Below are 57,671 nucleotides of genomic sequence, written 5' to 3'. Positions count from 1 at the left end.
AGTTTTCGAGAACCAGCTCTTGCGTCGGAACAGCTTCAGATAGGTGCCGTCAGTCAGCCGCAAAACTTTCTCGCCATGGCCATCCTTTTCGATAACCTCGGCGTTTATGCGCATGGCCGCGAACTGCTCGCTACTCATCGACTGCATTGGGCTTTCCTGAATCAAAACGGCAGTTTAGCGTACTTTTACAGTGCCCGCTGCGCCTCCGGATTGCTGTGTTAAACTCTGCCTCCGGTCCATTTTCGCGAAGTGCTCATGTCTGATTCCGAAAAAGAAAGTTTCGCCCGATCCAGTGCGCGGATCTACATGCGTCTACTGGGGTATGTGAAGCCCTACTGGCTGCCGTTTGGTATCAGTATTCTGGGTTTCATGATTTTCGCTTCGAGCCAGCCAGCGATGGCGTGGATGCTCAAATACTTTGTCGACGGTTTGACTCAGGGTGCAGGTGGGATGTTTCTGGGTGTGCCCCTGATCTGGGGCTTCCCCCTTTTCATTATCGTGGTGGCGTTCTACCAGGGTGCAGGCTCCTTTCTGGGCAACTATTACATTGCCAAGGTATCACTCGGTGTGGTGCATGATTTGCGTACGGCCCTGTTCAATAATTTGCTTACACTGCCCAATCGCTATCTGGACAACCACAATTCAGGTCATCTGGTATCCCGCATTACCTTTAACGTCACCATGGTGACCGGCGCCGCGACTGATGCCATCAAGGTGGTATTTCGTGAAGGCATGACGGTGATCTTTTTGTTTGCCTACCTGCTGTGGATGAACTGGCAACTGACGCTGGTATTGATGGCGATACTTCCGGTGATCGGCTTGATGGTGAACAGCACGAGCAAGAAGTTTCGCAAGCAGAGTCACAAGATTCAGGCGGCGATGGGAGATGTTACCCATGTCACCTCGGAAACCATTTCCGGCTATCGGGTGGTTCGCAGTTTTGGTGGAGAGGAGTACGAAACCCGGAGGTTCTATCAGGCAAGCGAAGCCAACCGTCAGCGCGGATTGAAGATGACGCGCACGGGCGCGGTATTCACTCCGACATTGCAGTTGGTGACCTTCAGTGCAATGGCGATTGTGATGTTTCTTGTACTGTTCCTGCGTGGAGACTCGACTGTGGGTGACCTGGTTTCCTATATCACCGCTGCAGCGCTGCTGCCCAAGCCGATCCGCCAGTTATCCGAGGTCAGTGCAAACATTCAGAAGGGCATCGCTGCCGCCGAGAGCATCTTTGAGCAGCTGGATGAAGAGCCGGAGACCGACAAGGGTACTACCGAGCGTGAGCGCGTTTCGGGAGAGATCGAAGTTCGTGATCTTGATTTCAGTTATCCCAATACCGACAAGAACGTGCTTGAGGGCATCAACTTTCGAGTCCAGCCGGGGCAGATGGTCGCTCTGGTGGGTCGCTCGGGTAGTGGCAAGTCGACCCTGGTGAGCCTGATTCCGCGTTTTTACCACCACGACAAGGGGCATATTCTGCTCGACGGTGTGGATGTGGAAGATTTCCGGCTACGCAATCTTCGCCGGCATATTGCCCTGGTCACCCAGCACGTCACGCTGTTCAACGATACGATCGCCAATAATATCGCTTATGGCGATCTGGCCGGTGCACCCCGCGAGGCGATCGAGCGGGCGGTGGAGGCAGCCTATGCCAAGGAATTCATCGACAAGATGCCTCAGGGGCTCGATACCATGGTCGGTGAAAACGGCGTGCTGCTCTCTGGCGGTCAACGCCAGCGGCTGGCCATAGCCCGGGCGCTATTGAAGGATGCTCCCGTGCTGATTCTGGATGAGGCGACGTCGGCCCTCGACACTGAGTCAGAGCGGCATATTCAGGGCGCGTTGGACCGGGTGATGGAAGGTCGTACCACCCTGGTGATTGCGCATCGACTGTCCACCATCGAGAAGGCCGATATCATCATGGTGATGGACCAGGGCCGAATTGTAGAGCGTGGTAGTCACGCCGAGCTGATTGCGCAGAATGGTTATTACGCGCGGCTGCACAGCATGCAGTTCCGGGATGAGCCGGCTGCCGAGGCCTGAATCTCTTTTACTAGCCCCCAGGGGCCGACTGAATACAGGTAGAACCAATGAAGCTGACCATGCCACGTTTTGATTCCGCACCGGTACTGGTGGTGGGTGATGTCATGCTCGATCGTTACTGGCATGGGCCTACTCACCGTATATCCCCGGAAGCTCCGGTGCCGGTGGTAAAGGTTGACCAGATCGAGGATCGGCCCGGCGGTGCGGGCAACGTGGCCCTGAATATTGCAGCCTTGGGTGCGCCGGCCTGGTTGGTGGGTGTCACAGGCGAAGATGAGGCTGCATTGAGTTTGCGCCAACGCTTGAACGCCGCCGGTGTCTATTGCGATTTTCAGGCCCATGCCGATCGTCCTACCATAACCAAGCTGCGCGTGATGAGCCGCCACCAGCAACTGATTCGTCTGGATTTCGAGGAACCCTTCGAGACTGACGGTGAGGCGATTCTTGAGGCGGTGCGTGGCCTGCTTGACAAGGTCAAGGTGATGATCCTGTCGGATTACGGCAAAGGCGCGCTGGTTAATCATCAAGCACTGATTGCTCTGGCTAAAGCGCGCGGCGTGCCGGTGCTTGCCGACCCCAAGGGCAAGGATTTCAGCATCTACCGTGGTGCGACCCTTATTACCCCGAATATGACCGAGTTCGAGGCGGTTGTAGGTCACTGCAGTAGCGAGCAGATGCTGGTCGAGAAGGGTATGGCGCTGGTCGAGGATCTGCAGCTCGATGCGATGCTGGTGACCCGGAGTGAGCAGGGTATGACGTTGCTGCGTCGCGGAGAGCCGGCGCTGCATATGCCCGCCAGGGCGCGGGAAGTATTTGATGTGACGGGTGCCGGGGATACCGTTATTTCTACTTTGGCCGCTGCTCTTGCTGCCGGGGAATCGATGCCCAACGCGGTTGGTTTATCCAATCTGGCTGCAGGGATTGTTATTGGCAAGCTGGGTACGGCGGCGATCAGCGCGCCGGAGCTGCGCCGGGCAGTGCAGCGCGAGCAGGGTAGCGAGCGCGGTGTGGTCGGACTGGAGCAGTTGGTTCAGGCGGTCGAGGACGCACGCGCCCACGGCGAGAGAATTGTATTCACCAATGGCTGTTTCGACATCATCCATGCCGGCCACGTGGGCTACCTGGAAGAGGCGCGCAGCCTTGGCGACCGTCTCATTGTGGCGATCAATGATGACGCGTCGGTCAGTCGGTTGAAGGGTCCGGGGCGACCAATCAATAGTGTCGAACGGCGCATGACGGTGCTGGCCGGCCTGGGTGCGGTTGACTGGGTGGTCAGCTTTGCCGAAGACACCCCCGAGGAATTGCTCAAGGCCCTCAGGCCCGACATTCTGGTCAAGGGCGGGGATTACAGTGTTGACCAGGTGGTAGGCGCGCCGCTGGTGAATAGCTGGGGTGGCGAGGTGAAGGTGCTGAACTTCGTTGAAAGCTGCTCGACGACGGCTATCGTCGAGCGTATCCGCGAACGGGATAAGGACTGAAATTTCTCAGAGCCGCTGCAGACCCTCGTCCCAGTCGCAGCGGCGCGCATCAACAACCCATCCCTGTTGAGCGGCCATGGCTTCGCTGAAAAACCGATTCTTTGGTCGACGTGGTTGCAGCTCGCCGCGTATCAGACTGAACAGTTCGCCAGTGGCTTTGCCGTCGCATATTTCAGCCAGAAAAATCTCGGGTTTCTGATAATCCATTTCTACGACAAGCTCGCCAGTGCTCTGCTCAAGCCTTTCATCGGCATGCAGAAGAGTCAGATCGGTGCATTTTTCTGGCAGCTCCAGTTGCATGGCGTAAACCAGTTGCAATGAGTTTGTTGGCAGATGCAGGTAAGCGCGGGGGCGTTCGACAAGGTGCAGCTCACGGCACAGGATCGGCCGGGTGCCGCACTGTCTGGGTGTCAGCTTGTAGGAGTAGCGCTTGCAGCGTGACAGCAGCGGGGCATAGGGGGTCGGTAGCCAGGTCTCGAGATAACTGCCCTGTAGCCAGCCGTGGCTGCATTCGATCAGCAACTCTTCGGCTAGCTCGGTCATTACCGGAAGCAACGGGACCCTGAGTTCATGGGCAGGTACGTAACCGGAAATCAGCTTGAGCACGCTGTCACCCTGGTCGGCTCGTTTCTGCCGGATCAACACACGGAACTGTCTGCCCTGCCAGTTGAGGCTAAGATCCACCGAGACGCCTAGGTTGGCTGCAATCAGCTCGAAGTTATCCGGATCGTCGATTTCAACGGGTTCGCGCAGGGCCTGCATTTGGGCAAAACTCAGGGGGTTGCCTACGGGTGTATAGCAGAGCACCTCTGAGCTGGCTTTGACTTCAATGGCCTGGGTTCTGAATACCCCGGGATCCTTGCGGGCGATGATGCGTGACATGCGCTTGCCTCTTATCGATGCAAAACCCTGAGCGCCGTGGCGACGTTCTCGCGCAGGTGGGTTTGGTTGATGGTGCCAATCACGGCACTGGCGACGGCTGGATGGCTGTAAATGAGCTGAAGACTGGCGAACATCGGGTCTTCACCCTGCAGGCACGCATGCCCGCTGGCCAACGCCTTTTTGATCAGTATGCCCTTGTTGTGTGACAACGCATGGTCGAGCACGGGCTTTTCCTGCTGTTCCTGCAGATTGTACGTCACCATAGCGCAATCACCCTCATCCAATGCGCGAATACCACCTTCGACAGTCTTGCCGGAGAAACCGAAAGCGCGAATGAGGCCAGCACGCTTGAGCTGTATCAGGGTCGGATAGACGGCTTCCCCAAGGACGCGGATGTCATTGCCATCGGAATGTACCAGTACCAGATCGAGGTAATCGGTTTTCAGGCGCCTTAGCGAGCGCTCGATCGACATGCGCGTGTGGTCGGCGGTGAAATCGAAGTGCGATTGGCCGTGCTCAAATTCCTCGCCGACCTTGGTGCAGATCACCCAGTCGTGACGGCGACGCCCGAGCAGTCCGCCCAGCCGCTCCTCGCTGCTCCCGTAGGCTGGTGCAGTATCCAGCAGATTGATGCCCAGATCCTGTGCCAGGGCGAGAATGTCTCGTGCCTGACGGTCGTCCGGCAGATCAAAGCTGTCGGGATACTTTACGCCCTGGTTGCGCCCGAATTTGACCGTACCCAGCCCCAGGGGAGATACCGTCAGTCCGGTGCTCCCCAGGCGTCGATGAAAGGGCTGAAGGCTACTCATGGGAAACAGATATCCCAGGCTGGTGCTGCCAGTTGCGGGCGAGGCAGGCCCGAGTAATCATCGTTCAGACTCGGACGGATTCCCTGACTTTGCAGTTGGCTCACTGCCTGGTCGCTCAGATCCGGGGCCAGGGCGAGCTTGGTCGGCCAACTGACCAGTACATTCTGGACTGGTTGCAGGTACGCGGTATCAGGGCGTACGAGGCCGCTCTGTGCTGGCTCCGCCCGATTGACCGGCAGGGTTGTCCATTGGCAATTGGCAAGATCGACCCAGGGCAGCAATTCCTTGAGTTCCTGCTGGGCTTTGCTCACCAGCGCATCCGGGGTGAGATGTACTCCCTGCTCGGCAAGTTCGCCACCCAGATACCAGCACCACTGCCCATCGGCGCACGGATGCGTGGTTATCGTCATGCGCGGCTTGGGGCTGCTGCCCAGGCAATGGGCGTAGAGGGGGGGCAGGTTAGGCCCCTTGACCAGCACCATTTGCAGGGGACGTCGCTGCATGGCCGGCTGGCTGACGCCCCAATCCTGAAGGAGTGCTTCGTTGCCTTCGCCGGCGGTCAGGACGTACCGCTGGGCCTTGATCTGATGCCCGTTGATACGTACGGCGTTGATGCTGCCATCGTCGCGACGCTCGATCTGCGGTGCGCTGTCTGAAACCAGACTGTCGCCAGCAAGTTCGCTCAAGCGCCTCACGGCATCCGGCACATCGATCACCAGTTCGGCCAGGCGGTAGACCTTGCCCCGAAAGCTGGGGTTGGCAAACACCTCGGGCAGGTCCTTGCCCTTGACCGCATCTACCTTGCCGCGCAACGCCTTGCTGGCAAAAAAACCGGCCAGATTGCTGATCAGGCTGCCCGGAGACCAGAGATAATGATGCTCCGAAAGCAGCCGTACGCCGCGTAGGTCAAGCTCACCATCGCCCTGCAGCGAGGCTCGCCAGCGATTGGGCATGCCGGCGATGGATTCTGACGCTGCCGTCAACTTTCCGTGCAGTGCATACTTGGTGCCGCCGTGAATGATGCCCTGGGACTTGCCACTTTGTCCGCCGCCGAGCGCGCCACGCTCGATCAGCAGGGTGCTGTAGCCCAGGCCTCGCAGGCGGGCGTTGAGCCACAGGCCGGCGATGCCGCCGCCCAGAATACAGATGTCGGTTTCGAGAGTTTTACTCATGGACTCCGGCGCTTGCGCGCTATGTATGACTAAAGGGGGCTAGTATAGACACTGCCGGTGCCTGTGGTCACATCTGCTACTATGAGTCGCACGCTGGAACGGTGTTCTGTGCGCCTTGCCCACCGAGGATCTTGAATGACGCGTACCCTCTATAGTCTGTTTTTCACTTTGTGCATGCCCCTTGTTCTGCTTCGCTTGCTGCTCCGTGCCCGCAAGGCACCAGCCTATGCTCGGCGCTGGCATGAGCGGCTCGGCCTCGGCGGTGATCTGCGTCCCGATGGTATCTGGGTGCACGCGGTATCCGTGGGCGAAACCATTGCTGCTGCGCCAATGGTCAGGGCGTTACTAGAGCGCTATCCGCAGCTGCCTGTCACCATTACCTGTATGACGCCGACAGGCTCGGAACAGATCCGCAAGCTGTTTGGTGACAGGGTCGGACATGCCTACCTGCCATATGATTTACCCTGGCTGCAAGGTCGTTTTATCAGCCGGCTGCGTCCGCGTATTGGGGTGATAATGGAAACCGAGTTATGGCCAAACATGGTGCACGAGGCCAAGGCCGCCAATGTGCCGCTGGTCCTGGCCAATGCGCGGCTTTCCGAGCGATCCGCACGGGGTTATCAGCGTGTGGCCTGGCTGGTGCGACCGATGTTTGCTGCGCTTGACTGGGTGGCAGTGCAAACCCAGGCCGAAGCCCAGCGGTTTGCTCGTCTGGGGGTGGACCAGAGCGCGATGTCCATTACCGGCAGTATCAAGTTTGATCTACAGCCCGACCCGATTGTGCTTGAGCAGGCAGCAAGCCTGCGCGGGTTATGGGGCGATAGGCCGGTATGGATAGCGGCCAGCACCCATGGTGGGGAGGATGAGCAGGTGATCGCTGCGCATCGAGAGGTGTTGGCGCTGCATCCGGACGCGTTGCTGATCCTGGTGCCTCGGCATCCGGAAAGGTTCAGTGATGTGGCCAGATTGCTCGAGAGTGCGAATTTGAAGTTTATCAGGCGCAGCAGCGGTGAGATTCCGATGCGGGCAGACCAGGTTCTGCTTGGTGATAGCATGGGTGAGTTGTTGATGTTCTACGCATGCTCGGATGCCGCCTTTGTGGGTGGTTCTCTGATAGCCCACGGTGGACATAATTACCTGGAGCCCGCAGCGCTGGGCTTGCCGATCATATCAGGCCCGCACTCGTTCAATTTTACGGAAATCAGCGAACTGCTTGAGGGCGCGGGCGCATTGCAGCGTGTGCAGAACCAGGCCGAGCTGGCCGGCGCCGTTGCACATTTTTTGGCTGAACCGAAGGTGGCTCGACAGGCGGGTGCAGCGGGGCTGTCAGTAGTCAGGGACAATCAGGGGGCGCTGGAAAGACTTCTGGAGGGTATTGCCGTCAGGCTCGATCGTGACGCTGGCATTGACAGTCGTCACTGAGCGCTTCTGCTATGACACCCCTCGCTGAACCTACAGCGAGGGGCTGACAAGTCAAAACGTGCTGCGCACCGGTTCGTTGGTGGCGTCTGCATCCATCTCGAACGGGCCGCCGCGCTCAACTGGCCCGTTGGGTTCTGCGGAGCCACTGCGTTCAACTGCAGGCCGTTGCATCGTCATGCTCTGAACCTCTTCCTCGTCAAATGGAGGAATGAAGTCTTCGTCAGGGTTGTATTGTGGGTCGAGCCACTGGGAGAGCTCCATGAGGTCTTCCGGACTCAGTGTGCCGGCGGCCTGCTTCAGTCGCAGCGTATCAATGATGTAGTTGTAGCGAGTGGTGTTGTAGTCGCGGACTGCTCGAAACAGGTTGCGCTCGGCTTCGAGAACGTCCACCACGTTGCGTGTGCCTACTTCGTACCCTGTCTGGGTCGCATCGCGGGCCGCCCGTGCAGAAATGATTGCCTGCCTGCGTGCTTCCACTTCCTCCACGCTGGAAGTGACCGTGCGGAACAGATTGCGCGTGCTCTCCACGACCTCACGCAACCTGGCTTCGCTCAGGCGCTCGCTCTGGCTCAGGCGATAGCCCGACTCGCGAACCTGAGAACTTCTACTTCCGCCTGTGAACAGCGGCAGGGTGACTTCGATACCGATGCTGGCCTGTTCCGTATCCCCATTTCTGTTTGTGGCGCCAAGGGGAACACCGCCAAGATCGGCCCCACCACTACTGTGGTTGTAGCGGGCGAAGGCATCAACGGTGGGCGCAAATGTCGCCTTGCTGCTACGCAGTGTGTCCTCGGCCGTGTTCACGGCCAGTCGACTGGCTTGCAGGCTGAGATTCTGACTGGCTGCGGTATCTACCCACTCCTGCAGGTTCGCCGGGAGTGGCGGCATGATCGGCATTTCGTGGCGTATGCCCGCCAGGCTGTCGTAGTCGCTCAGGGTCAAGCGTGTCAGCGCCTGGTAGCTGACCGTCAGATTGGTCTGTGCGGTCAACCGGGTAGCTCGGGCAGTGTCGTATCCAGCCAGCGCTTCGAGTACATCCGTGCGGGCGGACAGGCCGACTTCGAAACGTTCGCGTGCCTGGTCAAGCTGCCGTTCGAAGGCGTCTTCCTCGGCACGGGCGGTCGCCAGGTTGTCTGAGGCACGCAGCACATTGAAGTAGGCTTCGGCCACCTCGATGATCAGGTCCTGCTGAATGGCTGAAAACTCGACCATCGCCTGGGCAGTGACAGACTTGGCAGCTTGATAATTGAACCAGCGTTCGGCGCGGAACAAGGGTTGGGTCAGGTTGGCCTGGTAATAGTCAGTGTTGTAGGTGTCGTTGCCCTGACCTTCCACTTCAAGGCGCTCACGTGCAACGCCCGCACCCAGGCTGATATTGGGCAGCAGCAGGGCGCGTGCCTGGGGCAAGGCCTCTTGCCGCGCGAGCGTGTCCGCCTCGGCTGCGGCCAGATCGGCACTGTAAAGGAGGGCTTCCTGGTAAACGGTCATCAGGTCAGCCTGGGCGGCGGCCTGGCCTGAGAGTCCTGCCAGTACAATGGCAACGTAAAGAGGGCGCAGCATGCAGAGTTCCTTCGCATGGGAGAAATAATCAACCAAGGCTAAGGAGATGTCGGCTGGTGGTCAAGCAATGCTTGGGACCTGGTGCGGAACAAAGTGTTTCGCGCTCTCTCGTGTAGCTATGATAATCTGGTTGCTCATCTTGACGGGGTGCCTGCGGCTTTGCCGACGGCTGAGATAATACCCGTTGAACCTGATCCGGTTGATACCGGCGTAGGAATCGAGATGCGTGCCTGCCCGCAGACCTTCTAAGGTCCGTGCTGCCTGCCGTTTCGGTTCCCTGCGAGCCACAACGCAGCGGAGCACAATAATGAACATCAAGCATACCGACAGTGCCATTCCCACCTCCGGGGCCGATGGCGCCGCCTCACAGCCATTTCCCAAGTCGCGCAAGATCTACGTGACTGGTTCGCGCCCTGATATCCGGGTACCCATGCGTGAAATCAGTCTGGCCGACACTCCAACCGAGCTGGGCGGCGAGAAGAACGCGCCAGTCACGGTTTACGACACTTCCGGCCCCTATACCGATCCGGACGTCAGTATCGATTTGCGAGCGGGTCTGGCCGATGTGCGCAGTGCCTGGATCGAGGAGCGTGGTGATACCGAAATACTGCCCGGTCTCAGCTCCGATTTCGGCAGGCAACGCCTGGCCGATTCAGCCCTGGACAACATGCGCTTTGCCCACGTGCGCCATCCGCGCCGGGCCAAGGCTGGCTGCAACGTTTCGCAGATGCATTACGCGCGCCAGGGCATCATCACGCCGGAGATGGAATACATCGCTATCCGCGAGAACATGAAGCTGCAGGAGGCCCGCGAAGCTGGCCTGCTGTCCAATCAGCATCCCGGGCAGAGTTTTGGTGCGTCTATCCCGAAGGAGATCACCGCCGAATTCGTTCGTGAGGAAGTGGCCCGGGGTCGTGCGATCATTCCAGCCAATATCAATCACCCCGAGATTGAGCCGATGATTATCGGCCGCAATTTCCTGGTCAAGATCAACGGCAATATCGGTAACTCCGCATTGGGCTCTTCAATCGAAGAGGAAGTGGAGAAGATGACCTGGGGTATCCGTTGGGGCTCGGACACGGTGATGGATCTGTCCACCGGCAAGAATATCCATGAAACCCGTGAGTGGATCATCCGCAACTCACCCGTGCCAATAGGCACGGTGCCGATTTACCAGGCGCTGGAAAAGGTCAACGGCGTGGCCGAGGACCTGACCTGGGATATCTTCCGTGACACGCTGATCGAGCAGGCCGAGCAGGGTGTGGATTATTTCACCATCCATGCCGGTGTACTGCTGCGCTATGTACCGATGACCGCCAAAAGGGTTACCGGTATCGTCTCGCGGGGTGGGTCGATCATGGCCAAGTGGTGTCTTGCGCATCACAAGGAAAGCTTCCTCTACACGCATTTTGAGGACATCTGCGAAATCATGAAGGCCTACGATGTGTCTTTCTCCCTCGGCGACGGCCTGCGTCCTGGCTCTATTGCCGATGCCAACGACGAGGCGCAGTTTGGCGAGCTGGAGACGCTCGGCGAGTTGACGAAGATCGCCTGGAAGCATGATGTCCAGGTGATGATCGAAGGACCGGGGCATGTTCCGATGCAGTTGATCAAGGAGAATATGGACAAGCAGCTCGAATGCTGTGACGAAGCGCCTTTCTATACCCTGGGGCCGCTGACCACGGACATAGCTCCGGGCTACGACCACATCACTTCAGGCATTGGCGCTGCAATGATCGGCTGGTTCGGTTGCGCGATGCTCTGTTACGTGACGCCCAAGGAGCATCTGGGGTTGCCTAATCGGGACGACGTCAAGACCGGTATCATTACCTACAAGATCGCAGCGCATGCAGCAGACCTGGCCAAGGGGCACCCCGGCGCGCAGATTCGCGACAACGCGCTGTCCAAGGCGCGTTTCGAGTTCCGTTGGGAAGACCAGTTCAATCTGGGCCTGGATCCGGATACCGCTCGCAGCTATCACGATGAGACTCTGCCCAAGGACTCGGCCAAGGTCGCGCATTTCTGCTCCATGTGCGGGCCCAAGTTCTGCTCCATGAAGATTACCCAGGAAGTGCGTGAATACGCTGCCGGTCAGCGCATCGAGGCAGTTGATCTGGCAATGGAGGAGGGAATGAAAGCCAAGTCCGCAGAATTCAGGTCCAGCGGCTCGCAGTTGTATCAAAAGGTCTGAAGCCTTGCCGAAGCCCCGGCAGGTGTGCGAGCTTAGTGCCTCAAACGCACACATTGATCCGGGGGCTTCTGGTTGGACACCTTTACACGCGACGACGTCGAGATTATCCGCCGGGAAACCGGCTTCAACGGTTTCTATCGGATGGATATTCTTACCCTGCGCCATCGCCTTTTCCGGGGTGGCTGGGGGCCAGAGCTGCGGCGCGAGCTTTTCGTGCGCCGCGATGCCGTGTGTGTGCTGCCCTATGATCCCTGGACTGACTCGGTTGTGCTGCTTGAGCAGGTGCGGGTCGGCGCATTGGACAAGAGCGAACGGCCCTGGCTGATTGAGCTGGTCGCCGGTTTGTTTGACGCTGGTGAAAGTCCGGAAGAGGTGGCCCATCGCGAGGCGCGCGAGGAGGCCGATCTGACGTTGTTGAAATTGCTGCCGATTACCCGCTACTACCCGTCGCCGGGAGGTAGTGATGAACGCGTACACTTGTATTGCGCGCTGGTCGATAGCAGGGGTATTGGCGGCATTCATGGCCTGGACTCCGAGGGTGAGGATATTCGCGTTAGCGTCTGGCCGCGAACCGACGCGATCAAGGCCATGGAAAACGGTCAGATTGATAACGCGGCGAGCATAATCGGGCTGCAATGGTTGAGCATGCATTCTGCGCATTTGCGCGAAGAGGCGGGCGCACAGCCATGAATGCCCTGCGCAAGCCTCGCTATAAGGTCGATTTGGTTGGCCTCCAGGCTGTATGCGAAGCCAATTATTGGCGGTTGACCAGGCTGATGCCGGATATGGCCAACGCTGACTATCTGAGACTGTTGGTCGAAGCGGAGGACGGCCAATCGCAAAGCCTCAGTCTCCACGTGCTTGAGCGGTGTCGTTACACCACCACACTGCGCCTGACTCATCAGCGCGAACATGAATGGCTTACGCCGCCGAGCATGGAGGTGCGGCTTTACCATGATGCCGGGATGGCGGAGGTTGTGGCAGCCTACAATCGCCGGCGCTTCCGCGGGGTGTATCCCTATCCGAATGAACAGATGCTGCAGCCTGATGAGAAATTCCAGCTCAATCAGTTTCTTGGTGAATGGCTCGGCTATTGCCAGCAGTATGGGCGCAGCGCCCAGCCTGTTATCATTCAGCGGTGATGTTGCATGCCACCCGGAATATGCCCGGGCTGTTAACCAGTCGCTGGAATCAGCGCCATCTTGTTGCCATCATAGGCGAACAACAGTGACCAGGAGCAGGTGATAGATGTTGTCACCGATAGGAAATCAATCAGACACAATCTGCATCGTGCAGCTTACGGATTCGCATCTGTATGCAGATCCCGATGCGGACCTCTTGGGTCTGGATACTCACGCCAGCCTGCGTGCGGTAGTCGATCTGGTACGCGATGAGGTGCCGCAGATGGATCTCGTTCTGGCCACGGGTGATATTGCTCAGGACGGTAACGAACGTGCCTACCACCGATTCATCGAGATTGTTGACGCTCTGCCGGCACCTTGCTGCTGGATTCCCGGTAATCACGATGACGCAGCGGTCATGGCTCGCATTGGTGCAGACTCAGGCCTGACCCAGGAATGGGTCGACGCCGGTAATTGGCGTATTGTGCTGCTTGACTCGAGTATTCCGGGCACGGTGGCTGGCCACCTGGCGGCGCAGCAGCTGAGCATCCTGCAACAGGCCATCGATAGCGCGGGCGAGCGTTTTGTCATGGTCTGCCTGCATCATCATCCGGTTCCGATCGGGTGTGACTGGATGGACCCGCTGGGGTTGCTTAATGCGAATGATCTCTGGGCGCGGTTGCACACTCACAAGAACGTCAAGGTGGTTCTCTGGGGGCATATTCATCAGGAACTGGACCAGCAGCTTGAGGGGATTCGTCTGCTTGCTACGCCGTCGACCTGCGTACAGTTCGCCAGTCATAGCTCGGACTTTGCCACCGACACGCAGGCGCCGGGTTACCGCACCCTGATGTTGCTGCCAGATGGGCAGGTTGAAACAAGCGTGTCGCGTCTGGAATCAGGACGTTTTCTACCCGACCCGGGCGCGGTAGGATACTGAACTCCACCGCGCCGGAAACAATTAACTGCTGCTCCGGCATGGACGCGATTACGGGGTCGCACCTTTGATTTACGCGTTATTATCCCGTGAATGTTACTCTCCCCCGCATGACAAGAATCAAGGATAACCAGGCAGCCTATGTCTCAATCGACCTATAACGCCGATGCACTGGAAGTTCTCAGTGGTCTGGACCCGGTGCGCCGCCGCCCGGGGATGTACACCGACACCACCAGACCCAATCACCTGGCCCAGGAAGTGATCGACAACAGTGTAGATGAAGCACTGGCCGGGCATGCCCGTCGACTTTCGGTCATCCTGCACGCCGACAACGCTCTGGAAGTATCCGATGACGGTCGTGGTATGCCGGTGGACATGCACGCCGAGGAGGGCGTCTCCGGGGTGGAGCTGATCTTTACCCGGCTGCATGCCGGCGGCAAGTTTTCCAGCAAGAACTACATGTTCTCAGGCGGCCTCCATGGTGTGGGCATTTCGGTGGTCAATGCGCTCTCGCTGCGCGTTGACGTGCGGGTGCGCCGTGACGGCCAGGAATACGCCATGGCCTTCGAAAACGGCGAAAAGGTCACCGAGCTGGAGATTATTGGTACCGTTGGCAAGCGCAATACGGGCACCACTGTCACCTTCCACCCCAATCCCGATTATTTCGATTCTCCCAAATTCAGTATCAGCCGCCTGAAACACCTGCTCAAGGCCAAGGCAGTACTCTGTCCGGGTCTCACGGTCGAGTTTGATGATCGTCAGTCCGGTGAGCAGCACACCTGGTTTTACGAGGACGGTCTGCGCGATTACCTGATGGATTCCTGCGCCGAATGGCCAAAGCTGCCGGAGGAGCCATTTACCGGCAGCCTCAAGGCGCGTCAGGAAACAGTCGACTGGGCAGTGCTCTGGTTGCCGGAAGGCGGAGATCTGGTGCAGGAAAGCTACGTCAACCTGATCCCTACCGCTCAGGGCGGCACTCACGTGAACGGTTTGCGTGCCGGGTTGCTGGACGCTATCCGTGAGTTCTGCGAGTTCCGCAATCTGCTGCCGCGGGGAGTGAAACTGGCCCCGGAGGATATCTGGGAGCGCGTCAGCTATGTTTTGTCGCTGAAAATGGCCGAAGCGCAATTTTCCGGTCAGACCAAGGAGCGCTTGTCTTCGCGTGAGTCTGCTGCATTCGTTTCAGGTGTGGTCAAGGACGCCTTCAGTCTCTGGCTCAATCAGCATGCGGATATCGGTATGCTGATCGCTGAGCTGGCGATCAATCACGCCGGGCGCCGGCTCAAGGCGGGCAAGAAGATCGAACGCAAGCGCATCACCCAGGGCCCTGCATTGCCAGGCAAGCTGGCTGATTGTGCGGGGCAGGACAGTCGCCGCTCCGAACTCTTCCTGGTCGAGGGTGATTCTGCCGGCGGTAGCGCCAAGCAGGCGCGGGACAAGGAGTTTCAGGCGGTCATGCCGCTACGTGGCAAGATTCTCAATACCTGGGAAGTAGACTCTGGCGAAGTACTGGCCTCCCAGGAGGTCCATGACATAGCTGTGGCTATCGGGGTCGACCCGGGTTCGCCGGATCTGCTGCAATTGCGCTATGGCAAAATCTGCATCCTGGCTGATGCCGACTCGGATGGTCTGCACATTGCAACGCTGTTGTGCGCCCTGTTCGTCAAGCATTTCCAACCATTGGTCGCTGCGGGACATGTGTTCGTGGCGATGCCACCGCTGTACCGGATCGATATTGGCAAGGAGTTGTTCTACGCGTTGGATGATGCGGAAAAACAGGGCATCCTCGATCGTATCGAAGCCGAGGGTAAACGCGGCAAGATTCAGGTAACGCGATTCAAGGGTCTAGGCGAGATGAATCCGCTGCAACTGCGTGAAACCACCATGGCGCCAGATACAAGGCGCCTGGTGCAGTTGACCATTGATGATATGCCGGGCACCGAAGCCCTTATGGACATGCTCCTGTCGAAGAAGCGTGCGCCGGACCGCAAAATCTGGCTGGAAAGCAAGGGCGACATGGCGGAAGTACTTTTGTGAGCTGCAATTAACGCGGACTTAACCGCCTGGAGAGCTGGCCCTTGAGCGAGACCGGATCAACACAACGCATCGGCAAGGTCATGATGATTCTTGCCTGGGTTATCGGGCTCGGTCTGGCGGCTATGTGGTTTTCCGGCCTAGAGGAGCAGAGGCTCAATCCGAATCGGGCCCCCGAATCGATTGCCACCGACGGCGGTATCGAAGTGCACCTTGAATCCAACCCCCAGGGGCATTATCTGATGACGGGCGCAATCAATGGTCAGGAGGTGACTTTCCTGCTCGACACGGGTGCCACCTTCGTTGCAGTTCCGGCCAATCTGGCCAAGCGTCTGGGATTGCCCGAAGGGCGGCGCATAACCGTGACTACGGCCAACGGTAATGCCGACAGCTTCACCACCCGCATTGATACATTACAGCTGGGTGCGATCCGGCTGAACGACGTCAATGCCGGTATTGTGCCTGGTATGGACGGCGAAGAGATTCTGCTCGGAATGAGCGCGCTGCGTCAGCTGGATTTTACCCAGCGCGGCGGACAACTGATATTGCGTCAGCATCGCTGACACACGTTGGCGGGTCAGCCTGCCAGCTATGCCAAACAGAGGATATGTATGAGTGACAGTCTGGATCTGAGTATGGATGGGGTCGAGCGTCGGGCATTGTCTGCTTTCACCGAGGAAGCCTACCTCAACTACTCCATGTACGTGATCATGGATCGCGCCCTGCCGCACATTGGTGACGGCCTCAAGCCGGTGCAGCGGCGCATCATCTATGCAATGAGCGAGCTCGGACTCAGCGCCACCTCCAAGCACAAGAAATCCGCCCGCACCATCGGCGACGTGCTGGGCAAATATCACCCCCATGGCGACTCGGCCTGTTACGAGGCCATGGTGCTGATGGCTCAGCCGTTCTCCTACCGCTATACGCTGGTTGACGGTCAGGGTAACTGGGGTGCGCCTGATGATCCCAAATCCTTCGCAGCGATGCGTTATACCGAGGCGCGCCTGGCCCGCTACAGTGAGGTATTGCTGACCGAAGTAGGGCAGGGCACGGTTGACTGGCAACCCAACTTCGACGGCACCCTGGATGAGCCCATGGTGTTGCCTGCCCGGTTGCCGAATCTGCTGCTCAACGGTACCACCGGTATTGCCGTGGGTATGGCGACTGATGTACCGCCACATAACCTGCGTGAAGTAGCCGCCGCCTGTGTGCGACTGCTGGATGACCCGGGGGCGGGGCTCGACGAGCTGATGGAGCACATCCAGGGCCCCGATTACCCCACAGAGGCTGAAATCATTACGCCGCGCAGCGACCTGCTGAAGATGTATGCCAGCGGTCGCGGCTCGGTCAAGGCCCGCGCGGTATGGACGCGTGAAGACGGCGATATCGTCATCACTGCGCTGCCGCATCAGGTATCGGGTTCCAAGGTACTGGAGCAGATAGCCGCGCAGATGCAGGCGAAAAAACTGCCAATGGTAGCTGACCTGCGCGATGAGTCTGATCACGAAAACCCCACCCGCATCGTCATTGTGCCGCGCTCCAATAGGGTGGATGCCGAAGAACTGATGCAGCACCTGTTTGCCACCACCGAGCTGGAGCACAGCTACCGGATCAATATGAACGTGATCGGCACCGATGGCCGGCCGGCGGTGAAGGATCTGCGCGGACTGATCGGTGAGTGGCTGGGTTTTCGCATATCCACAGTGCGTCGCCGCCTGCAGTTTCGCCTCGATAAAGTGCTGGCGCGCTTGCATCTGTTGGAAGGTTTGATGATCGCGATGCTCAATCTGGACGAGGTGATTCATATCATCCGTACCGAAGAGCATCCGCGGGCCGAGCTGATGAGCCGTTTTGCCCTGAGCGAACTGCAGGCGGACTACATTCTCGATACTCGTCTGCGTCAGTTGGCCCGCCTGGAAGAGATGAAGATTCGCGGTGAGCAGGATGCGCTGGCCGAGGAGCGTGACAAGCTGCAGGCCTTGCTGGGCAGCGACAAGCTGCTGCGCAATCTGGTTCGTGATGAGTTGATTGCCGATGGCGAGACCTACGGTGATGACCGCCGCTCGCCGCTGGTCGAGCGGCGTGAGGCGAAGGCCCTATCAGAGACCGAACTGTTGCCCTCGGAGCCGGTTACCGTGGTGCTCTCGGAAAAGGGCTGGGTGCGCTGCGCCAAGGGGCATGACGTGGATGGCGCCAGCCTGGCCTACAAGGCGGGTGACGCCTTTCTGGCGCAGGCTAGCGGTCGCTCGAATCAGCAGGTGGTATTCATCGACTCGACCGGCCGCAGTTATTCTCTGCTGGCCCATACCCTGCCGTCTGCACGGGGCCAGGGCGAGCCGCTGACCGGGCGATTAAACCCCGTACCGGGTGCGCGTTTTGAAAGTGTTTTGATGCCCGATGATCAGGCCTTGTACCTGCTGGCATCCGATGCAGGCTATGGCTTCGTTGCCCAGGGCGCAGATCTGCTGGCGAAAAACAAGAATGGTAAAGCCCTGCTGTCGGTGCCTGAGGGGGGCAAGGTGATGAACCCCGTGGCAATAGCCAATGGCAAGGAAGATCAGGTTGTCGCAGTGTCGAATGAGGGGCGTTTACTGGTCTTTCCCCTGGCCGATCTGCCAAGACTGGCCAAGGGCAAGGGTAACAAGATTCTCTCGGTGCCTTCTGCGCGGGTGAAGAGCCGTGAAGAGTATGTGCTGGATATTGCGGTGCTGCCACGCGAGGCCAATCTGGTGCTCGCCGCCGGTAAACGCACTCTGACCTTGCGGCCCAGCGATCTCGAGCATTACCGGGGGGAGCGCGGCCGGCGTGGCAACAAGTTGCCACGCGGCTTTCAGAAGGTGGATCAGGTCAGCGTGGAGCAGGGTAAAGGTGCTGTCAGTGCGGACGCTGATGGTAAAAGTGCGTGAGCTGGCGCTCCAGCATGGACTGATAAGGACCTTTTAGTCTTTCGATACAGTAGATCCCCGGCTGACTTGCCAGTCGGCGGACTACGCCCCGTTGCTTCAGCGCGTCGCTGTCAGCCAGACTGGTGTCTAGCAGCAGCAGGTTGCGGCTGTGTTGGACTATGTCGAGTATTGCCAGGCATTCATCCCTGGCTGCCAGATCGGTGTCTGATACCGATCCCAAATCCACGCTGTGACCGATTGCCAGCTGTACGTGCAGGGTAATGCCCGAATCGGCGATCTCCACCTGCAATTCATGGCCCAGGACACGCAAGAGCTCCCCACAGCACAGCGCGTGGGCCAGTTCGTCCTGGCGACATTCAGCGGCATGAAATACCAGCAGGCTGGTGCCATCGTGGAGGGTATGCAGGTGGCCATTATACAGTTCGCAGGCCCGCTGAAGCTGCTCCCGGTAGCGTTCGAGTACCGCCATCAATCTCGGGCGTGGAAGGCGCCTCAGCGCTTCCTGGTTGCCAAGTCTTACCGCCAATATGGCCGACTCACGCTGCGTGATGGCAGGCGGTGTGGCTTGCTGCGATTCGTTTTCGGCGTTGTGCGCCGGTAAAGACGGCGCTTCAGTCAGGGGCGCTTGCTCAGCTTGGGCCACTGTAGTGGCAGTCATTTCTTGGTCGTGATCGGCTTGCTCTGGTGTTTCAACTGCCTTTGCTGGCGCCGCCTTTGTTTGGTCGGGAATCAGTGAGCTTTCTGTCTCCAACGATGGCTCTGCGGTTATCTTGTCGCCTGGCTCCAGCTGAGTCTCTTCGTCATGCGAGATAGGTTTTTCTGCCGGTGGCGCTGTCTCAGGTTCAGGTTCAGGTTCCGGTGGAAGATCAACAATCCGGCGCTTTCCGAGTGCGCGCGCCAGATCCCCAAGCTCGTCACGGCGTTGAGAGCCCGGGGCTGGGTGTCCTGAGTCGCCATACCACAGGCCCAGATCGCGCGCAGTCTGGCGCATGCCAATGCCCAGACGCCATGCCGTCAGTCCTGCCAGCAATATCAGAATCAACACGCCCCAGAACAGGCGCCAGAGCAAGTTGTTGGACGGGCCGACAAAGGGTTCGGCGGCAAGATGCAGCTGTACTTCACCGACCATTGCTTCCTGAAAATGTACCGTGGCGTCGAACTGCCCCTGACCGGGCGCTACCTTGCTGCGCCCTGGCTCGCTTCCAGCTTCGGCAATCAGGCGGTTTTCGGCGGTAAAGAGTCGGACATGACTGATCAGGGGATTACGCTTCCACTGTGCCAGCTGAATATTGAGGCTCAATTGATCGTCTGCGGCCAGAGGATCTGCCACCGATGCAGCGATCTGTCTGGCCAGTTCGGTGCCGATGGCATCGGCATTGCGGGCTGCATCGGCATGCAGCTGAATTTTCGCGACACCCAGAAGCACTATGACCGCCACGAGTGGAATAATTGTTAGTAACAGCAGCTTGCCGGTCAGTTTCGTGCTGTGCGAACGCCAGGCGGCGTGGCAGCGTAGAAACAGGTTGTCGGAAGCCGGGGGTATCTGGTTCAAGGTATGGCTCTATTGGTGAGGAAATGAACAAAAGGAGAGACTGTCAGCAAGGAAAGTGCCGGTAGCGGCGTTTGCCTGAAGCCTGACTGTGCAAAGTATAGCCATTCCCGTCAGGCGGCAAAAGGCTGCATCTGTGAGCTGGTAGGCAATTGAAGGTAGAATGGCCGTATTATCAAGTTGAGACTGGAGCGAGTATCTTGAAGGAAATCGTGCTGATCAACATCACCGGCCCGGACCGGCCCGGTCTAACCGCCGCTATTACCGGTATTCTGGCCCGTGCCGAAGTGAATATTCTGGATATCGGGCAGGCGGTTATTCACGACACCCTTTCTTTTGGCATCCTGGTGGAAATGGCTGGCGGTGAAGTCATGGCTGACGTCCTCAAGGATGTGCTTTTTCGCGGCTACGAGCTGGACCAACAGGTACGCTTTACGCCAGTCAGTGCCGAAGAGTATGGACGCTGGGTGACTGGACAGGGTAAGCCCCGGCATATAGTCACCTTGCTTGCCCGGCGAGTGACCGCCGATCACATCGCCCGGGTCAGCGAGATCACCGCACGCTACGGATTGAACATCGATCATATTGACCGCCTGTCCGGTCGTATTCCGGAAGGTTTGCCTGCTGATCAGGGCAAGGGCTGTATCGAGTTCTCGGTACGCGGCGAGCCCGGTGATCCAGCTCGGATGCGCGCCGAGTTTCTGACAATTGCCCAGGAGCTCAATGTCGATATCGCCTTCCAGCAGGATGGTATCTTCAGACGCAATCGTCGGCTGGTCGTTTTCGATATGGACTCGACGCTGATCGATGCGGAGGTTATCGACGAGCTGGCCAAGGCCGCTGGAGTGGGCGATCAGGTATCCGAGATCACCGAGCGTGCCATGCTTGGCGAGTTGGATTTCAAGGCCAGTTTCCGTGAACGTATGGCGCTGCTCAAAGGCCTCCCGGAATCCGTACTGGAGGAAGTTGCCGGCTCGTTGCGCATGACTGAGGGCGCTGAGACCCTGATAAGCCAGTTACGTAGGCTGGGTTACAAGACCGCCATTCTTTCAGGTGGCTTCAGTTATTTTGCCGAAGGACTGCAGAAGCGGTTGGGTATCGATTATGTTTACGCCAATGCGTTGCCAATCGAGAACGGCATGGTTACTGGTGAGGTGGTAGAACCCATAGTTGACGGCCAGCGTAAGGCCGATCTGTTGCGTGAGCTGGCTGAGCGTGAGGGCATCAGCCTGGAACAGACAATCGCGGTGGGTGATGGAGCTAACGATTTGCCGATGCTATCCATTGCCGGACTGGGAGTGGCCTTCCGCGCCAAGCCGTTGGTCAAGCAGTCAGCCAAGCAGGCTATCTCTACTTTGGGTCTGGATGGCATCCTCTATTTATTGGGGTTCCGCGATAGGGAAGGCTTCTGAGCCGCCGATTACTCGGCGGAGAAATCGTAATTCATGCTGTCGCTCGGCGACTGCAGGTAGTGGCCCTGAATATAGTTGACCCCTGCTTGCCAGAGGGTCGGCATCATGGTCGCGCTGTCTACGTAAGGGACAATGGTCAACTTGCCCATGCCATGCAGTGTTCCTATCATTTCTTTCAGGGTTTTGACTGCCTCCGGGTCCGACAGATCGCGGGCGAAGGAGCCATCAATCTTGATGAAGTCGACCTGTAGGTGTTTGAGTGCGGCATAGGGATTGAGTGCGCAGCCAAAATGGCTCAGCGATACTTTGCAATGCATCGTTTTCAGGGATTCGGTCAGCGCCTTGGCCTGCTTCATGTATGTGTTGGCGTCGGCATCGTTGAACTGGAATATGATGCAATCGGAGGGCAGCCGATTTTCCTGCAGTAAGCCCGATAACCAATGGGCTAGTTGAGGGTCCTGCAGGCTGGCGCTACTGAGATTGATCAGTAGCCGTGTATCAGAACCCTTGCCGCGTTGCCCGGCAAGCAGCCGGATAGCCTGGCAGATCACCCAGCGATCAATCTGGGCTGCGAGCCCGGCGTCACTTATGGCTGGCAGAAACTCGCCCGCGGGTACTTCTTCTCCCTGGGAGTTGAGCAGACGCAGGTAGGTCTCATAATGCTCGTGATTGTCGCCACGCAGACTAATTACCGGTTGAAAGAGCAGTTTGAAACCGTTGGTCTCGAGCGCATGGGTTACCAGTGCAATCAGGTTCCCGCGGTTGGCCTGGTTGGCCAGTTCTTCCAGCGGGTTGAAGATCTTGATTGCGTTGCCGCCGGCCTGACTGACCTGTTCGGCCAGGCGGTGGGCGCGGTCGATGGCCTCCTCGGGCTTGGGGCTGGTTTCATTGATAGAAGAAACCCCCATGCTGACTGTTATCTGTAATGTTCTCCCGCTCGCCTCGAACAGGTTTGCTTCGATCTTGCCGCGCAAGTTATCCAGAGCCTTGAGAATCGCTTCGGGTTCCTTGCCGTTGAGCAGAATACTGAAGGCGTCGTCGCTGAAGCGCGAAATCAGCGTCGACTCGGGGAACGCCTTGCGCAGTATCTGGGCCAGGTCAGCCAGCAGCAGGTCGGCACTGCCGATCCCGATGTCGGTCTGCACCGCGTTGAAGCTGTCCACGCTCATGTAAATCAGCGAGCTGGCCATGCCACCCTGGACCACCTGCTCACTGACCTTCTCCAGCTCTTCCTGGAAGTAGGCACGGTTGAACAGACCTGTGACCAGATCCTGGCTGGCCAGGGTCTTGAGCTTCTGCTCGAAATCGGCACTCGCCGTTTCGACACGTATGACTACCTGCGTACAGGGCTCGCCATCATAACTGGCGGGGGAAAAACTCAGGGTGACCGGGAACTGCTTGCCGTCCACGTCCACACCGCAGCAGCGCATTTCATTCTGGCCACCCTTGTCGTTGTGATGACGCAGGAAAACCTTGAAATCAGCCTGGTCTTTGGACGCTATGAGTCCGACCATGGGTTCGGCCGCCAGATCATCGGCATCGTCATAGCCGAACAGTCGAATATAGGCCCGGTTGGCATAAATGTGCATGCCATCGTGTACATAGGCAATGGCGTCAACGGAGCTGTCGAGCAATAGTTGGCAGCGTTTTTCGGTCTCTCGCAGTGATTGCTCGGCAATACGTTGCTGGCGGCGTGCAGAGAGACTGGCCAGTTCACGTTTGACCACCAGGGCAAGCAGTGCGTCGGAGGTGTCTGCTACTGCATCATGCATGCCTTGGCCAAGGGCTTCTGTCCGAATGCTCTCGGTCATGTCGCTGGTGATGAGCACGAAGGGTATATCGCGGGACTGGCGGATGATCATGGCCTGGGCATCAGTGGCGGCCATAAAGCTGGTTTCAGCAGCCGCCAGGCACAGATCCCAATTCTGCTGGAGTGATTCCTGCAGGTCTTCAATCGAGGTGATACGGTGGGCACGGGTGGCGTGACCTGCGTTTCGCAGGATGCTAACCAGGCGCTCGGCATTGTTTTGCGAGTCGTCCAGAATCAATAATCTGATGGCGTGAGTATCGGTGCCCATGGTCTTCCAGACTGAGTCGGGCCGACGCGGCCCGGTGTTTTCAAGACCTGAATTTACAGAGACTTCCAGAGGGAGTCAAAGTCATCATCGGTACTGACCGTGAGTGCGGAGCCAGCAGGCTGGGGCTTGTTCTTTGGATCGCCAGGTTCTTCGATCAGGCGATATTCGAATTGGCTGAAGCTGCCGCTTGCGGCTACACGGTCGGTCAGGTGCCCACGGATTTCGCGATTACCTTGCAGGATCATTACCTTGCTATTGACGCTGAATGGCACTCTGGGAGTAATAATGGTCGCAGGTCGGTCTATAGCGGTCACTTCGGGCAGAATCAGGGCGCGCAGGTACTGGCTCGGCTGCTCGGTCTTGCGGATCAGCTTGGCGGCGCACGGGGTGCAGTGTGGCGCAATCAATTCGACGCCCATCTGCGTGCCGCCGCCTCTTACCTGACGAATCCAGCGCACGACGGCCAGGCTCCAGTCCTGGTCGCTTTCTTCCTGGACGCCCAGCAACTCACCAGCTTGCAGTTGCTTTGGCACTTCCTTGGGCCACGTCAGGCAAAAGCCGCCGGGACTATGGTTGACGATGGGCAATGCATGGATCGGGTAATGCTCCTCGCCCTCGTCGGCGCTGTTATCACCGAGTTCGTTGTAATTGATTTGTTCGACGTTACTGGGTTCCCAGTCCACTGACTGGCCACCGCCGTCGAAGGCGCTGCTCCAGCCTTCCTGGCGGGCGCGCTGGGCAGAATCGGAGAAGGGGTTGATGTCGCGCTCATCAGCGCTGATAAAGTTGGCAAATGTGTTCTGGGCGATGCGAAAGTGCGTTGCGCTCATCCCGATGCTGATTTTCAGGGTGCCTCGGCCAGGTACGCGGTTGAAGGTACGCTCAGCCAGATCTCCCCACGATTGACTCAGGTGTTGCAGCATCTCGACGCCCAGGCCGTCCGGAACGCGCAAGCCAGTCTTGCTTTCGCCATTGAGCATGTATTCCTTGATAGCCCCGACAAGCTTGTCGGTGCTCAGCCCAAGGCTTTCGGACAAGTCTTCGTCACGAATCAGGGAACGATATCGGGGCGGACAATCCATCGTTGGATTGATGATGAAGAGCGTTTTCGGGTCGTCTGGGGGGAGCAGCGAGGCAAGCTTAGACCAGTCTTCGAGAACGGCAAAAAGTTTGCCCATCGCGCTCTGGCGCATCTGATTGGGCCTGGCAGAACCCATCAAAAGTGCGATCAGATAACACTGTTCAACACTCAGCGGCTTGCCTTCCAGGCTTTCGTTGTCCTGGATTGGTTGCAGGTGCAGGTTGCGCTTGCGGGCGAGTTGATAAAGTTGGTGCAGCTCGACCCAGACACCATCAGCCACCGGGCAGTAGAGCTGAAATGCTCTGAGCAGGGGTCCGCAAAGTCCGCGCATGGCCCGTTGTATTGCCAAGCCGATGATGGGCCCATGATCACGTGAGCGAACCTGCCGTTCCTGGGCGACGACAATCTTGTAACCGTTGGCAAGATGGTTTTGCAGCGACTGGGAAAGATTAGCCACCTTGCGAGGCTTGTCCTCGAGCACGATGGACTGGCCCAGATAGTATCGGGACAGGGCGCTGCATACATAATGTACCTGGGGGCGAATCTGTTCGAGTATCGCCAGGCGTTTTTCCGGCGAAATCTCGAGCTGATTGATCTCTATCAGTCCCTGGTAGAGTTGCCGGGCCGTCTCACCGATGTTGGCTTTCGGCAGATTGGCAATCCAGTGCACAATGCCCTTCTCGCTACTCTCGGCAAAGCTCAATGATTTGAGGCTCTGCTGAGGTATGCGCAAATTCAGCTTTTGGGCGTTGCTATCCATAACGGTCTTGTCCCTATCAAACGTTCCAGTCTGAGTTCCGCTTTTTTTGGAGCGGGTTCCGAATATGCGAAAAGAAGGCAGCATCGTCAATACTCTAGCAGCAAACGCTGATTTGCGCGAAGCTCTGCTCGTCCTGTGCCATGACATGACGCTTGTCCTGGCGGCCATCTGAACCCGAGAGGCCTCACTCCAATACCAGGTCCACGTGAATTGGCACCTTGGCCGCTTCTCCGGCGACCTCGCGCACAAGTCGGGGCACCAGGAACCCCGGGAGTCGAGTAAGCATCCTGCCAACAAGCTGTCGGGCGTCGGCGTCATCCACGTGAAAGTGGTGCGCACCTCTGACCCGATCAAGTACATGGAGATAATAGGGTATAACACCCTGATCGCCCAGTGCTTCGCTCAGATCGATCAATTGTTCGAGCTGGTGATTAACGCCACGCAGCAGCACTGTCTGATTCAGCAGGGTCATTCCGGACCTGCGCATCTGCTGAATCGCCCTGGCCAGATCCTGGTCGATTTCGTTTGCATGGTTGCAGTGCAGAACCATGGTGACAGGTAAGCGTGTACCGCACAGGGCTTCAATCAATGTGTCAGTTACCCTTTGGGGGATGACTACCGGGAGCCGGGAATGCACTCGCAAGCGTCGCACATGGGGTATGGCAGCAATTTCCCGCGTCAGCCAGGCTAGCCGGCGGTCATTGACTGCCAGCGGGTCCCCACCGCTGAAGATGACTTCGCTTATGCTGGCATCTTGACGAATGTAGTCGATGGCGTCCTGCCACTGGGTCGTGCCGGGATTGTTCTGCTCGTAGGGAAAATGTCGACGAAAGCAGTAGCGACAGTTGACTGCGCAGCCGCCGCTGACAATCAGCAGAAGCCGGCCATGATATTTGTGTATGACGCCGGGCAGGGCGTTGGCATGCTGTTCGCCCAGTGGGTCGAGTACATAGCCTGGGTGATCCTCAAGCTCTTCGCCCACCGGGAGTACCTGTCTGAGCAAGGGGTCGTTCGGGTCTCCAGGCTTCATCCGGTTCAGGTAGGGTTCTGGCACGCGCAGGGCAAACTCGCGGCTTGCCGCGTTGGCAAGTGGTGCCAGGGTTTGAGCCAGATTGAGTCTGCGCAGCAGCTCAGCGGGATCAGTGATGCTCGAAGCGAGCAGATTTTGCCAGCTTGCGGGCTCAACAGGCGTCGAAGATACATGTATCATTGCGGCTTTCCGCGCATGGGTGGCAGGGCATTCGTCTGACGATGGTTCGATACGTCGGTCGCAGTCCGGGTTTGCTGGCTGGAGCTTTGCTCTGCGCGTTACCGGATATTCCGTTCAAACTGTCAGTGGGAAATGTATGGCCAATTATTCTACCAACGAATTCAAGCCGGGTCTCAAGGTGATGCTCGATGGCGATCCCTGTGCGATTCTCGAGAACGAGTATGTCAAGCCGGGCAAGGGTCAGGCGTTCAATCGGGTCAAGGTGCGCAACCTGAAGACCGGTCGAGTGAACGAGCGTACCTTCAAGTCGGGCGACAGCCTGGAAGGTGCCGATGTCATGGACCGCGAGATGGAGTATCTCTATGCCGACGGTGAATTCTGGCATTTCATGGCTACCGACGGCTCCTTCGAGCAGGTTGCCGCGGATGAGAAGGCCATCAGTGAAGCCAGCAACTGGCTCAAGGAACAGGTTATCTACCAGGTAACCCTGTTCAATGGTGCGCCGATTGCCGTTACCCCTCCCAACTTCGTAGAGCTTGAAGTGGTCGAGACAGACCCTGGCGTGCGCGGTGATACCTCTGGCGGTGGTACCAAGCCTGCCAAGCTGATGACTGGCGCTGTGGTCAAGGTGCCGCTGTTCATCAACGTTGGCGACGTACTCAAGGTCGACACGCGCAGCGGCGATTACGTCGGACGCGCCTGATTTGCGGATGCCTGAGGCGCCTGTTGAGCGCCTCATATGTAATAGAAAAACCGGAGCATTGCTCCGGTTTTCTCATTCCAGTGCAGAGGAAAACATATGCAGCAGTGGCAACCCTCCGCTTCAATAGAGGCGCTGCGCGGCCGAGCGGCGGTGATTGATCGTATACGGCAGTTTTTCGCTGCCCGGGATGTGCTGGAGGTAGATACACCTGCCCTCTCGGTCGCTGCGGTGAGTGATCCCCAGCTATTCCCATTCGCAACTGCCTTTGTTCCCGACGGCGGGGGTGAGCCTGTCTGGCGTTATCTGCATACGTCTCCCGAATACCCCATGAAGCGCCTACTTGCTGCTGGCAGCGGGCCCATTTGGCAGCTATGCAAGGTGTTTCGCAATGGTGAAAGCGGAGGCCGCCATAATCCGGAATTCAGTATGCTGGAGTGGTATCGGCCAGGCTTTGATCATCATCGCCTGATGGATGAGGTTGACGAGTTGGTGGGTGGCATCCTGGCGTGCGTTCCGGCCAGACGCGTTGGCTATGCAGCGCTTTTTGCCGAGGTGCTTGAGCTGGACATCCACTGCTGCTCTGAAGAGGAGCTTGCCAGGCAAGGGCGTGAGCGGTGTGGGTTTGTTGGGGAGTTGAGCCGCGATGGTTGGCTTGAGCTGCTGTTTTCCCATTGTATCGAGCCCAGCCTGATAGAGCCGACCCTGGTGTATGCGTTTCCAGCTTCGCAGGCTGCGCTGGCCATGATTGTCGAGCATGATGATGCGGTGCCCAGTGCGGCACGCTTCGAATTGTTTGTGCAAGGAATGGAGCTGGCCAATGGATATCTGGAGCTGACCGATCCTGACGAGCAAAGTCGGCGTTTCAGCGCAGACATTCAGCAGCGTAAAGAGGCGGGCAAGGCAGTTCTACCGGTGGATGAGCTGCTAGTACAGGCGCTGCGTGCCGGTATGCCGTCCTGTGCCGGGGTCGCGTTGGGAGTGGATCGATTAGTGATGCTGGCGCTGGGGGCCGAGCGCATTGATCAGGTGATCGCGTTCGGCTTTGACCGCGCCTGACCAGATGCGGTCGATAATCAATTGGCGTTGAAGCGCCCCATGCTCTGGCCCATGCGTACCGCATCGCCGGCCTTGAGGGCGTCATTCCAGCCAGTGCGTCCCGGACCAAATAGCACAATGGCGGTCGAGCCGAGTTTGAATCGCCCCATTTCCTCTCCGCGACCCAGGCCTGGTGCAGCCTGACCATATGCCTGCGTCTTGAGTTGACGTCGTGGTGGTGCCACCAGTCCGGCCCAGGGGGTTTCGACGGAGGCGACGATCATTGCTCCGACCAGCACAACCGCCATTGGTCCGGCATCGGTATCGAACAGGCACACCACGCGCTCGTTGCGTGCAAACAGCTCGGGCACATTCTCGGCAGTATTGCGGTTGACCGAGAACAACTTGCCCGGCACGTAGATCATCTCGCGCAGCACGCCGCCCAGCGGCATGTGCACCCGGTGATAATCCCGTGGCGAAAGATACACAGTGGCAAACTGTCCGCCCTGAAATAACGCCGCGTGCTCGGGATTCCCGCCCAGTAGTTCCAGTGCGCTGAAGCTCTGGCCCTTGGCCTGAAAGATACGACCGTGCTCGATGGCTCCCAGTTGGCTGATCGCTCCATCGGCAGGGCACAGAATGCTGTCCGCTGCCGGATCGAGCGGCCGTGCGCCGTCTTTCAACTGACGGGTGAAAAAGTCGTTGAAGCAGGGGTAGGCGGTAGGATCCTCCTGGACTGCCTCGGACATGTCTACCTGGTACCGCTTGGCGAACCAGCCGATGAAGGCATTTTTCAGCCATGGCCAGCGGCAGTCCGCAACGCAGCCGGCCAGCCGTGAGAGCAGATGCTGGGGCAGCAAGTACTGCATGATGATAAACAAGCGATCGCGCATTGGGTGTCCTCAGGATTCGACGGGGGTGTCGGGGTGGTTGCCCCACTCGGACCAGGAACCTGGGTAGGCCCTGACGTGTGGATAACCAAGAATTTTTGCCGCCAGATAGGTAAAGCCGGAGCGGTGGTGGGTCTGGCAGTGGGTGACAATCTGCTTGTCAGGGGTAATGCCCCGTGCTTCGAGCTGTCGAGCGAGATCACTGCGCAGTCGCAGCCCTCGCTCTGGATCCATGCCTGCGGTCCATTCGAAGTTGATTGCGCCTGGGATATGGCCGCCCTTGTTGGCCAGGACCTTCTCGCCCCGATATTCGGCGGGGGAGCGGGCATCCCAGACGACCAGATTTTCGTTGCTCAGGCTCCCGTTGAGCTCATCCAGACTGATGCTGGGCGAGTTCACGATATGCAGCTGGGGAAAGGTGATTGGTGCGCTGTTTGACGTTTGCTCGGTCGGCAGTCCCGCTGCGATCCAGGCTCTTATTCCGCCATTGATATAGCTGTAACTCTTGTGGCCAATCGAGTCGAGTAACCAGATAAAGCGTCCGGCCCAGCCGCCGCCCTCGTCGTCATAAACCACATAATGAAGCCCGTCATGATGGCCGAGCTCGCCGAGCATCTGTTGCAACTGATCCTGTGGCGGCAGTAATCCCGGAACCGGAGCGCTGGAGGTGGTGCGCGCTGGGGGCAAATGCACAGCTCCGGGTATATGGGCACTGTTGTACTGGTCCAGAGAGGACATATCCACCAGGCGCAGGAGATTCTGGTCCAGGGGCTGCGGACACTCTTCAGGTTCAATCAGCAGTGGTAACAGGGGCTCAAGCATGCGTATCTCCAGGCGTCATAGGGGAACATGATAACGGTTCAGGGCTTCTGCATGAAGCCGACAAGGGCGCGGCTCAGGCATTCTGCGGTTTTTATCAGCGCCTTCCGGTGTTTCTCATCAAGAGGTGCCGGGGCCGTGCCGCTCTGACTGCCAAGCAGCCCAATAATCTGGCCCTTGTGCAGTAATGGGAACAGGCTCGAGGCGCCGTCGCCAGTCAGTCGAGCCAACTGCGGTGGCACAAGCTCCTTATTGGGGTGTCGCCCTGGAATGCTCAGGTCATGACTGGTACTGCTTTGCAGCCAGCGACCCCAGGCGTTACCTCGGCACTCGCCGAGCTGGACGCCCACCGGATCTCTGTCCGCGGCGAAGCCGGCAGCGGCATAAACAGTCAACTGGTGTTTGCGAGCGTTATAGAGTGCGATCCAGCACTTGTCGGATCCAAGGCCCTGAGTCACTGCCTGCAGGGCGGTGTCGACTATCGCAGCGAGGCTGGTGAAGTTTGGAGGTTGAGCGACCAGCGAGAGACAGTTTTTCCGCCAGAGAGCTGCGCCAACCAGAGGTTGAGCGTTGTTGATGCCGTCCGGGGATGCTGCCGATAGCCGTTCAGGACCTCGACCTTCGTTTTGCCGTGAGCCACAGGGCCATATCAAGGCTTCTGCCGGCAGCCAGACGGAGTTGCCGTAGTGCCTGTACAGGGATCTGGCGCTCTCGACTGCGTTGGCATGGCTGGCGGTTTGTACTTCGGCAACCTGTTGGCCCAGATAGAGGGCGGTCAGCTGCTGCCAACGACGTGTGTGCCTGGCATCCCAGTCGTGATGTGCCCCCAGGGCGAGGCCGTTGGCCATCAATAAGCTGTTGGCTGGCAGCGTCAACCATCGGTACAGGCTGCGGTCGGCGTCCAGGGCGGCCTGTTGATCCCGAGGATGCTGGCTGTCGCGGGCAATGTGCAAAGCGCGAACCATGGTTCTGCGGCTGCTGCCCAGGGACCGATAGCCCTGCAAAATCCATGGGGGCAGCCACCAATCCTCTGCTAGTTGCTGGGCCAGCCCAAGTACCCGATCGCTGTCCAGTAGCCAGTGACTGAAGCCGTTGCCATTGGTTTTCTGGTCAAGGTGACGTGCGTCCCACTCGGCAAAAACCTCAGGACGCTGATAGACCAGAACCCAGCAGGGCGCCAGGAACAGCAGGCTGGCAAGGGAGACTTCGTGCCAGAGGCGTGCCATGCGATGGGCAAACAGGCCCTGAGCCTGCGACAGTGCGTGCTCGCTGATGCTCAGCAGTTGGCGATAGGCGTATGGTGTGTGCTCGGCCTCCAGGACCGGGAGTTCCTTGATGATAGTGCCAAGGCGTTGTGTGCCCAGCATGTTGCATGCGTGTTCCAGAGTGAGAATGTCGATGTCCCGGCGTCGTGCTGCCTCACCCGCTATACGGCAGACCTGTAGTGCTGCAGCGGGCACCCGCAGGAGCATGGCGGTCAGCTCCGACAGGTTCAGCATTTCGCTCTCGAGGTGGTTGCACAGCATTACCTGCTGGCTTTTTTCAATTGGCAACACAAAGCTGTTCAGGCTTTGCCGCAGGCTGCCGATATCATGCTCGATTGCATTTTTACTTTCTTGTTCTGTGCTCATAGGCTTTGCGGCTTTACAATTAGGGCATTGGTTACTCACAAGACTATAACGTGAACACGGTTGTTTTGCTGCCGCGGTGCGGTGGTTTCGTTTCTTTCAAGGAATTTGACGGCTTTATGTTGAAAATCGGCGGTTATCTGGTAGTTCTCTGCAGCGTGCTGGGGGGCTTCATGCTCTCCGGAGGGCAGCTCGCAGCGCTCTGGCATCCCTTTGAAATCCTGATTATCGGCGGGGCTGCGTTCGGCGCATTCATGGTCGCCAACAACATGACTACGATCAAGAAGGTGTTTGCCAAGGCGCCGGTGATCCTTTTTTCCCACCGTTTTGGCAAGGCTTTCTATCTGGACGTACTTGGCGTTCTCTACGAGGTCCTGAACAAAAGCCGCCGAGAAGGCATGATGTCAATTGAAGCGGACATCGAAGAACCTGCGGAAAGCCCGATATTCAGCAAGTACCCGGCGATCCTCAAAGACAAGCACATGACCGAATTCATCTGCGATTACCTGCGCATCATGTCGACCGGCAATATGGCGCCCCACGAGCTTGAAGCACTCTTTGATGTCGAGATATCCAGCCTCACCGAAGAGCTTGAAGGCCCCAGTCACGCGGTCACTCGTATTGCCGACGGCTTGCCGGCCTTTGGTATTGTTGCGGCGGTGCTGGGTATCGTGATCACCATGAGTATTCTGGGTGATGCCGATAGCACAATGATCGGTCAAAAGGTTGCTACTGCGCTGGTGGGTACATTCCTGGGTATCTGGGCGGCCTACGGCTTTGTAGGCCCTTTTGCAGCAGCGATGGAGCACGAGGCGCATGAGGAAGCCAACACCTACGAAGCCATCAAGATGTGCCTGGTTGCCAGTGCCCAGGGCCTGCCGCCGGCACTGGCCGTCGAGTTTGGACGCAAGGCGCTTTTGCCTGAGCATCGTCCCAGCTTTCTGGAGCTTGAAGAGTCGGTGAAGGGACGCTGATCGGTGGATAATAATCAGCCGATCATCGTCAAGCGCATCTCCCGTAAGGGTGGTGGTCACCATGGCGGCGCCTGGAAAATCGCTTTTGCCGACTTCGCCGTGGCGATGATGGCGTTTTTCCTGGTGATGTGGCTGCTGGCCGTTGCGACGCCTGAACAGCTCAAGCAGATCTCCGGTTATTTTAATGACCCCATCGGGTTCGAGGAGGGTGGGAGTCCCTATGCCATCGATCTGGGCGGTACTCCGACAGTCGCGCCTGATCGCACGCTCAACGACGCGCAGGACGATCAGTCCCGTATTCCCGATGACAGCCAGTCCGAGTCGGCTGCGCAACAGGCTGAACGGGTTGTGAGTGAGCGGGTGGAGAAGCTCGAATTGGAGATGTTGCTGCAGGAGCTACAGAACAAGATTGATGAAGAGCCAGTGCTGCAGCGCTTCAAGGATCAGATTCTGCTGGAGATTACCCAGGACGGGCTGCGTATCCAGATCATGGATGCTGAAAACCGCCCCATGTTCGCCAGCGGCAGCCCGCAATTGCAGCCCTACTTCGAAGAGATCCTGTTGGCCCTCAGCGATACCATCGCCGTCGTGCCGAAGAAGATCAGTATCGGTGGTCATACTGACGCAGCACCCTTTGTTGGTCGTCGCGGTTACGGAAACTGGGAGTTGTCGACAGAAAGGGCCAACGCTGCTCGCCGCACCTTGCTGGCAGCGGGCTATCCCGAAAATCAGCTTGCAAGAGTAGTGGGGTTTGCTGACTCTGCCTTGTTTGATCGGGCCGATCCCTTGAATCCGATCAATCGACGTATCGATATTGTGGTGCTTAACAAGCGTGCGGAAGAGCTGATGCTTGATGGCCTGGGTGAAAGGGAAGAGGATACAGATTCCGTTCAGTTGCCTGCAGCAGGCCCTGATTCGGATCTGGATATACCTGTCTTTGATGTGCCTGCTGCTGAACCGGCCATGATCCAGCCCTCAAGCCAAGATGCTGCGCCACCACCTCCGCGGCCGACAAACTTCTTCGATGACGGCGGGACCCCGCAATCTCTTGACCCTTAGCGATCAGTAGCTTTGCGGACCAATGCTGGACAGGATTTGCCGGTAGCTGCTGATCCGGCTGGCTGATATATCGCCGCGCTCCACGGCATTGAGTAGCGCGCAACCCGGTTCATGCAAATGTGCGCAATCGCGAAATTTGCAGTGCCCGAGAAACGGCCGGAACTCAACGAAGCCCTCCAGCAGATCCTCATGGCTGATGTGGGTAAGCCCGAATTCCCGAATACCGGGTGAGTCGATCAGGTCGCCCCCCTCCGGAAAGTGGAAGAGCTTGGCCGTGGTGGTTGTATGCGTCCCTTGACCGCTGGATTCCGACAGGGCACCGACGCGCAGATCGATGCCGGGAAGCAGGGCATTGATCAGAGATGATTTGCCCACCCCAGACTGGCCGACAAATACGCTGATATGGTCCTTCAGCGCCGCCTGTAACTCCCCTAATCCTGCTCCCGAACTGGCTGAAAGCTCGAGTACCTGATAACCCAGCCTGGCATACACATCCAGCCAGGACCGAATATCTGCAAACTCACCGCCCAGTAACAGGTCAGCCTTGTTAAGCACCAGAAGCGGGTTCAATCCGGATTGCTCTGCGGCGACCAGGTAACGATCGATCAGCGTTGTGTAGGGGGTGGGCAAGGGTGCAAACACAATAACGAGTCGGTCAACGTTGGCGGCTACCGGCTTTAGCTGACCCCGGTGATCCGGACGATTGAGTTCGGACTCGCGTGGCAGTTGGGCGACGATCACCCCGCCGGACTGGTTGTCAGCTCGCCAGATGACCCGGTCACCGGTAACCATCGCGGGCAGATTGGCGCGCAGATGACAGCGGCGTATCTGGCCGGCGTCGGGTCCGGCGCTCGTTTCAACATCGACCTGTACGCCAAAGTGAGCGATCACAAGCCCTTGCTGCTCCGGACCGAGATCACCGCCAATCAGGCTCTCTTCGGCCTGGTCGGCCCTGCGACTGGCACGCACCGTGCGCTCGTCCTGAATTTTCTGAATCCGCCAGTTCTGGCGTCGGGTGAGGTGTCGCTTGGCCATGTGTCGCACTATTTCCGGAAGTTTCGCCAGTGTAGCACGCGCCGCGTATACTCGATTACATCCATCTGACAGCAGGAGAACATATGACCAACGACGAGAATCTCATCTGGATCGATCTGGAGATGACCGGTCTGGATACCGACAACGACGTTATCATCGAGATTGCCACAGTAGTGACCGATTCACAGCTCAACGTGCTGGCGGAGGGGCCCGTCATGGCGGTGAAGCAGCCCGATGCTCTGCTGGATGGTATGGATGAATGGAATACTCGTCAGCATGGTAGCTCGGGTCTGACCCAGCGGGTACGGGAGAGTCAGACCAGTGCTGCCGAGGCTCAGGCGCAGACGTTGGCATTTCTCCAGCAATGGGTGCCCGCAGGCAAGTCACCCATGTGCGGTAACAGCATTTGCCAGGACCGGCGTTTTCTGCACCGGGGTATGCCCGATCTGGAGCAATACTTTCATTACCGCAATCTCGACGTCTCGACCCTGAAGGAGCTTGTTTCCCGCTGGGCGCCGGATCTCAAGGCTGGTTTCAAGAAAGACAGCAGCCACCTGGCCCTCGATGACATATATGATTCGATTGCCGAGCTCAAATACTACCGCGAACACTTTCTGAAGTACTGAGGTATGCCTCAAGGTGCATGTCCGTGGCGCCGCAAAGCCCAGACGACATGTTCGCGAACCAGTTCCGAGGGGTAATCGATGCGTGCCTTTAATGCTTCGATTACCGGGATGCTGGTGGTCGCATTTCCCAGCCCTACAGCCAGATTGCGCAGCCAGCGCTCATGACCGATGCGGCGTATCGGAGAGCCTTCTGTTTTGCTCATGAAGGTGTTCTCATCCCACAGGAAAAGCTGCGCCAGTGTCGCCTGGTCGAGCTGATGACGGGGGTTGAAGTCGCTTTCGGCAGTCGGCCTGGCGAACTTGTTCCATGGGCAGACCATCTGACAGTCGTCACAGCCAAAGACGCGGTTGCCCATCAGTGGACGCAGTTCCAGGGGTATCGCTCCCTTGAGTTCGATGGTCAGATAGGAAATGCAGCGCCTGGCATCGAGTACGTGGGCGTCGACGAACGCGTCAGTCGGGCAGGTCGTCAGGCAGGCTGTGCAGCTGCCGCAGTGCTCCTTCTCCTGGGGCAGGTCCAGGGGCAGGGGCAGATCGGTAAACAGCTCGCCGAGAAAAAAATAACTGCCGGCTTTTGGATTGATCAGCATGGTGTTCTTGCCGATCCAGCCAAGGCCTGCCCGGGTGGCAAGTGCGCGTTCCATTACCGGCGCACTGTCGACAAAGGCCCGGTAACCGAATGGGCCTATCAGGGTCTGAATATGCTCGGCCAGCTGCTGTAACCTGCGGCGCATCAGTTTGTGATAGTCGCGCCCCAGGGCATAGCGGGAAATATAGGCGTGTTCGGGTTGCTTGAGTCGTTTGGCCATGGCGGTATCGGCTGGGAGGTAATCCATGCGCACGGATATGACCCGAGAGGTACCCGGAATCAGTTCGGCGGGGCGGGTGCGCTTGTTGCCGTGGCTCGCCATCCATGCCATCTCGCCCTGGTAACCTGCGTCCAGCCAGGCATTGAGGCGCGCTTCATGCTCGCCTATCTGGGCTGCACTGATGCCCACCTGTTGAAATCCCAGCTCCTGCCCGAGTTCCCTGATCTGCTCGCCGAGCGTATGAGGGTCCGCGGCAGGGTTGGCGTTAACGTCGGTCATACTGATTGGGCCTGAATAGTTGGGGCGGCGGCTGTTTAGAACCTACAATTGTGCCAGACATTGCCAGAAGGGACATGCCCATGACCATCACACTGCCGACCCATATCTACAACGCTGCCCAGACCCGCGCCATCGACGCGGCGATTATTGCTGGCGGTGTTGAAGGTGGCGAGTTGATGCAGCGGGCTGCCGGGGCACTGTGGGAGCAGCTCCTGCGGCGCTGGCCTGATGAGGACGTGCTGACGGTGCTCTGCGGGGGTGGTAATAATGGGGGTGACGGCTACCTGGTCGCCTGCCTGGCTCGTATGGCGGGCTGGGATGTGCGTGTGCTTGCCCTCTGTGCACCCGAAAAGCTGCATGGGGACGCGCAGCGGGCGTACCGGTTGGCGATGGCTGAGGGTATCGAAATAACGGCGTGGCAGGAGGGTGAGTCTCTGCGCGGAGTGGTATTGGATGCCATGCTTGGTACTGGCCTTGATGCCGAAGTCCGCGAGCCTTATGCCGGTGCGATCAGAGCGATCAATGCCAGCGGTTTGCCCACAGTGTCCGTCGACTTGCCTAGCGGTCTGCACGCCGATAGCGGTGTAGTGTTGGGTGAAGCCGTCACGGCCGACATGACGGTCACCTTTATCACCCTGAAAATAGGTCTGTTCACCGGGCAGGGCCCGGATCACGTTGGAGAGCTGCATTTTGCTCGGCTGGCGGATATGCCAGCCGAGATGACCTTGCCCGTTGCCCATCGGCTGGGCCTGGAAGGGTGGTCTGAAACGCTTGCCCCGCGACCGCGCAGTTCCCACAAGGGCATGTTCGGACATGCGCTGGTCATTGGGGGTGGGCCGGGAATGGGCGGCGCGGTGCTGCTTGCTGCTGAAACCGCGCTGCGCAGTGGTGCTGGCAAAGTAAGTGCCGCGACACGTAGTGTGCATATCGCCCCCTTGCTCACCCGCTGCCCCGAGGTGATGGTCCATTCCGTGGATGATCCGCAGGGGCTTGAAGAACTCATGGCCGGTGCCAGCGTGCTGGTTGTGGGTCCGGGTTTGGGCAGGAGTTCATGGGCGCAGGAAATAATGGACCTTGTATTGCGCAGCGATCTTCCCAAGGTGCTGGACGCTGACGCATTGAATATTATCGCTGAACGTTTTGTGGATGGCAGGGACCTTGGGGAGAACTGTATCATTACACCCCACCCGGCCGAAGCCGCACGCCTGCTAGGCTGTTCTACATCGGATATTCAGCAAGATCGCCTGCAGGCGTTGGAGAAACTGACCCGGCGTTATGGTTGCGCGGTGGTGCTCAAGGGAGTGGGTAGTCTGGTTGGCGGCGGAGAGCCTGGGGGAGAGCCTGTCGGTTTGTGCACCGCGGGCAACCCCGGCATGGCCACGGCTGGCATGGGTGATGTGCTGTCGGGTCTGTGTGGCGCTTTACTGGCGCAGAAGTTGCCTTCTGGTACTGCCGCCCGTTATGCAACCCTGCTGCATGCGTTGGCCGGGGACCAGGCTGCCGAGCAGGGTCAGCGCGGCCTGCTGGCTACCGATCTGATGATGGCTATTCGTCGCTTGCTCAATATACGGGAAATAACATGATTCACGTCATCCTTGCCCAGGGAGATCAAGCCATGGAGGCTGCCGGCGCGGCCATCGGTCGCGCTATGCAGGCGCGTGGCGTAATCTATTTGCAGGGCGATCTTGGTGCGGGCAAGACTACCCTGAGCCGAGGTCTTATTCGCGCGCAGGGACATTCGGGCGCTGTCAAAAGCCCGACCTTTACCCTGGTTGAGCCCTATGAGCTGAATGGTAGCGCTATTTATCACTTTGACCTGTATCGTCTGCTGGACCCTGAAGAGCTCGAGTTTCTGGGCGTTCGTGACTATTTTTCAGCCGACAGCCTGTGTCTGGTCGAGTGGCCCGACAAGGGGCGGGGGGTTTTGCCAAGCCCGGACATGACCATTACCATAAGTACTACGCAAACCGGTCGCAGGCTTGAGATTGAAGGGCATAGTGAGCATGGCCAGAGCGCCTGCCAACAATTACAAATACAGGATGATGCACAGACGTGATCTTGAAAGGCAGAAGTACAGGTCGGGTAACAATTTGCTGGCTAGTGGCGGGCCTGTGCATGCTGTTTGCCGGGCTGGCGCAGGCGGTAGACATAGAGAATGTCAGGTTATGGCGGGCTCCAGACAATACCCGCCTGGTATTCGATCTTTCCGGTCCCGCCGACCATAGCCTGTTCAGTCTGTCCAATCCCGAGCGGTTGGTCATTGATGTCAGCGGGGCCCGTTTTACTGCCGACGTGTCGGGTCTGCCTTTGAGCGATACGCCATTGACCGGCGTGCGCTCTGCCCCCAGGGAGGAGAAAGACCTGCGAGTGGTGTTGGACCTCTCCAGGGCAGTCAACCCGAAGAGTTTTGCCTTGCCGCCGAATCAGCAGTACGGGCATCGGCTGGTTATCGACCTGTATGACCATGCCGAGCCGCGTGAAACCCTGACCGCTCCCGCGCCACCAACAGCGTCGCCGTTGCCCCAGGCGCCCAGTCGCCCCTCTAGCCCGGGGGGTGAACGCAATATCAAGATCGCCATCGACGCCGGACACGGCGGTGAAGACCCTGGTGCGATCGGTCCTGGTGGCGTCCGTGAGAAGGAGGTCGTGCTGGCAATCTCCCGCGAACTGAAAAAAATGATCGATGCCGAGCCGGGCTTCGAGGCAGTTCTGGTCCGCACGGGTGATTATTTCATTCCGCTGCGCAAACGGACCGACATTGCCCGCAAGCACAGCGCCGATCTGTTTGTGTCAGTCCATGCCGATGCCTTTACTCGCGCCAGCGCTTTCGGCGCTTCGGTGTTTGCTCTCTCGGACAGCGGCGCTACTTCGGAAACGGCCCGTTTCCTGGCGGACCGGGAGAACCGTTCTGACCTGATCGGCGGTGTCGGCGGCGTGAGTCTCGACAACAAGGATCAGGTGTTGGCCAGCGTGCTGCTGGATTTGTCGATGACCGCGACGCTGTCAGCCAGCCTTGATGTCGGCCAGCAGGTGTTGTCGGCCGTCGGCGGTATCACGCCACTGCATAAGCGCAGGGTCGAGCAGGCAGGATTCATGGTGCTCAAATCGCCGGATATTCCATCGATTCTGGTCGAAACCGGCTTTATTTCCAATCCGGGCGAAGCGCGCAAGCTCGTGACCCGAACGCATCAGCAGGCTTTGGCCCGGGCCATGCACTCGGGTATCAGGGATTATTTTCACCGCAATCCGCCACCCGGTACGCGGGTAGCGGCCTTGAAATCCAGTGGCAAGCTGCAGGCCCAGCGGCCCCGTCAATATGAGGTGGTCAGAGGTGATACGCTTTCCCTTATTGCGACGCGATTTGATGTGAGTCTGGCCAGCTTGCGACAGTCCAATAACCTGGGCAGTGACGAGATACGGGTTGGACAGATCCTGAAAGTACCGGCCGGCAATATGCTGGTCAGGAATGAGCCCTGATATGTCACGTATTGAATTGCTTAGTCCCCGGCTGGCCAACCAGATTGCAGCCGGTGAAGTCGTGGAAAGGCCGGCTTCGGTAATCAAGGAATTGTTGGAAAATGCTCTGGATGCGGGCGCTGCCCGAATCGATATTGAAGTCGAGCAGGGTGGCGTCAAGCTGCTGCGGGTCCGCGATGACGGCGATGGAATTGTTCAGGAGGACCTGCCGCTGGCTTTGTCACGCCATGCTACCAGCAAGATCAGAGATCTTGATGATCTCGAAAAGGTCATCACTCTTGGCTTTCGCGGTGAAGCTCTGGCTTCAGTCAGTTCGGTTTCCAGATTGACGCTGACCTCCTGCGCAAAAGGCTCGGATCAGGCCTGGGCCGTCGAGACCGAAGGCCGTGATATGGCGCCAAGCATGCACCCGGCGGCTCATCCCCAGGGCACCACAGTCGAGGTACGTGATCTTTTCTTCAATACCCCGGCCCGGCGCAAGTTTTTGCGGACAGAGAAAACCGAATTCAGCCATCTGGAAGAAGTGGTAAAGCGCCTGGCGCTGTCTCGCTTTGATGTCGCTTTCACTCTGCGCCACAACGGCCGCACCGTTTTCAGTCTGCGCCCGGCCCACGGAGAGATGGAGTCCAGGCGCCGTGTGGCCAGTGTCTGTGGCCCGGCGTTTGTCGAGCAATCGCTGTCGATCGATAGTGAACGCAGTGGGCTGCGGCTATGGGGGTGGGTTGGACTACCTACCTTTTCACGCAGCCAGGCCGACCTGCAGTATTTTTTCGTCAACGGGCGCATGATTCGTGACAAGCTGGTTGTGCACGCGGTGCGCCAGGCCTATCGCGATGTCCTGTTTCATGGCCGGCATCCGACGTTCGTTCTGTTTCTCGAGGTGGATCCAGCAGTCGTTGATGTCAACGTACATCCGACCAAGCATGAAGTGCGCTTTCGCGACGGTCGCATGGTTCACGACTTCCTGTTCAGTACTCTGCATCGCGCCCTGGCCGATCAGCGACCAGGTGACCGTTCGGATGCTGAACTGGTCGAGTCCCCAGTTGCCGTGCCAATGGCGACCGGTCAGGCGGCTGGCATCTTTTCCGGGCAGGAGCGCATGCCGCTCAACGAGTCGCGTGGCGGGTGGTCTGTGCCCGGCGCCCTGCCTGAACGTCCATCGTCCCGGGAGCTCTCGGGGAACCTTGAAGCCTACCCGGGCCTGTACGGCGTCAATTCGGTTTCCGGTGAAGCAGGGCTCCCTTCCGGTCAGGCAACTTCTGCTGTGATGGCTGAGGCCAGCAGTCCGGAGCATGACGTGCCACCGCTGGGCTATGCGCTGGCGCAGCTGCATGGCGTCTACATTCTGGCTGAAAACGCCGAAGGCCTGATCGTCGTAGATATGCATGCCGCCCATGAGCGCATTACCTATGAACGACTCAAGCACGCCATGGATGAGGAAGGTCTCAGGGGGCAGCCGCTACTGGTCCCCGAGTCCGTGGCCCTCAGTCAGCGGGAAGTGGATTGCGCCGAAGAGCATGCGGACTGGTTCTCCCGTCTGGGTTTTGTGGTGCAGCGCATGGGGCCTGAAACCCTGGGTATTCGCGAGATCCCGGCGCTGTTGCGTCAGGCTGATGCCGTGCAACTGGTTCGGGATGTTCTGAGTGATCTTCTGGAGTACGGCACCAGCGACCGCATAGAGGCGCACCGTAACGAGCTTCTCTCCACTATGGCCTGTCACGGTTCAATCCGGGCCAACAGGCGTCTCACCCTGACGGAAATGAACGCGCTTCTACGTGATATGGAACACACCGAGCGCAGTGCGCAGTGCAATCACGGACGCCCTACCTGGACCAGAATGAGTATGGGTGATCTTGATAAGCTGTTTCTGCGTGGACGTTGATCTGTTGTCGGTAACTGCCCAATGACTGGTGCGCTGCCGTCGGTCATTTGTCTTATGGGCCCTACTGCTTCCGGTAAGACCGAGCTGGCCATGTATCTTGCAGACCGTTATCCCTGTGAGCTGGTGAGTGTGGACTCCGCACTGGTCTACCGCGGTATGGATATTGGTACGGCCAAGCCCGACAGGAGCACTCTGCTCCGCTACCCGCACCATCTGGTGGATATTCTCGATCCTGCACAAAGCTACTCTGCGGCCCGGTTCCGAGTCGACGCACTGGGGCTGATAGCCGATATTGTCGCCCGCGGCCGTATCCCCTTGCTTGTGGGTGGCACCATGCTCTACTTTCGGGCGCTTACCGAAGGACTCGCGTCAATGCCTGCTGCCGATCCCCGGGTTCGTCAGGATATCGAGCTGACAGCGGCCAGTGAGGGGTGGGAAGGGGTGCACGCGCGACTTGCAGCCGTTGACCCTGAAGCAGCGCAGCGCATTCACCCAAATGACCCCCAGCGCCTGCAGCGGGCATTAGAGGTATATATGTTGACAGGTATAAGCATGTCTGAATGGCATCACAGGCAAAGCATAGAAAAAGCCGAGTCGAAGGACTCCGGTAATGCGTTTTTGCCTTATACTATGCATTATATGTCAATTGCACCGCTCGAGAGGCATGTATTGCATGAGCGGATAGCCAGTCGTTTTCAGGCCATGATGCGCCAGGGGTTTCTCGACGAGGTCGAGTCCCTGTATGCCAGAGCTGACTTGAATCCGGCCTTGCCTTCAGTCAGGGCTGTGGGTTACAGGCAGCTCTGGGATTATTTTGAAGGGAAACTCTCGCTAGACGAAGGTGTCGAACGGGGGATCATAGCCACCAGGCAGCTGGCGAAACGGCAAATGACCTGGTTGCGTGGCTGGAAGGCAGAGATCGACTGGTTTGACAGCCTGGACCCGAACAGATTTGACCAGGCCTTGAAACGTCTTGAACGAACCACAATATAGGTTTTTTAGGACGGCGCTCTGAAAAAAGCAGTACCCTGATTTTTACAGATTCTGGCTTTAATTGGTCAGGTTGATAATTGCACTGCTCCGTCCGATGGATAATGGGCCCGGCGGTGATAACGCATTGAATTAATGCATATAAATACGGTTTCCATAAGGAGTAAGGCAATGTCAAAAGGGCATTCATTACAAGACCCTTACCTGAACGTTCTGCGTAAGGAACGTGTTCCGGTATCCATCTATCTGGTTAATGGCATCAAATTGCAGGGCCAGATCGAGTCATTTGACCAGTTTGTCATTCTGCTGAAGAACACAGTCAGCCAGATGGTCTACAAGCACGCTATTTCCACTGTTGTGCCGGGTCGTCCGGTGCGCTTGCCTGTTCAGGCCGGCAGTGAAGAGGCCGAGTTGGAAAACCCTTGATTTATCCGGAGGCTTGATTGTTCTTTGAGCGCCATGAAGGCGGTGAGCGGGCGATACTCGTTCACCTCGAAGGTATGGACGAGCGCACCCGGGAGGATCCTCAGGAATTCATCGAGCTGGCTAATTCGGCCGGCGCGGAGATTGTTGCCTTTCTTACCATAAATCGACATCAGCCCAGCCCTCGTTTTCTTATAGGTAGCGGCAAGGTCGAGGAGCTTCAGGCCCTTGTTGGGGAGCATCAGGGTGATCTGGTGATCTTCAATCACGTCCTTACGCCCAGTCAGGAACGTAATCTTGAAGGTGAGCTCAAGTGTCGGGTGATAGATCGCACCGGCCTGATTCTCGATATTTTTGCCCAGCGAGCGCGCACTCATGAGGGCAAGCTCCAGGTTGAACTTGCTCAACTTGATCATTTGAGTACGCGGCTGGTTCGTGGCTGGACCCACCTTGAACGTCAGAAGGGTGGTATTGGCCTGCGCGGTCCGGGTGAGACTCAGCTCGAAACCGACCGCCGTTTGCTTCGCGAACGGATCAAACAGATTACCCGGCGGCTTGAAAAAGTGCGCAGCCAGCGTGAGCAGGCGCGCCGTGCACGCAAGCGTGCAGAGATTCCGGTGGTATCGCTTGTCGGTTACACCAACGCGGGCAAGTCCACTCTCTTCAATACGCTGACCACATCTGAAGTCTATGCGGCAGACCAGCTGTTTGCGACGCTCGATCCGACCCTGCGTCGAATCGAGCTTGACGATATTGGTCCCACCATTCTGGCTGATACCGTCGGATTCATCCGGCATCTGCCGCACAAACTGGTCGAAGCCTTTCGGGCGACGCTGGAGGAATCGGCTCAGGCTGATCTGTTGCTACATGTGGTTGATGCCGCAGATCCTGAGCGCACCTCACACGTTGAGCAAGTAATGAAAGTGCTCGGCGAGATAGGTGCTGCGACGCTGCCGATGCTCGAGGTCTACAACAAGGTCGACCTGCTTGAGTCGGTAGAGCCACATATACAGCGAAATGAAGAGGGTCTGGCGGTCAGGGTCTGGGTCTCGGCACAAAGTGGCGAAGGTCTTGACCTATTGGCCGAGGCAATGGCCGAGCGGCTTTCGGTAGATGTCATCCAGGAGTCCTTTGTGCTGGAGCCCGAGCAAGCGCGCTTGCGTGCCCAGTTTTATGAAATTGGAGCGGTTGTCAGCGAGAGCATTGCCGATGATGGACGCCAGCAGCTTGATCTGAGATTGCAGCGCAGTGACCTGAATCGATTGCTCAAGCGTGAAGGCTGGCAAATGGACGCCTTTATCGAGCAACATGCGTTGCAATAAAGGCGTCGTTCGGTTCGCCCGTCAGGCGCGGTATGCTGTACCCTTGATCAGATAAGCGGAAAGACTTCAGGGTCTTTTTTGCACACAAGTTTACGAATAACGGAGAACGCTATGGCCTGGAATGAGCCTGGTGGTGGTAAGAATCAAGACCCTTGGGGCGGTGGTGGCAATAACGGTAATCGTGGAGGCAAGCAAGGGCCCCCGGATCTGGATGAAGCTTTGCGCAAGCTTCAGGACAGCCTGAATGGCATGTTCGGTGGCAAGAAAGGTGGCGGTGACAAGGGTGGTAACCGCGGTTCGGGTTCCGGCCAGGGTTTCCCCAAGGCTGTCCTGGGCATTGTGGCTCTTATTATTGTTGCCGTCTGGCTCTTCGCCGCTGTCTACACAGTTGATGAGCAGGAGCAGGCTATCGTGCTTCGCTTCGGTGAATACAACCGCACGGTCGAATCGGGCCTGCATCTTTATTTGCCGCCCTTTGAAAAGAAATTTCAGCGAAACGTCACCCAGGTACGTTCCTATCGGCAGCAGGGTCAGATGCTGACCCAGGACGAAAACATCGTTGAAGTGCCGGTTGCAATTCAGTATCGAATTTCCAACCTCGAGAATTTTATTCTTGAAGTGGAAGACCCCGAGACCAGTCTTCGCCACGCAACCGAGAGCGCGTTGCGCCACGTTGTAGGTTCTACGCCGATGCATCAGGTCTTGACCGAAGGCCGTGAGCAAATGGGTGTGGAGACCACGGAGCGGCTGCAGCGTTATCTGGATAACTACAACACCGGTATCACCGTCGTTCAGGTGAACATTGAAAGTGCCCAGGCGCCTGCTGCAGTGCAGGATGCGTTCGACGACGTTATCCGGGCCCGCGAGGACGAGGTTCGCGTACGCAACCAGGCTGAGTCCTATGCCAACGGCGTGATTCCGGAGGCCCGCGGTCAGGCACAGCGCCTGCTCGAGGAGGCCAATGGTTATCGCGACGAGGTTATTGCGCGTGCAGATGGTGAGGCCCAGCGCTTCAATCAACTGGTAACCCAGTATCGCTTGTCACCCGAAGTCATGCGTGAACGCATGTACATCGAAACCTTGCAGGACGTGATGAGCAATACGAGCAAGATTCTGGTGTCCGGTGGTGAGGGCAACAATAACCTGCTTTATCTTCCTCTTGATAAGTTGATGCAGCAGGGTGGAAATTCCGGATCTGGTTCGGCTTCAACTTCCTCGGGGTCTTTGGCTAACGATGCGGCCAACCGCCAGTCCCAGACCTCGCCGCGTGATGCGCGTTCACGGGAGACACGTTAATGAGTAACAAGACAATTTTTGGTCTGATTCTGGCCTTGATAGTCGTTGTGGTCGGCTGGCAGAGCTTCTTCGTGGTCAGTGAGATTCAACGCGGTATCGTGCTGCAGTTCGGTAAGGTAGTCAGAACCGATGTGCAGCCGGGTCTGCACTTGAAGTTGCCGTTTGTGCAGGAAGCACGCTTGTTCGATGGTCGACTTCTTACCCTCGATACTGCTACCCAGCGGTATCTGACTCTCGAGAAGAAAGCGTTGATGGTGGACTCCTACGCCAAGTGGCGTATTGCCGATGTGGAACGCTTCTACACGGCCACCTCGGGAATACGGGCCCTTGCCGAAGATCGCTTGTCTCGTCAGCTGGAATCAGGCTTACGCAACGAAGTGGCTCGCCGCTCGCTTAACGAAGTCGTTTCCGGTGAGCGTGATCAGTTGATGGCGGATATCACGACAGTGCTGGATACCAGTGCCCGTCGTGAGCTCGGGATTGAAGTCCTGGACGTCAGGGTCAAGGCTATCGATCTGCCGAACGAAGTGAATCGCAGTGTGTTCGAGCGCATGAGCAGTGAGCGTGAGCGCGAGGCTCGTGAGCATCGGGCCAAGGGTAACGAATTGGCTGAGGGTATCCGTGCAGACGCAGACCGGCAGCAGCGCGTCATTCTAGCGGAAGCCTTCCGTGAGGCTGAGCAGGTCCGTGGTGATGGTGATGCCCAGGCGGCTGCCATTTATGCGGAAGCCTACAACAAGGACGCGGAGTTCTACTCTTTCTACCGCAGTCTGCAGGCTTATCGTGAGAGCTTTGCCAGCAAGTCGGACATCCTTGTCCTCGATCCCGATAGTGACTTTTTCCGTTATCTCCAGGGTGGCAGCGCGCCATAATTCGAGTCCGGCCACGCCCTCAGCCTTTGCGGGTGTGGCCACGGAAAAACGTGTTACAATCACGCAGCCGGGTTTTCCCGGCTTTTTTGTGACTGCCGTCTGCCTGAGCCGGATAAAAAGCGGCCCGGCCGGAACATAGGATGCAGCCGATGTGGCAAAGCCTGGCAACTGCAATGTGTCTGGTGTTGGTCATTGAAGGGCTGATGCCATTTCTCGCACCCGGTAGATGGAAGCGGATGCTGACTGGTATTACTCAGATCAGCGACAGCCAACTGCGAATTATAGGATTGTGCAGTATGGTGATCGGCACCCTTTTTCTGTACCTGGTGCGTTGATACCGTCTGATGCAGGCCACTTGTAATCACCATGTAGGAAGGTTGTGAAAATGCCAACTGTTGATAGCTGGCTGTTGCCCGAGGGCATCGAGGAAGTTCTGCCCGAAGAGGCCGCACTTATCGAGGCCGCACGCCGGCAACTGCTTGATCTGTTTTCTTCCTGGGGATATGACCTGGTCATCACCCCGCATATCGAATATGTAGAGTCTCTATTGACCGGTGCCGGTCATGACCTGGAGCTGCAGACCTTCAAGATGGTCGACCAACTCTCAGGCCGTATGCTCGGCGTGCGGGCCGATATCACGCCGCAAGTTGCGCGTATTGATGCCCATACCCTGGGCGCGGAAGGACCGAGCAGGCTCTGCTATTGCGGTAGCGTCATGCACACTCGACCGCGCACCTTGTCTACGGCGCGGAGTGTTATCCAGCTGGGCGCAGAGCTGTATGGTGATGCGTCCAGTGCCAGCGATATTGAAATCATTACCCTGATGCTCGAAACGCTCTCCAGTTGTGGGGTAAGTGGTGCGCATCTGGATATAGGGCATGTGGGTATCTATCGTGGACTTGCCCAGGCTGCGGGTCTGGATGAGAAGGTGGAGCAGGCGCTGTTTGACGCGCTGCAGCGCAAGGCGGTGGATGAGGTAAGGGCCATAGCTGAGCCGCTGGGGCAGAGTCAATCCTCTCTGGCGGCGATGCTTTGCAGCCTTGCTGAGTTGTCAGGTGGCGTGGAGGTGCTTGAGCGCGCCCACGTGTTGCTCGATGGTGCTCCAGAGTCGGTAATGGCTGCGCTGGACGACCTGGCCGAAATTGCTCAGACCCTGTCCCGCCAATATCCGGAGATTCCCCTGTATTTTGATCTGGGTGAGCTGCGTGGATACCACTATCATACCGGCGCAGTTTTTTCTGCCTACATTCCGGGGCTGGGGCAGAGTATTGCCCAGGGTGGACGTTATGACGATATCGGCTCGGACTTCGGGCGTGCGCGTCCGGCAACGGGATTTTCGACAGATCTGCGGCTGCTTGTGGAGCGCGGCAAGGTTAGCGCTGGTGCCGAGCGCTCGAGTGCCATATGGGCGGCTTATGCCAACGAGCAGGGTCTGCAGCGTGAGGTGATGAAGCTTCGCCGCGAGGGTGAGCGCGTCATAGTGGCGCTGCCGGGCCAGGTTGATGCTGACGCAGTCGAGCACGGCTGCGATCGTATTTTGCGCTGGCAGGGCGGGGCGTGGCAGGTCAAAAAGCTGGAAAACTGATTCAACGGCCGTGCAGGCTATTCAAATTCGAATGAGGCGAGAGCTGAAATGGGCAAGAATGTAGTCATCCTCGGTACACAGTGGGGCGATGAAGGCAAAGGCAAGATCGTGGATTTGTTGACTGATCAGGTCGCTGCCGTTGTCCGCTATCAGGGGGGGCACAACGCTGGCCACACCCTGGTTATTGATGGTGAGAAAACCGTATTGCACCTGATCCCCTCAGGTATTCTGCGCGAGAACGTCACGTGTTTTATTGGTAATGGCGTGGTTCTTTCTCCGGAAGCTCTAATGAAAGAGCTCAAAGAGCTGGAAGCCAAGGGTGTGCCGGTTCGCGAGCGACTGCGTATCAGTCCCGCCTGTCCGTTGATTCTGCCTTATCACGTGGCGCTGGATCAGGCTCGTGAAAAAGCCCGGGGAGAGGCCAAGATTGGCACAACAGGCCGGGGTATCGGTCCGGCCTACGAGGATAAGGTTTCCAGGCGGGGCTTGCGCGTAGCAGACCTGTTCAATCCCGAGCGCTTTGCCATCAAATTGGCTGAAGTGCTGGAATATCATAACTTCTCCCTGGAGCATTATTACAAGGTGGAGCCTGTCGACTTCCAGAAAACTCTGGACGAAGCGATGGGCTATGCCGAGTGGTTGCGTCCGTTGATGACGGATGTCACTGCCAGGTTGCATGAACTGCGCCGCGAAGGTGCCAATATCATGTTTGAGGGCGCCCAGGGCTCATTGTTGGATATCGACCACGGTACTTATCCCTATGTGACCAGCTCCAATACGACAGCTGGTGGCACGGCGACCGGATCTGGTTTCGGTCCGCTGTATCTGGATTATGTTCTGGGTATCACCAAGGCTTACACCACCCGGGTCGGCTCGGGACCTTTCCCTACCGAGTTGTTTGATGACGTGGGTGCACGCCTTGCTGAACGTGGGCACGAGTTTGGCTCTACCACCGGCCGGGCGCGTCGCTGTGGCTGGTTCGATGCTGTTATTTTGCGCCGCGCCATGGAGGTCAATAGCATCAGTGGTCTCTGCCTGACCAAGCTGGACGTGCTGGACGGTCTGGATGTTATCCGCATTTGTATCGGTTACCGCAACGAGGCGGGTGCGGTGATAGAGGTGCCAAGCGATGCTGACAGCTATCTGGGTCTTGATCCTGTTTACGAAGAGATGCCTGGTTGGAGCGAGTCGACTCTGGGCGCTCAAACGCTTGAGCAGCTCCCGGAAAATGCCCGCGCCTACATCCGTCGGATTGAAGAGCTGGTAGCTGCGCCGGTTGATATCATATCTACAGGGCCAGATCGGAACGAAACGGTCATTCTGCGTAAGATATTTCAGGACTGATCATGCCTGAACCAAAAAGGCGCCCAAACAGGCGCCTTTTTTGTGTCCACAAACAAAACAGAAGAGTAACCAGAAATACTGTTGTGAAATAATGACTATTTGGAGAACTATAGCTTCGCCATCGGGCTTTGCCGTTGAAAAAACTATGGATTTTCAAGCGAAGCTGCCGATGCAAGTATCAGCAGTAGAAAAGATGGTGCCCAGGAGAAGACTCGAACTTCCACGGCCTTGCGGCCACCAGCACCTGAAGCTGGCGTGTCTACCAATTTCACCACCTGGGCATTTCAGTCAATCTGGATGCTATGCTGAAACAGGCGTTTCGCGTTGCAACCGTTGTTGTGTTGACGGCGCGAATAATACGTAGCGGCCATGTGCTTGTAAACCCCCCGGTAAAAATAAATCCGTATTTGCCGGAAACAGGTGCATGAAAAGCCAATTCGCGGTTCAATAGAAGACTATGACGAAAAAATCAATATCAAAAGACTCGGCCCTGCCGAGCAACTCCGAACGTACTTCCGCATCATCAGTCGACTGGACCGCAATAGATCCAGAAGCGACACGCGAAGCCCAGAAATACGAGAACCCCATTCCCAGTCGCGAGCTTATTCTCAAACTGCTCGAAGACCGTGGTGCGCCTGCTACCCGCGCGCAACTCCAGGACGAACTGGGTATTTCCGGTGAAGAGGGAATCGAAGCCCTGCGGCGCCGGCTTCGTGCGATGGAACGTGATGGTCAGTTGATATACACCCGCCGCGGCGCCTACGCACCGGTAGACAAGCTGGATCTTATCAAGGGCCGCGTACAAGGCCATCGCGACGGCTTCGGCTTCCTGGTACCAGAAGCCGGCGGCGACGACCTTTTCCTTAGCCCTGCGCAGATGCGTCTGGTGTTTGATGGTGACAAGGTCCTTGGCCGGGTTACCGGCGTTGACCGCCGTGGTCGCAGTGAGGGCACGATTGTAGAAGTGCTTGAACGGGCCCATGAGGTACTGGTCGGTCGCTATTATCGTGAGAACGGGATCGCTTATGTTGCCGCCGATAATGCCAAGATCAATCATGAGGTACTGATCCAGCCTGGTTGCGAGCATGGTGCCGAGCCCGGTCAGTATGTCGAGGTAAAGATAACCCAGTGGCCGAATATTCACCGCCAGGCCCAGGGTGAAGTAGTCGAGGTAGTCGGTGACTACATGGCTCCGGGTGTCGAGATTGAAGTTGCCTTGCGCAGCTACGACATTCCTAGCGTGTGGCCGCAGGCCGTTCTCGACGAGGCGAGCAAGCTTAAGGACCAGGTCGAGGAAAAAGACAAACTCAAGCGCGTTGATCTGCGCCATTTGCCGTTGGTTACGATCGACGGTGAAGATGCCCGGGATTTTGACGACGCACTCTATTGCGAGCCTCAGAAAGCCAGTGGTTGGAGGTTGTTCGCGGGCGGCTGGAAGTTGTATGTCGCCATTGCTGATGTTTCCCATTATGTGCCAGTAGGCTCGGCACTGGACGAGGAAGCGGAGCTGCGCGGTACATCGGTTTACTTCCCAAGCGAAGTGGTGCCTATGTTGCCTGAGGCGATCTCTAACGGCCTCTGCTCATTGATGCCGCGGGTTGATCGTCTAGCGCTGGTGTGCGAGATGACGATCTCCAAAAGTGGTGAGCTGACTTCCTACGAGTTCTGTGAAGGCGTGATTCACTCCCATGCGCGCCTGACTTATACCCAGGTCTCGAACATGCTCGAGCATCCCCGCAGTCAGGAAGGCATGGCGCTGTCCAAGCAATACGCCGAGGTTCTTCCTGCAGTCAAGGATCTCTATGAGCTTTACAAGGCTTTGGCGAAGGCGCGCCAGGGTCGAGGTGCAATCGACTTCGAGACCACGGAAACTCGGATTGTCTTTGGTGAGAACCGCAAGATAGCTGAAATTCGTCCCACTACCCGCAATGACGCACACAAGATTGTCGAGGAGTGCATGCTGGCGGCCAACGTAGCCACTGCGCGTTTTCTTGGAGACCTCGAGCTGCCCGGCTTATATCGCGTGCATGACGGTCCAAAGCCCGAGAAAGTTGAGCGTCTCCGCGAGTTCCTCAATGCGCTGGGTCTGTCACTGACACGCAAAAAGGGCGACCCGACACCAGAGGATTACGCCGAGGTTCTGCGTAAGGTCCAGGGGCGCCCGGATGCTCAGTTGATTCAGACAGTGATGTTGCGCTCTCTCAGTCAGGCGGTTTACAGCCCGCATAATGCCGGCCACTTTGGCTTGAATTACGAAGCTTATACGCACTTTACCTCGCCAATTCGTCGCTATCCCGACCTTTTGACGCATCGTGCCATTCGAAGCGTGATCCGCTCGCGCCGCAAGACTGATCTAGTCAAGCGTGCCGGTGCCGGGACCATCCCGAAAGCAGCCCTCTATCCTTACGATATGCCGGCCCTAGAGCGTCTCGGTGAGCAGTGCTCGCAGAACGAGCGGCGCGCCGATGAAGCAACGCGTGATGTGGTCAGCTGGCTCAAGTGCGAGTTCATGCAGGATCGGGTGGGCGAGAGCTTCGATGGGCTGGTCACTTCAGTTACAGGGTTTGGTCTGTTTATCGAGCTGAAAGATATCTATATCGAAGGCCTGGTACATATCACAGCGCTGCCCGCTGATTACTACAACTTTGATCAGGTTCATCACCGACTGGTTGGCGAGCGCTCAGGCAGAAGCTTCCGTCTGGGAGACACCGTTCGCGTCGTTATCGCCCGTGTTGATCTTGATGAACGCAAGATTGATTTCGAGATGGACAAGAGTCAGCCGGAAAACCAACGAACGGATGTTGAGGCCAGTCGGGCGGCTCGCAAGAGTCTGATCGAGGGCTCGAAAAAGGCCGGAGCGGGTGCAGCCAAACAGGGCCGGGCGCCGCGATCAAAGGGCGCTGCCAAGGCTCCAGCCGGTAAAAAGCCGGCTGAGAAAACCTCTACCGGTTCCGGACCGCGTGCTCCACGTGCGCCCCGAGCTCCGCGCAAACGCAAGACCTGAGCCGGGTGAATGTGCAGACATGAGTGATAGTGAATATGTATTTGGCGTGCACGCCGTTCAGGCGATGCTCGAGCGTTCGCCCAAGCGCGTAAAGGGGTTGATTCTGACCCGTGGTCGACTAGATGGGCGGGCCCAAACGCTCTCCGATCTGGCCGAAAACATCGGGGTCAATATTCAGCGTCTGGCACCCGAAGACATGGATAAGCTGGTCGAGGGCGTTCACCAGGGCGCTATTGCTCAGGTGTCGCCCAGCCAGATGTGGTCTGAGGAGATGCTTGATCGGCTCCTCGATGGGCTTGATACTCCGGCCCTGTTACTGGTTCTTGATGGAGTAACGGATCCGCATAATCTGGGTGCCTGCCTGCGCAGCGCTGATGCTGCCGGTGCCCATGCAGTGATCATTCCCCGTGATCGCTCGGCTAGTCTCACCCCGGTTGTGCGCAAGGTCGCCTGTGGCGCAGCCGAGACGGTACCCCTGGTTGCTGTTACCAATCTCGCCCGCACGCTCAAGCAGCTGCAGCAGCGAGGGCTGTGGGTAATGGGTACTGCCGGTGAAGCTGAACAGCTGATCTACCAGGTCGATCTCAAAGTGCCCAGCGTGATCGTGATGGGTGCTGAAGGCAGTGGCATGCGCCGACTCACCCGCGAACACTGTGATTACCTGGCCAAGCTCCCGATGGCCGGTTCGGTATCCAGTCTGAACGTATCGGTCGCAAGTGGGATCTGTCTGTTTGAAGCGGTGCGGCAGAGAAGCTAGCCGCAAGCCGCAAGCCGCAAGCTTCAAGCTTCAAGCTACAAGCTACAAGCTCAAAGCTCAAAGCTCAAAGCTCAAAGCTCAAAGCTCAAAGCTCAAAGCGACTTCACTCTGCTTGCCGCTTGCCGCTTGCCGCTTGCCGCTTGTAGCTTGCGGCTTGCGGCCCAAAGCTATAAGGCTTGCCTCTTCACCACCACTCCCATAGAATGTGCGCCCCAAACTAGAGTTCTACTCCTTGCCAGACCATGTTGGGTGGCTGGCTACAACCCGTAAGGAGCACTAATGCGTCATTACGAAATCGTATTCCTGGTTCATCCGGATCAGAGCGAACAGGTCGGCGGCATGATCGAGCGCTACACCAAGCTCATTGAAGAAGACGGCGGCAAGATTCACCGTCTGGAAGATTGGGGTCGCCGTCAACTGGCTTACCCGATCGACAAGATCCATAAAGCCCACTACATCATGATCAACGTCGAGTGCAGCGCCAAGGCACTGGAAGAGCTGACCGAGAACTTCCGTTACAACGACGCCGTTATCCGTAACATGGTCATTCGTCGTGACGAAGCTATCACCGAACAGTCCGACATGCTCAAGCCCGAAGATACCGGTCGTGGCGAGCGTCGTGAGCGTCGCGAGCGCACCGAAGGTGACGACAGCGATTCTGACAATGATAGCTCGAACGACAACGATAACGACGGCGACGACGAGTAAGTCAACCCGGTCCCATTTCCAGTATTAAAGGAGACGCTGCCATGGCACGTTTTTTCCGCCGCAGAAAGTTCTGCCGTTTTACCGCTGAAGGCGTTAAAGAGATCGATTACAAGGATCTCAACACTTTGAAGGCCTACGTTACCGAGACCGGCAAGATCGTACCTAGCCGTATTACCGGTACCAAGGCTCGTTACCAGCGTCAGCTGGGTGTCGCTATCAAGCGTGCCCGTTATCTGGCTCTGCTGCCCTTCACCGACAGTCATGGTCGTTGATAGGTAATTTATTACGTACGTAATCAGGGATATCTGACCGGCATGCGTGGGTTGGCTGAATACATCATGCGGGGGCGCAAGGAGGCTACTCTGGTAGTAGCCATCTCCGCTGCCATACCGCTGTTGTTCTGGGTCAGCGCCGCTGCCCTCGCCCTAGTCGTGCTAAGGCGCGGCTTGAGCGAGGCGGTCCCGGTTCTGGCCTGGGGTATTTTGCCGGCTATCGCCTGGGCCTGGGTGGGTGATATTACGCCGCTGCTGGTCATTGGTGGCAGTGTGGCTTTGGCAACCTTGCTGCACAGCCGCAGTGACTGGACATCAGTATTGCTGGCATCAGTTCCACTGGGCCTGGGCTACGCTCTGCTTTTGCTGACTGTGTTGAACGAGCCCTTGTTGGCTTTGGCCGCACAGATTCAGGAGCGCCTCCCTCAGCTGCTGGCTGATATGGGTGGGGCGGTCGACGAGGCTGGTATGGCTCGCATCGAGGCGCTTCTGGTGCCGGTGCTTGCTGGCCTGATGGGTGCGGTGCACACATTAATGGTGTTGGTGAGTGTCATGGTAGGCCGCTCGTGGCAGGCCCGGTTATATAATCCCGGTGGATTCCGCGAGGAGTTTCATCGGTTGAGGTTATCGCCGGTCATCGCGGGCGCTTTGTTACTGGTAACGCTTTTTGGGCCGCAGTTCGGTCAGGTGGCGTTACTGGCACCCATTACCAGTTTGCCGCTCATGCTGGCGGGCCTTGCGCTGATTCACGGCTCTGTCGGGATCAAGAAGCTTGGGGCCGTATGGCTGGTCATGCTCTATGTGGTATTTGTGCTGGCGGCCCAGTTTGTGTACCCCCTGATTATGTTGTTGGCTTTTATTGATAGCCTGTTCGACTTTCGTTCCCGTCTTGCGCCGGCCCAGGGCCCCCGTGACGATGACGATCCGAACGGCCAAGACTGAATACTAGAGGTTATTGCTATGGAAGTTATCCTGCTCGAAAAGATCGCGAATCTGGGTGGCCTTGGTGACAAGGTTGCTGTGAGCGCCGGTTATGCACGCAATTTCTTGCTGCCTTTCGGCAAGGCAACCCCGGCTACTGCATCCAATCTGGAAGCCTTTGAAGCACGTCGCGCTGAGCTTGAGCGCATTGCTGACGAGAAGAAGGGTGAAGCCGAAGCACGTGCTGCCAAGCTGGTTGATCTGACTGTGACCATCGCAGCCAACGCCGGTGAAGAAGGCAAGCTGTTCGGTTCCATTGGTACCCGTGACATCGCTGACGCGGTGACTGCAGTGGGTGTCGAGATCGAGAAAAGTGAAGTGCGTTTGCCTGAAGGCCCGCTGCGCAACGTCGGTGAGTACGACATAGCGTTGCACCTGCACACAGACGTAGAAGCCAGCGTTAAACTGGTTGTAGTCAACGGTTAATCCGACTGACCCTGGTTTCTGGTCCTCAAGCGCGATCCGCGTTGCAGGGTGAGTTCCACGGTCTTTAAGGTTAGACTGTCCAACACGGCGCCTGTCCTCGACAGGCGCCGTGTTGCTGTTTTTGTGTCCCGATTATTTCTGCTTCGGGGCGTTTGGATCGAGTAGTGAGCAAGTACCGGGCCTGTGCCGATGAGCGAACCTATGTACACCGACAACACGGAACTTGATCTGCAGGCCTCGTCGCTGAAGATCCCCCCGCACTCGATCGAAGCCGAGCAGGCAGTGCTGGGCGGCGTCATGCTGGAGAACACAACTTGGGAACGGGTTGTGGAGCTGCTCAGTGAGGCTGATTTCTACCGACACGACCATCGACTGATTTTTCGTGCCCTGGCCAGTCTGGCCTCGCGGAATCAGCCCTTCGATGTGGTAACCCTGGCCGAGGAGCTAGACCGAGAAGGTCTGATCGATCAGGTCGGCGGGCTGGCCTATCTGGGGCAGCTGGCGAAAAATACACCGTCGGTTGCCAATATCAGTGCCTACACTCACATCATCCGCGAGCGCTCCACCCTGCGCAAATTGATCAGCACCAGCTCGGATATTGCCGACAGTGCGTTCAATCCCAAGGGCAAGCAAGCGAATGCGATCCTGGATGAAGCTGAAAGACAGATATTTGCCATTGCCGAGAGCCGTCCTAAAACCGGTGGCCCCGAGTCGGTCAACAACCTGCTTACCAAAGCCATCGACCGGATCGATACGCTGTTCAATAGCGATGGCGCGATCACCGGTCTCTCCACCGGTTTCGCCGATCTGGACGAGATGACCTCAGGATTGCAGCCAGCGGACCTGGTAATTATTGCCGGTCGTCCTTCGATGGGTAAAACAACCTTTGCGATGAATCTGGTCGAGAACGTGGTACTGCGTTACGACAAGGCGGTATTGGTTTTCTCCCTGGAAATGCCTGGGGATTCGCTGGTAATGCGTATGTTGTCGTCCCTGGGTCGAATCGACCAGAGCAAGGTTCGAGCGGGCCGTCTGGATGACGACGATTGGCCACGTCTGACCTCAGCGGTAAATCTGCTCAATGACCGCAAGTTGTTCATTGATGACACTGCTGGTCTGTCGCCGATGGAAATGCGTGCCAGGGCGCGCCGGGTGGTGCGCGAGCATGGCGAGATCGGCATGATCATGATCGATTATCTGCAGTTGATGCAGATTGGTGGTAGCTCGGAGAATCGAACTAACGAGATTTCCGAAATCTCGCGCTCGCTGAAAGCCCTGGCCAAGGAATTCAATGCGCCGGTAGTTGCGCTGTCGCAGCTTAACCGTTCGCTTGAGCAACGCCCGAACAAGCGACCAATCAACTCTGATTTGCGTGAATCCGGGGCGATCGAGCAGGACGCAGACGTTATCATGTTCGTCTACCGGGATGAGGTTTATCATCCGGATACTCAGGATCAGGGTATCGCCGAAATCATTATCGGCAAGCAGCGGAATGGCCCAATCGGTAACATCCGGTTGGCCTTTCTGGGCAAATTCACCCGTTTCGAAAATCTCGCACCTGGCTCCTATGCCGGGTACGGCGATATGGAGTAATCATGTCCCTTAGTATGCCGGCCGCCAGGCAGTTGTTCGACTATCCCAAGTACTGGGCCGAATGTTTCGGTGCGGCGCCTTTCTTGCCCATGAGCCGTGACGAGATGGACCTGCTCGGGTGGGACAGCTGCGACATCATCATCGTGACCGGCGATGCCTATGTGGACCACCCGTCATTCGGCATGGCGATTATTGGTCGTCTGCTTGAAGCCCAGGGGTTTCGTGTCGGCATCATCA

At 57.8% G+C, this 57,671-nt stretch carries 50 protein-coding genes, 1 tRNA gene and 1 riboswitch (2 of these 52 cut by a window edge); of the genes, 36 read left to right on the top strand and 15 right to left on the bottom strand.

Annotated elements, in window-relative coordinates; translation table 11 throughout:
- A protein-coding gene (locus tag IEV54_RS09865; RefSeq protein ID WP_150278267.1) for a BUD32 family EKC/KEOPS complex subunit crosses the window boundary here: on the bottom strand, nt 1-147 show its start. Its footprint begins 441 nt before the window's first position; the window shows 147 of its 588 coding nt (coding positions 1-147); the start codon lies at nt 145-147; its stop codon lies off the left edge, out of view.
- Nucleotides 148-255: 108 nt separating this feature from the next.
- Between IEV54_RS09865 and msbA the strand changes: the two genes are divergently transcribed.
- Both msbA and hldE read left to right on the top strand, forming a co-directional pair.
- Nucleotides 256-2,043, top strand: a complete 1,788-nt coding sequence (gene msbA / locus IEV54_RS09860) for a lipid A export permease/ATP-binding protein MsbA (RefSeq protein WP_150278268.1) — start codon at nt 256-258, stop codon at nt 2,041-2,043.
- Between the two features lie 47 nt (nt 2,044-2,090).
- Entirely contained in the window at nt 2,091-3,521 is a 1,431-nt protein-coding gene (hldE, locus tag IEV54_RS09855) for a bifunctional D-glycero-beta-D-manno-heptose-7-phosphate kinase/D-glycero-beta-D-manno-heptose 1-phosphate adenylyltransferase HldE (RefSeq protein WP_150278269.1), read from the top strand.
- A 6-nt stretch (nt 3,522-3,527) separates the two neighbouring features.
- Here hldE and IEV54_RS09850 read toward each other — a convergent pair whose 3' ends face one another.
- From IEV54_RS09850 to IEV54_RS09840, 3 genes are read right to left on the bottom strand one after another with little or no spacing between them, the layout of a single operon-like run.
- Nucleotides 3,528-4,403, bottom strand: coding sequence for a metal ABC transporter ATPase (locus IEV54_RS09850; protein WP_150278270.1), 876 nt, complete (start codon nt 4,401-4,403; stop codon nt 3,528-3,530).
- Between the two features lie 11 nt (nt 4,404-4,414).
- Nucleotides 4,415-5,212 carry an aldo/keto reductase gene (locus IEV54_RS09845; protein WP_150278271.1) on the bottom strand — a complete coding sequence of 266 codons (798 nt, stop codon included), beginning with the start codon at nt 5,210-5,212 and terminating at the stop codon, nt 4,415-4,417.
- Nucleotides 5,209-6,384 carry an FAD-dependent oxidoreductase gene (locus tag IEV54_RS09840; RefSeq protein ID WP_150278272.1) on the bottom strand — a complete coding sequence of 392 codons (1,176 nt, stop codon included), beginning with the start codon at nt 6,382-6,384 and terminating at the stop codon, nt 5,209-5,211. The genes IEV54_RS09845 and IEV54_RS09840 overlap by 4 nt, the downstream gene beginning before the upstream one ends.
- Nucleotides 6,385-6,519: 135 nt before the next feature.
- Here IEV54_RS09840 and waaA point away from each other — a divergent pair, with 135 nt between their 5' ends.
- Complete coding sequence (gene waaA / locus IEV54_RS09835; RefSeq protein ID WP_150278273.1) at nt 6,520-7,806, top strand: lipid IV(A) 3-deoxy-D-manno-octulosonic acid transferase; 1,287 nt, start codon at nt 6,520-6,522, stop codon at nt 7,804-7,806.
- A 51-nt stretch (nt 7,807-7,857) separates the two neighbouring features.
- Here waaA and IEV54_RS09830 read toward each other — a convergent pair whose 3' ends face one another.
- The gene (locus IEV54_RS09830; RefSeq protein WP_150278274.1) at nt 7,858-9,366 is read right to left on the bottom strand and encodes a TolC family outer membrane protein; all 1,509 of its coding nucleotides are present in this window, start codon (nt 9,364-9,366) and stop codon (nt 7,858-7,860) included.
- A 133-nt stretch (nt 9,367-9,499) separates the two neighbouring features.
- A riboswitch (TPP riboswitch) is annotated at nt 9,500-9,600 on the top strand.
- A 73-nt stretch (nt 9,601-9,673) separates the two neighbouring features.
- Here IEV54_RS09830 and thiC point away from each other — a divergent pair.
- The 7 genes from thiC (at nt 9,674) to parC (ending at nt 18,555) form a co-directional block, all read left to right on the top strand.
- Nucleotides 9,674-11,557, top strand: coding sequence for a phosphomethylpyrimidine synthase ThiC (gene thiC / locus IEV54_RS09825; protein ID WP_150278275.1), 1,884 nt, complete (start codon nt 9,674-9,676; stop codon nt 11,555-11,557).
- A 72-nt stretch (nt 11,558-11,629) separates the two neighbouring features.
- Nucleotides 11,630-12,247 (top strand): NUDIX domain-containing protein, encoded by a 618-nt coding sequence (locus IEV54_RS09820; RefSeq protein ID WP_150278276.1) that lies wholly within the window; start codon nt 11,630-11,632, stop codon nt 12,245-12,247.
- The gene (locus tag IEV54_RS09815; protein WP_150278277.1) at nt 12,244-12,699 is read left to right on the top strand and encodes a DUF1249 domain-containing protein; all 456 of its coding nucleotides are present in this window, start codon (nt 12,244-12,246) and stop codon (nt 12,697-12,699) included. Before IEV54_RS09820 ends, IEV54_RS09815 begins: the two co-directional genes overlap by 4 nt.
- Before the next feature lie 106 nt (nt 12,700-12,805).
- Nucleotides 12,806-13,618: a 3',5'-cyclic-AMP phosphodiesterase gene (gene cpdA / locus IEV54_RS09810; protein WP_150278278.1), complete on the top strand. Its 813-nt coding sequence runs from the start codon at nt 12,806-12,808 to the stop codon at nt 13,616-13,618.
- 138 nt (nt 13,619-13,756) lie between these two features.
- Complete coding sequence (gene parE, locus IEV54_RS09805; RefSeq protein WP_150278279.1) at nt 13,757-15,652, top strand: DNA topoisomerase IV subunit B; 1,896 nt, start codon at nt 13,757-13,759, stop codon at nt 15,650-15,652.
- Nucleotides 15,653-15,693: 41 nt separating this feature from the next.
- Nucleotides 15,694-16,212 carry a retropepsin-like aspartic protease family protein gene (locus IEV54_RS09800; RefSeq protein WP_373286436.1) on the top strand — a complete coding sequence of 173 codons (519 nt, stop codon included), beginning with the start codon at nt 15,694-15,696 and terminating at the stop codon, nt 16,210-16,212.
- Nucleotides 16,213-16,260: 48 nt separating this feature from the next.
- Nucleotides 16,261-18,555, top strand: a complete 2,295-nt coding sequence (parC, locus tag IEV54_RS09795; RefSeq protein WP_150278280.1) for a DNA topoisomerase IV subunit A — start codon at nt 16,261-16,263, stop codon at nt 18,553-18,555.
- Here parC and IEV54_RS09790 read toward each other — a convergent pair.
- Nucleotides 18,524-20,107 carry a hypothetical protein gene (locus IEV54_RS09790; protein WP_150278281.1) on the bottom strand — a complete coding sequence of 528 codons (1,584 nt, stop codon included), beginning with the start codon at nt 20,105-20,107 and terminating at the stop codon, nt 18,524-18,526. The genes parC and IEV54_RS09790 overlap by 32 nt on opposite strands.
- A gap of 197 nt (nt 20,108-20,304) precedes the next feature.
- On the opposite strand from IEV54_RS09790, the gene serB reads away from it, so the two are divergent.
- Complete coding sequence (gene serB / locus IEV54_RS09785; RefSeq protein WP_150278282.1) at nt 20,305-21,516, top strand: phosphoserine phosphatase SerB; 1,212 nt, start codon at nt 20,305-20,307, stop codon at nt 21,514-21,516.
- Nucleotides 21,517-21,524: 8 nt separating this feature from the next.
- Here the strand turns inward: serB and IEV54_RS09780 are convergent, their stop codons facing one another.
- The 3 genes from IEV54_RS09780 to epmB form a co-directional block, all read right to left on the bottom strand.
- A complete protein-coding gene (locus IEV54_RS09780; RefSeq protein ID WP_150278283.1) occupies nt 21,525-23,594 on the bottom strand; it encodes an EAL domain-containing response regulator in 2,070 nt (689 codons plus the stop codon).
- Nucleotides 23,595-23,647: 53 nt separating this feature from the next.
- Entirely contained in the window at nt 23,648-25,435 is a 1,788-nt protein-coding gene (locus IEV54_RS09775) for a cyclic-di-GMP receptor FimW-related protein (RefSeq protein WP_150278284.1), read from the bottom strand.
- A gap of 184 nt (nt 25,436-25,619) precedes the next feature.
- Nucleotides 25,620-26,645 (bottom strand): EF-P beta-lysylation protein EpmB, encoded by a 1,026-nt coding sequence (gene epmB, locus IEV54_RS09770; RefSeq protein WP_150278285.1) that lies wholly within the window; start codon nt 26,643-26,645, stop codon nt 25,620-25,622.
- Nucleotides 26,646-26,781: 136 nt separating this feature from the next.
- Here epmB and efp point away from each other — a divergent pair, with 136 nt between their 5' ends.
- Both efp and epmA read left to right on the top strand, forming a co-directional pair.
- Nucleotides 26,782-27,348, top strand: a complete 567-nt coding sequence (gene efp, locus IEV54_RS09765; protein ID WP_150278286.1) for an elongation factor P — start codon at nt 26,782-26,784, stop codon at nt 27,346-27,348.
- 96 nt (nt 27,349-27,444) lie between these two features.
- On the top strand, nt 27,445-28,404 hold the full coding sequence (gene epmA, locus IEV54_RS09760) for an elongation factor P--(R)-beta-lysine ligase (RefSeq protein ID WP_150278287.1): 960 nt from the start codon (nt 27,445-27,447) through the stop codon (nt 28,402-28,404).
- Between the two features lie 17 nt (nt 28,405-28,421).
- On the opposite strand, the gene asd is transcribed toward epmA, so the two are convergent.
- The 3 genes from asd to IEV54_RS09745 are packed head-to-tail and all read right to left on the bottom strand — an operon-like array spanning nt 28,422 to nt 31,723.
- A complete protein-coding gene (asd, locus tag IEV54_RS09755; RefSeq protein ID WP_150278288.1) occupies nt 28,422-29,276 on the bottom strand; it encodes an archaetidylserine decarboxylase in 855 nt (284 codons plus the stop codon).
- Between the two features lie 9 nt (nt 29,277-29,285).
- On the bottom strand, nt 29,286-30,095 hold the full coding sequence (locus IEV54_RS09750; protein ID WP_150278289.1) for a rhodanese-like domain-containing protein: 810 nt from the start codon (nt 30,093-30,095) through the stop codon (nt 29,286-29,288).
- Nucleotides 30,096-30,133: 38 nt separating this feature from the next.
- Nucleotides 30,134-31,723: a GAF domain-containing protein gene (locus IEV54_RS09745; RefSeq protein ID WP_150278290.1), complete on the bottom strand. Its 1,590-nt coding sequence runs from the start codon at nt 31,721-31,723 to the stop codon at nt 30,134-30,136.
- Nucleotides 31,724-31,839: 116 nt separating this feature from the next.
- Between IEV54_RS09745 and motA the strand changes: the two genes are divergently transcribed.
- Nucleotides 31,840-32,694, top strand: a complete 855-nt coding sequence (gene motA / locus IEV54_RS09740; RefSeq protein ID WP_150278291.1) for a flagellar motor stator protein MotA — start codon at nt 31,840-31,842, stop codon at nt 32,692-32,694.
- A 3-nt stretch (nt 32,695-32,697) separates the two neighbouring features.
- Nucleotides 32,698-33,753 carry a flagellar motor protein MotB gene (gene motB, locus IEV54_RS09735; protein ID WP_150278292.1) on the top strand — a complete coding sequence of 352 codons (1,056 nt, stop codon included), beginning with the start codon at nt 32,698-32,700 and terminating at the stop codon, nt 33,751-33,753.
- 3 nt (nt 33,754-33,756) lie between these two features.
- Here motB and rsgA read toward each other — a convergent pair whose 3' ends face one another.
- Entirely contained in the window at nt 33,757-34,788 is a 1,032-nt protein-coding gene (gene rsgA / locus IEV54_RS09730; protein WP_150278293.1) for a small ribosomal subunit biogenesis GTPase RsgA, read from the bottom strand.
- Between the two features lie 83 nt (nt 34,789-34,871).
- On the opposite strand from rsgA, the gene orn reads away from it, so the two are divergent.
- Entirely contained in the window at nt 34,872-35,414 is a 543-nt protein-coding gene (orn, locus tag IEV54_RS09725; protein WP_150278294.1) for an oligoribonuclease, read from the top strand.
- Nucleotides 35,415-35,422: 8 nt separating this feature from the next.
- Here orn and queG read toward each other — a convergent pair whose 3' ends face one another.
- Nucleotides 35,423-36,502: a tRNA epoxyqueuosine(34) reductase QueG gene (queG, locus tag IEV54_RS09720; RefSeq protein WP_150278295.1), complete on the bottom strand. Its 1,080-nt coding sequence runs from the start codon at nt 36,500-36,502 to the stop codon at nt 35,423-35,425.
- A gap of 80 nt (nt 36,503-36,582) precedes the next feature.
- Between queG and IEV54_RS09715 the strand changes: the two genes are divergently transcribed.
- From IEV54_RS09715 to IEV54_RS09660, 12 genes are all read left to right on the top strand, one after another.
- The gene (locus tag IEV54_RS09715) at nt 36,583-38,085 is read left to right on the top strand and encodes an NAD(P)H-hydrate dehydratase (protein WP_150278296.1); all 1,503 of its coding nucleotides are present in this window, start codon (nt 36,583-36,585) and stop codon (nt 38,083-38,085) included.
- Nucleotides 38,082-38,558, top strand: coding sequence for a tRNA (adenosine(37)-N6)-threonylcarbamoyltransferase complex ATPase subunit type 1 TsaE (gene tsaE, locus IEV54_RS09710; RefSeq protein ID WP_150278297.1), 477 nt, complete (start codon nt 38,082-38,084; stop codon nt 38,556-38,558). The genes IEV54_RS09715 and tsaE overlap by 4 nt, the downstream gene beginning before the upstream one ends.
- Nucleotides 38,559-38,617: 59 nt before the next feature.
- Entirely contained in the window at nt 38,618-39,979 is a 1,362-nt protein-coding gene (locus IEV54_RS09705; protein WP_150278298.1) for an N-acetylmuramoyl-L-alanine amidase, read from the top strand.
- Nucleotides 39,969-41,861 carry a DNA mismatch repair endonuclease MutL gene (gene mutL, locus IEV54_RS09700; protein WP_373286435.1) on the top strand — a complete coding sequence of 631 codons (1,893 nt, stop codon included), beginning with the start codon at nt 39,969-39,971 and terminating at the stop codon, nt 41,859-41,861. The genes IEV54_RS09705 and mutL overlap by 11 nt, the downstream gene beginning before the upstream one ends.
- 21 nt (nt 41,862-41,882) lie before the next feature.
- Nucleotides 41,883-42,854: a tRNA (adenosine(37)-N6)-dimethylallyltransferase MiaA gene (miaA, locus tag IEV54_RS09695; RefSeq protein WP_150278300.1), complete on the top strand. Its 972-nt coding sequence runs from the start codon at nt 41,883-41,885 to the stop codon at nt 42,852-42,854.
- 168 nt (nt 42,855-43,022) lie between these two features.
- Nucleotides 43,023-43,277, top strand: coding sequence for an RNA chaperone Hfq (hfq, locus tag IEV54_RS09690; RefSeq protein WP_150278301.1), 255 nt, complete (start codon nt 43,023-43,025; stop codon nt 43,275-43,277).
- A 17-nt stretch (nt 43,278-43,294) separates the two neighbouring features.
- Nucleotides 43,295-44,596, top strand: coding sequence for a ribosome rescue GTPase HflX (gene hflX, locus IEV54_RS09685; RefSeq protein WP_150278302.1), 1,302 nt, complete (start codon nt 43,295-43,297; stop codon nt 44,594-44,596).
- A 111-nt stretch (nt 44,597-44,707) separates the two neighbouring features.
- Nucleotides 44,708-45,892 carry an FtsH protease activity modulator HflK gene (gene hflK / locus IEV54_RS09680; protein WP_150278303.1) on the top strand — a complete coding sequence of 395 codons (1,185 nt, stop codon included), beginning with the start codon at nt 44,708-44,710 and terminating at the stop codon, nt 45,890-45,892.
- Nucleotides 45,892-46,764 carry a protease modulator HflC gene (hflC, locus tag IEV54_RS09675; protein ID WP_150278304.1) on the top strand — a complete coding sequence of 291 codons (873 nt, stop codon included), beginning with the start codon at nt 45,892-45,894 and terminating at the stop codon, nt 46,762-46,764. Before hflK ends, hflC begins: the two co-directional genes overlap by 1 nt.
- Nucleotides 46,765-46,904: 140 nt before the next feature.
- A complete protein-coding gene (locus IEV54_RS09670; RefSeq protein WP_308420809.1) occupies nt 46,905-47,099 on the top strand; it encodes a DUF2065 domain-containing protein in 195 nt (64 codons plus the stop codon).
- 50 nt (nt 47,100-47,149) lie between these two features.
- Nucleotides 47,150-48,349: an ATP phosphoribosyltransferase regulatory subunit gene (locus tag IEV54_RS09665; RefSeq protein ID WP_150278305.1), complete on the top strand. Its 1,200-nt coding sequence runs from the start codon at nt 47,150-47,152 to the stop codon at nt 48,347-48,349.
- A 48-nt stretch (nt 48,350-48,397) separates the two neighbouring features.
- The gene (locus IEV54_RS09660; protein WP_150278306.1) at nt 48,398-49,693 is read left to right on the top strand and encodes an adenylosuccinate synthase; all 1,296 of its coding nucleotides are present in this window, start codon (nt 48,398-48,400) and stop codon (nt 49,691-49,693) included.
- A 194-nt stretch (nt 49,694-49,887) separates the two neighbouring features.
- Here the strand turns inward: IEV54_RS09660 and IEV54_RS09655 are convergent.
- Nucleotides 49,888-49,974: transfer RNA gene (locus tag IEV54_RS09655), tRNA-Leu, on the bottom strand.
- A gap of 176 nt (nt 49,975-50,150) precedes the next feature.
- On the opposite strand from IEV54_RS09655, the gene rnr reads away from it, so the two are divergent.
- The 8 genes from rnr to IEV54_RS09615 all read left to right on the top strand — a co-directional run.
- Nucleotides 50,151-52,697, top strand: coding sequence for a ribonuclease R (gene rnr / locus IEV54_RS09650; protein ID WP_150278307.1), 2,547 nt, complete (start codon nt 50,151-50,153; stop codon nt 52,695-52,697).
- 19 nt (nt 52,698-52,716) lie between these two features.
- Nucleotides 52,717-53,454 (top strand): 23S rRNA (guanosine(2251)-2'-O)-methyltransferase RlmB, encoded by a 738-nt coding sequence (gene rlmB, locus IEV54_RS09645; RefSeq protein ID WP_150278308.1) that lies wholly within the window; start codon nt 52,717-52,719, stop codon nt 53,452-53,454.
- Between the two features lie 279 nt (nt 53,455-53,733).
- Nucleotides 53,734-54,162 carry a 30S ribosomal protein S6 gene (gene rpsF / locus IEV54_RS09640; protein ID WP_150278309.1) on the top strand — a complete coding sequence of 143 codons (429 nt, stop codon included), beginning with the start codon at nt 53,734-53,736 and terminating at the stop codon, nt 54,160-54,162.
- Between the two features lie 41 nt (nt 54,163-54,203).
- Complete coding sequence (gene rpsR, locus IEV54_RS09635; RefSeq protein ID WP_150278310.1) at nt 54,204-54,434, top strand: 30S ribosomal protein S18; 231 nt, start codon at nt 54,204-54,206, stop codon at nt 54,432-54,434.
- A 42-nt stretch (nt 54,435-54,476) separates the two neighbouring features.
- Entirely contained in the window at nt 54,477-55,376 is a 900-nt protein-coding gene (locus IEV54_RS09630) for a YybS family protein (protein WP_150278311.1), read from the top strand.
- 18 nt (nt 55,377-55,394) lie between these two features.
- Nucleotides 55,395-55,841: a 50S ribosomal protein L9 gene (gene rplI, locus IEV54_RS09625; protein WP_150278312.1), complete on the top strand. Its 447-nt coding sequence runs from the start codon at nt 55,395-55,397 to the stop codon at nt 55,839-55,841.
- A gap of 201 nt (nt 55,842-56,042) precedes the next feature.
- Entirely contained in the window at nt 56,043-57,434 is a 1,392-nt protein-coding gene (gene dnaB, locus IEV54_RS09620; RefSeq protein ID WP_150278510.1) for a replicative DNA helicase, read from the top strand.
- Nucleotides 57,435-57,448: 14 nt separating this feature from the next.
- On the top strand, nt 57,449-57,671 hold the start of the coding sequence (locus IEV54_RS09615) for a YgiQ family radical SAM protein (protein ID WP_150278511.1). The gene runs 2,015 nt beyond the window's last position; only the first 223 of its 2,238 coding nucleotides appear in the window; the start codon lies at nt 57,449-57,451; its stop codon lies off the right edge, out of view.

Origin of the sequence: Halopseudomonas salina (genome assembly GCF_014637955.1) — a bacterium.
Taxonomy (GTDB): Bacteria; Pseudomonadota; Gammaproteobacteria; order Pseudomonadales; family Pseudomonadaceae; genus Halopseudomonas; species Halopseudomonas salina.
This window is presented reverse-complemented; position numbering and strand designations above follow the sequence as displayed.

Bases quoted from the DNA above. Each gene is read 5' to 3' on its own strand.
- msbA (WP_150278268.1), top strand. From the start codon at position 256: ATGTCTGATTCCGAAAAAGAAAGTTTCGCCCGATCCAGTGCGCGGATC.
- hldE (WP_150278269.1), top strand. From the start codon at position 2,091: ATGAAGCTGACCATGCCACGTTTTGATTCCGCACCGGTACTGGTGGTG.
- IEV54_RS09850 (WP_150278270.1), bottom strand. From the start codon at position 4,403: ATGTCACGCATCATCGCCCGCAAGGATCCCGGGGTATTCAGAACCCAG.
- IEV54_RS09845 (WP_150278271.1), bottom strand. From the start codon at position 5,212: ATGAGTAGCCTTCAGCCCTTTCATCGACGCCTGGGGAGCACCGGACTG.
- IEV54_RS09840 (WP_150278272.1), bottom strand. From the start codon at position 6,384: ATGAGTAAAACTCTCGAAACCGACATCTGTATTCTGGGCGGCGGCATC.
- waaA (WP_150278273.1), top strand. From the start codon at position 6,520: ATGACGCGTACCCTCTATAGTCTGTTTTTCACTTTGTGCATGCCCCTT.
- IEV54_RS09830 (WP_150278274.1), bottom strand. From the start codon at position 9,366: ATGCTGCGCCCTCTTTACGTTGCCATTGTACTGGCAGGACTCTCAGGC.
- thiC (WP_150278275.1), top strand. From the start codon at position 9,674: ATGAACATCAAGCATACCGACAGTGCCATTCCCACCTCCGGGGCCGAT.
- IEV54_RS09815 (WP_150278277.1), top strand. From the start codon at position 12,244: ATGAATGCCCTGCGCAAGCCTCGCTATAAGGTCGATTTGGTTGGCCTC.
- cpdA (WP_150278278.1), top strand. From the start codon at position 12,806: ATGTTGTCACCGATAGGAAATCAATCAGACACAATCTGCATCGTGCAG.
- parE (WP_150278279.1), top strand. From the start codon at position 13,757: ATGTCTCAATCGACCTATAACGCCGATGCACTGGAAGTTCTCAGTGGT.
- parC (WP_150278280.1), top strand. From the start codon at position 16,261: ATGAGTGACAGTCTGGATCTGAGTATGGATGGGGTCGAGCGTCGGGCA.
- IEV54_RS09780 (WP_150278283.1), bottom strand. From the start codon at position 23,594: ATGGGCACCGATACTCACGCCATCAGATTATTGATTCTGGACGACTCG.
- IEV54_RS09775 (WP_150278284.1), bottom strand. From the start codon at position 25,435: ATGGATAGCAACGCCCAAAAGCTGAATTTGCGCATACCTCAGCAGAGC.
- epmB (WP_150278285.1), bottom strand. From the start codon at position 26,645: ATGATACATGTATCTTCGACGCCTGTTGAGCCCGCAAGCTGGCAAAAT.
- efp (WP_150278286.1), top strand. From the start codon at position 26,782: ATGGCCAATTATTCTACCAACGAATTCAAGCCGGGTCTCAAGGTGATG.
- epmA (WP_150278287.1), top strand. From the start codon at position 27,445: ATGCAGCAGTGGCAACCCTCCGCTTCAATAGAGGCGCTGCGCGGCCGA.
- asd (WP_150278288.1), bottom strand. From the start codon at position 29,276: ATGCGCGATCGCTTGTTTATCATCATGCAGTACTTGCTGCCCCAGCAT.
- IEV54_RS09750 (WP_150278289.1), bottom strand. From the start codon at position 30,095: ATGCTTGAGCCCCTGTTACCACTGCTGATTGAACCTGAAGAGTGTCCG.
- IEV54_RS09745 (WP_150278290.1), bottom strand. From the start codon at position 31,723: ATGAGCACAGAACAAGAAAGTAAAAATGCAATCGAGCATGATATCGGC.
- motA (WP_150278291.1), top strand. From the start codon at position 31,840: ATGTTGAAAATCGGCGGTTATCTGGTAGTTCTCTGCAGCGTGCTGGGG.
- rsgA (WP_150278293.1), bottom strand. From the start codon at position 34,788: ATGGCCAAGCGACACCTCACCCGACGCCAGAACTGGCGGATTCAGAAA.
- orn (WP_150278294.1), top strand. From the start codon at position 34,872: ATGACCAACGACGAGAATCTCATCTGGATCGATCTGGAGATGACCGGT.
- queG (WP_150278295.1), bottom strand. From the start codon at position 36,502: ATGACCGACGTTAACGCCAACCCTGCCGCGGACCCTCATACGCTCGGC.
- IEV54_RS09715 (WP_150278296.1), top strand. From the start codon at position 36,583: ATGACCATCACACTGCCGACCCATATCTACAACGCTGCCCAGACCCGC.
- tsaE (WP_150278297.1), top strand. From the start codon at position 38,082: ATGATTCACGTCATCCTTGCCCAGGGAGATCAAGCCATGGAGGCTGCC.
- IEV54_RS09705 (WP_150278298.1), top strand. From the start codon at position 38,618: ATGCTGTTTGCCGGGCTGGCGCAGGCGGTAGACATAGAGAATGTCAGG.
- mutL (WP_373286435.1), top strand. From the start codon at position 39,969: ATGAGCCCTGATATGTCACGTATTGAATTGCTTAGTCCCCGGCTGGCC.
- miaA (WP_150278300.1), top strand. From the start codon at position 41,883: ATGACTGGTGCGCTGCCGTCGGTCATTTGTCTTATGGGCCCTACTGCT.
- hfq (WP_150278301.1), top strand. From the start codon at position 43,023: ATGTCAAAAGGGCATTCATTACAAGACCCTTACCTGAACGTTCTGCGT.
- hflK (WP_150278303.1), top strand. From the start codon at position 44,708: ATGGCCTGGAATGAGCCTGGTGGTGGTAAGAATCAAGACCCTTGGGGC.
- hflC (WP_150278304.1), top strand. From the start codon at position 45,892: ATGAGTAACAAGACAATTTTTGGTCTGATTCTGGCCTTGATAGTCGTT.
- IEV54_RS09670 (WP_308420809.1), top strand. From the start codon at position 46,905: ATGCAGCCGATGTGGCAAAGCCTGGCAACTGCAATGTGTCTGGTGTTG.
- IEV54_RS09665 (WP_150278305.1), top strand. From the start codon at position 47,150: ATGCCAACTGTTGATAGCTGGCTGTTGCCCGAGGGCATCGAGGAAGTT.
- IEV54_RS09660 (WP_150278306.1), top strand. From the start codon at position 48,398: ATGGGCAAGAATGTAGTCATCCTCGGTACACAGTGGGGCGATGAAGGC.
- rnr (WP_150278307.1), top strand. From the start codon at position 50,151: ATGACGAAAAAATCAATATCAAAAGACTCGGCCCTGCCGAGCAACTCC.
- rlmB (WP_150278308.1), top strand. From the start codon at position 52,717: ATGAGTGATAGTGAATATGTATTTGGCGTGCACGCCGTTCAGGCGATG.
- rpsF (WP_150278309.1), top strand. From the start codon at position 53,734: ATGCGTCATTACGAAATCGTATTCCTGGTTCATCCGGATCAGAGCGAA.
- rpsR (WP_150278310.1), top strand. From the start codon at position 54,204: ATGGCACGTTTTTTCCGCCGCAGAAAGTTCTGCCGTTTTACCGCTGAA.
- IEV54_RS09630 (WP_150278311.1), top strand. From the start codon at position 54,477: ATGCGTGGGTTGGCTGAATACATCATGCGGGGGCGCAAGGAGGCTACT.
- rplI (WP_150278312.1), top strand. From the start codon at position 55,395: ATGGAAGTTATCCTGCTCGAAAAGATCGCGAATCTGGGTGGCCTTGGT.
- dnaB (WP_150278510.1), top strand. From the start codon at position 56,043: ATGTACACCGACAACACGGAACTTGATCTGCAGGCCTCGTCGCTGAAG.